The 55180-nt window shown below is 71.2% G+C and carries 50 protein-coding genes, 8 tRNA genes and 1 other RNA gene (1 of these 59 cut by a window edge); 27 read left to right on the top strand and 32 right to left on the bottom strand.

All coding sequences use genetic code 11. The features are described 5' to 3' along the window. Positions 1–162: the 5' portion of a metal-sensitive transcriptional regulator gene (locus tag ACIA8N_RS17800; RefSeq protein ID WP_365776456.1), read on the bottom strand. The gene continues 126 nt to the left of window position 1, outside the view; 162 of the gene's 288 nt are visible here — the first part of the coding sequence; it begins with the start codon at positions 160–162; its stop codon lies off the left edge, out of view. Between the two features lie 80 nt (positions 163–242). Here ACIA8N_RS17800 and ACIA8N_RS17795 point away from each other — a divergent pair, with 80 nt between their 5' ends. Next, positions 243–845 (top strand): rhodanese-like domain-containing protein, encoded by a 603-nt coding sequence (locus ACIA8N_RS17795; RefSeq protein ID WP_365776454.1) that lies wholly within the window; start codon positions 243–245, stop codon positions 843–845. Here ACIA8N_RS17795 and ACIA8N_RS17790 read toward each other — a convergent pair. Then, positions 821–1516, bottom strand: coding sequence for a TetR/AcrR family transcriptional regulator (locus ACIA8N_RS17790; RefSeq protein ID WP_365776452.1), 696 nt, complete (start codon positions 1514–1516; stop codon positions 821–823). The genes ACIA8N_RS17795 and ACIA8N_RS17790 overlap by 25 nt on opposite strands. 64 nt (positions 1517–1580) lie before the next feature. On the opposite strand from ACIA8N_RS17790, the gene ACIA8N_RS17785 reads away from it, so the two are divergent. Next, the gene (locus ACIA8N_RS17785; protein ID WP_365776450.1) at positions 1581–3080 is read left to right on the top strand and encodes an MFS transporter; all 1500 of its coding nucleotides are present in this window, start codon (positions 1581–1583) and stop codon (positions 3078–3080) included. 68 nt (positions 3081–3148) lie between these two features. Here ACIA8N_RS17785 and ACIA8N_RS17780 read toward each other — a convergent pair whose 3' ends face one another. Continuing rightward, positions 3149–3565, bottom strand: coding sequence for a YciI family protein (locus tag ACIA8N_RS17780; RefSeq protein ID WP_365776448.1), 417 nt, complete (start codon positions 3563–3565; stop codon positions 3149–3151). Between the two features lie 130 nt (positions 3566–3695). Here ACIA8N_RS17780 and ACIA8N_RS17775 point away from each other — a divergent pair, with 130 nt between their 5' ends. Then, complete coding sequence (locus ACIA8N_RS17775; RefSeq protein ID WP_365776446.1) at positions 3696–4325, top strand: MarC family protein; 630 nt, start codon at positions 3696–3698, stop codon at positions 4323–4325. Positions 4326–4400: 75 nt separating this feature from the next. Here ACIA8N_RS17775 and ACIA8N_RS17770 read toward each other — a convergent pair whose 3' ends face one another. The 4 genes from ACIA8N_RS17770 to ACIA8N_RS17755 form a co-directional block, all read right to left on the bottom strand. Then, entirely contained in the window at positions 4401–5603 is a 1203-nt protein-coding gene (locus ACIA8N_RS17770) for a winged helix DNA-binding domain-containing protein (RefSeq protein WP_365776444.1), read from the bottom strand. 64 nt (positions 5604–5667) lie between these two features. Continuing rightward, positions 5668–6726 (bottom strand): aldo/keto reductase, encoded by a 1059-nt coding sequence (locus ACIA8N_RS17765; protein ID WP_365776442.1) that lies wholly within the window; start codon positions 6724–6726, stop codon positions 5668–5670. A gap of 10 nt (positions 6727–6736) precedes the next feature. Beyond that, positions 6737–7612, bottom strand: coding sequence for an alpha/beta hydrolase (locus tag ACIA8N_RS17760; RefSeq protein WP_365776440.1), 876 nt, complete (start codon positions 7610–7612; stop codon positions 6737–6739). Between the two features lie 29 nt (positions 7613–7641). Continuing rightward, the gene (locus ACIA8N_RS17755) at positions 7642–8652 is read right to left on the bottom strand and encodes a DUF5937 family protein (protein ID WP_365776438.1); all 1011 of its coding nucleotides are present in this window, start codon (positions 8650–8652) and stop codon (positions 7642–7644) included. A 115-nt stretch (positions 8653–8767) separates the two neighbouring features. Here ACIA8N_RS17755 and ACIA8N_RS17750 point away from each other — a divergent pair, with 115 nt between their 5' ends. Further along, entirely contained in the window at positions 8768–10024 is a 1257-nt protein-coding gene (locus tag ACIA8N_RS17750) for an MFS transporter (protein ID WP_365776436.1), read from the top strand. A 10-nt stretch (positions 10025–10034) separates the two neighbouring features. On the opposite strand, the gene ACIA8N_RS17745 is transcribed toward ACIA8N_RS17750, so the two are convergent. From ACIA8N_RS17745 to ACIA8N_RS17720, 6 genes are all read right to left on the bottom strand, one after another. After that, entirely contained in the window at positions 10035–10244 is a 210-nt protein-coding gene (locus tag ACIA8N_RS17745) for a DUF4287 domain-containing protein (RefSeq protein ID WP_365776434.1), read from the bottom strand. Positions 10245–10302: 58 nt separating this feature from the next. Continuing rightward, complete coding sequence (locus tag ACIA8N_RS17740; protein ID WP_399416733.1) at positions 10303–12534, bottom strand: FtsX-like permease family protein; 2232 nt, start codon at positions 12532–12534, stop codon at positions 10303–10305. Positions 12535–12551: 17 nt separating this feature from the next. Continuing rightward, positions 12552–13226: an ATP-binding cassette domain-containing protein gene (locus tag ACIA8N_RS17735; protein WP_365776430.1), complete on the bottom strand. Its 675-nt coding sequence runs from the start codon at positions 13224–13226 to the stop codon at positions 12552–12554. Positions 13227–13290: 64 nt separating this feature from the next. Next, positions 13291–13701, bottom strand: coding sequence for a hypothetical protein (locus ACIA8N_RS17730; RefSeq protein ID WP_365776428.1), 411 nt, complete (start codon positions 13699–13701; stop codon positions 13291–13293). A 534-nt stretch (positions 13702–14235) separates the two neighbouring features. Further along, on the bottom strand, positions 14236–15072 hold the full coding sequence (locus ACIA8N_RS17725) for a VOC family protein (RefSeq protein ID WP_365776426.1): 837 nt from the start codon (positions 15070–15072) through the stop codon (positions 14236–14238). Positions 15073–15158: 86 nt separating this feature from the next. Next, on the bottom strand, positions 15159–15380 hold the full coding sequence (locus ACIA8N_RS17720) for a hypothetical protein (RefSeq protein WP_365776424.1): 222 nt from the start codon (positions 15378–15380) through the stop codon (positions 15159–15161). A 114-nt stretch (positions 15381–15494) separates the two neighbouring features. On the opposite strand from ACIA8N_RS17720, the gene ACIA8N_RS17715 reads away from it, so the two are divergent. Further along, a complete protein-coding gene (locus ACIA8N_RS17715) occupies positions 15495–16145 on the top strand; it encodes a TetR/AcrR family transcriptional regulator (RefSeq protein WP_399416623.1) in 651 nt (216 codons plus the stop codon). 83 nt (positions 16146–16228) lie between these two features. Then, positions 16229–16657 carry a DUF3052 domain-containing protein gene (locus tag ACIA8N_RS17710; RefSeq protein WP_365776422.1) on the top strand — a complete coding sequence of 143 codons (429 nt, stop codon included), beginning with the start codon at positions 16229–16231 and terminating at the stop codon, positions 16655–16657. Positions 16658–16967: 310 nt separating this feature from the next. Here the strand turns inward: ACIA8N_RS17710 and ACIA8N_RS17705 are convergent, their stop codons facing one another. From ACIA8N_RS17705 to ACIA8N_RS17690, 4 genes are all read right to left on the bottom strand, one after another. Beyond that, positions 16968–17390 (bottom strand): PIN domain nuclease, encoded by a 423-nt coding sequence (locus ACIA8N_RS17705; protein ID WP_365776420.1) that lies wholly within the window; start codon positions 17388–17390, stop codon positions 16968–16970. Next, the gene (locus ACIA8N_RS17700; RefSeq protein ID WP_097868235.1) at positions 17387–17602 is read right to left on the bottom strand and encodes a type II toxin-antitoxin system VapB family antitoxin; all 216 of its coding nucleotides are present in this window, start codon (positions 17600–17602) and stop codon (positions 17387–17389) included. Before ACIA8N_RS17700 ends, ACIA8N_RS17705 begins: the two co-directional genes overlap by 4 nt. 53 nt (positions 17603–17655) lie before the next feature. Next, positions 17656–20079, bottom strand: a complete 2424-nt coding sequence (locus ACIA8N_RS17695; RefSeq protein WP_365776417.1) for a helicase-associated domain-containing protein — start codon at positions 20077–20079, stop codon at positions 17656–17658. Between the two features lie 270 nt (positions 20080–20349). Beyond that, positions 20350–20437: transfer RNA gene (locus ACIA8N_RS17690), tRNA-Ser, on the bottom strand. 107 nt (positions 20438–20544) lie between these two features. On the opposite strand from ACIA8N_RS17690, the gene ffs reads away from it, so the two are divergent. The 6 genes from ffs to ACIA8N_RS17660 all read left to right on the top strand — a co-directional run bounded on the left by ffs (position 20545) and on the right by ACIA8N_RS17660 (position 29121). Continuing rightward, an RNA gene (ffs, locus tag ACIA8N_RS17685) (signal recognition particle sRNA small type) lies at positions 20545–20643 on the top strand. Positions 20644–20788: 145 nt separating this feature from the next. Then, positions 20789–22912 carry a DNA polymerase III subunit gamma and tau gene (locus ACIA8N_RS17680; protein ID WP_365776415.1) on the top strand — a complete coding sequence of 708 codons (2124 nt, stop codon included), beginning with the start codon at positions 20789–20791 and terminating at the stop codon, positions 22910–22912. Between the two features lie 61 nt (positions 22913–22973). After that, positions 22974–24224 carry a phosphoribosylamine--glycine ligase gene (purD, locus tag ACIA8N_RS17675; protein ID WP_365776413.1) on the top strand — a complete coding sequence of 417 codons (1251 nt, stop codon included), beginning with the start codon at positions 22974–22976 and terminating at the stop codon, positions 24222–24224. A 260-nt stretch (positions 24225–24484) separates the two neighbouring features. Beyond that, complete coding sequence (locus tag ACIA8N_RS17670; RefSeq protein ID WP_365776411.1) at positions 24485–26431, top strand: hypothetical protein; 1947 nt, start codon at positions 24485–24487, stop codon at positions 26429–26431. 192 nt (positions 26432–26623) lie between these two features. After that, on the top strand, positions 26624–28084 hold the full coding sequence (locus ACIA8N_RS17665) for a N,N-dimethylformamidase beta subunit family domain-containing protein (protein ID WP_365776409.1): 1461 nt from the start codon (positions 26624–26626) through the stop codon (positions 28082–28084). Positions 28085–28212: 128 nt separating this feature from the next. Next, positions 28213–29121, top strand: a complete 909-nt coding sequence (locus tag ACIA8N_RS17660) for a phosphoribosylaminoimidazolesuccinocarboxamide synthase (RefSeq protein ID WP_365776406.1) — start codon at positions 28213–28215, stop codon at positions 29119–29121. An 85-nt stretch (positions 29122–29206) separates the two neighbouring features. On the opposite strand, the gene ACIA8N_RS17655 is transcribed toward ACIA8N_RS17660, so the two are convergent. From ACIA8N_RS17655 to ACIA8N_RS17640, 4 genes are all read right to left on the bottom strand, one after another. After that, a tRNA-Gly gene (locus tag ACIA8N_RS17655) sits at positions 29207–29282 on the bottom strand. 134 nt (positions 29283–29416) lie between these two features. Then, positions 29417–29489: transfer RNA gene (locus tag ACIA8N_RS17650), tRNA-Gly, on the bottom strand. An 80-nt stretch (positions 29490–29569) separates the two neighbouring features. After that, positions 29570–29641 (bottom strand) — tRNA-Gly (locus ACIA8N_RS17645). 133 nt (positions 29642–29774) lie between these two features. Beyond that, on the bottom strand, positions 29775–30116 hold the full coding sequence (locus ACIA8N_RS17640) for an Lsr2 family protein (RefSeq protein ID WP_365776404.1): 342 nt from the start codon (positions 30114–30116) through the stop codon (positions 29775–29777). A gap of 365 nt (positions 30117–30481) precedes the next feature. Between ACIA8N_RS17640 and purS the strand changes: the two genes are divergently transcribed. From purS to purL, 3 genes are read left to right on the top strand one after another with little or no spacing between them, the layout of a single operon-like run. Next, positions 30482–30727: a phosphoribosylformylglycinamidine synthase subunit PurS gene (purS, locus tag ACIA8N_RS17635; protein ID WP_030221400.1), complete on the top strand. Its 246-nt coding sequence runs from the start codon at positions 30482–30484 to the stop codon at positions 30725–30727. After that, a complete protein-coding gene (purQ, locus tag ACIA8N_RS17630; RefSeq protein ID WP_030221396.1) occupies positions 30724–31404 on the top strand; it encodes a phosphoribosylformylglycinamidine synthase subunit PurQ in 681 nt (226 codons plus the stop codon). Before purS ends, purQ begins: the two co-directional genes overlap by 4 nt. Further along, positions 31404–33653, top strand: coding sequence for a phosphoribosylformylglycinamidine synthase subunit PurL (gene purL, locus ACIA8N_RS17625; RefSeq protein ID WP_365776401.1), 2250 nt, complete (start codon positions 31404–31406; stop codon positions 33651–33653). The genes purQ and purL overlap by 1 nt, the downstream gene beginning before the upstream one ends. A gap of 72 nt (positions 33654–33725) precedes the next feature. Here the strand turns inward: purL and ACIA8N_RS17620 are convergent, their stop codons facing one another. Then, entirely contained in the window at positions 33726–34130 is a 405-nt protein-coding gene (locus ACIA8N_RS17620; protein ID WP_365776399.1) for a nuclear transport factor 2 family protein, read from the bottom strand. 95 nt (positions 34131–34225) lie between these two features. Here ACIA8N_RS17620 and ACIA8N_RS17615 point away from each other — a divergent pair, with 95 nt between their 5' ends. Both ACIA8N_RS17615 and ACIA8N_RS17610 read left to right on the top strand, forming a co-directional pair. Beyond that, positions 34226–35014: a sterol carrier family protein gene (locus tag ACIA8N_RS17615; protein WP_365776397.1), complete on the top strand. Its 789-nt coding sequence runs from the start codon at positions 34226–34228 to the stop codon at positions 35012–35014. Between the two features lie 35 nt (positions 35015–35049). Continuing rightward, positions 35050–35874: an META domain-containing protein gene (locus ACIA8N_RS17610; RefSeq protein WP_365776395.1), complete on the top strand. Its 825-nt coding sequence runs from the start codon at positions 35050–35052 to the stop codon at positions 35872–35874. A gap of 71 nt (positions 35875–35945) precedes the next feature. Here ACIA8N_RS17610 and ACIA8N_RS17605 read toward each other — a convergent pair whose 3' ends face one another. Both ACIA8N_RS17605 and ACIA8N_RS17600 read right to left on the bottom strand, forming a co-directional pair. Continuing rightward, on the bottom strand, positions 35946–37412 hold the full coding sequence (locus ACIA8N_RS17605) for a sulfatase-like hydrolase/transferase (RefSeq protein ID WP_399416616.1): 1467 nt from the start codon (positions 37410–37412) through the stop codon (positions 35946–35948). A 66-nt stretch (positions 37413–37478) separates the two neighbouring features. Next, positions 37479–37571, bottom strand: a complete 93-nt coding sequence (locus ACIA8N_RS17600; protein ID WP_359202610.1) for a putative leader peptide — start codon at positions 37569–37571, stop codon at positions 37479–37481. Positions 37572–37887: 316 nt separating this feature from the next. On the opposite strand from ACIA8N_RS17600, the gene purF reads away from it, so the two are divergent. Both purF and purM read left to right on the top strand, forming a co-directional pair. Continuing rightward, complete coding sequence (gene purF / locus ACIA8N_RS17595) at positions 37888–39414, top strand: amidophosphoribosyltransferase (RefSeq protein WP_365776391.1); 1527 nt, start codon at positions 37888–37890, stop codon at positions 39412–39414. A gap of 44 nt (positions 39415–39458) precedes the next feature. Further along, complete coding sequence (purM, locus tag ACIA8N_RS17590; RefSeq protein ID WP_365776389.1) at positions 39459–40538, top strand: phosphoribosylformylglycinamidine cyclo-ligase; 1080 nt, start codon at positions 39459–39461, stop codon at positions 40536–40538. A 283-nt stretch (positions 40539–40821) separates the two neighbouring features. On the opposite strand, the gene ACIA8N_RS17585 is transcribed toward purM, so the two are convergent. Then, the gene (locus tag ACIA8N_RS17585) at positions 40822–41076 is read right to left on the bottom strand and encodes a DUF3073 domain-containing protein (RefSeq protein WP_030221379.1); all 255 of its coding nucleotides are present in this window, start codon (positions 41074–41076) and stop codon (positions 40822–40824) included. A gap of 354 nt (positions 41077–41430) precedes the next feature. Further along, positions 41431–42522, bottom strand: coding sequence for a Glu/Leu/Phe/Val dehydrogenase dimerization domain-containing protein (locus ACIA8N_RS17580; protein WP_365776386.1), 1092 nt, complete (start codon positions 42520–42522; stop codon positions 41431–41433). Positions 42523–42677: 155 nt separating this feature from the next. Between ACIA8N_RS17580 and ACIA8N_RS17575 the strand changes: the two genes are divergently transcribed. Next, a complete protein-coding gene (locus ACIA8N_RS17575) occupies positions 42678–43541 on the top strand; it encodes a hypothetical protein (RefSeq protein WP_365776384.1) in 864 nt (287 codons plus the stop codon). Positions 43542–44133: 592 nt separating this feature from the next. Beyond that, positions 44134–44340, top strand: coding sequence for a developmental transcriptional regulator BldC (gene bldC / locus ACIA8N_RS17570; RefSeq protein ID WP_003949541.1), 207 nt, complete (start codon positions 44134–44136; stop codon positions 44338–44340). A 331-nt stretch (positions 44341–44671) separates the two neighbouring features. On the opposite strand, the gene ACIA8N_RS17565 is transcribed toward bldC, so the two are convergent. The 3 genes from ACIA8N_RS17565 to hrpA form a co-directional block, all read right to left on the bottom strand. Beyond that, complete coding sequence (locus tag ACIA8N_RS17565; protein WP_365776382.1) at positions 44672–44884, bottom strand: DUF6274 family protein; 213 nt, start codon at positions 44882–44884, stop codon at positions 44672–44674. A gap of 144 nt (positions 44885–45028) precedes the next feature. Then, positions 45029–45102 (bottom strand) — tRNA-Asp (locus ACIA8N_RS17560). Positions 45103–45201: 99 nt separating this feature from the next. Then, a complete protein-coding gene (gene hrpA / locus ACIA8N_RS17555) occupies positions 45202–49140 on the bottom strand; it encodes an ATP-dependent RNA helicase HrpA (RefSeq protein WP_365776380.1) in 3939 nt (1312 codons plus the stop codon). Positions 49141–49262: 122 nt separating this feature from the next. Between hrpA and ACIA8N_RS17550 the strand changes: the two genes are divergently transcribed. The 3 genes from ACIA8N_RS17550 to ACIA8N_RS17540 are packed head-to-tail and all read left to right on the top strand — an operon-like array spanning position 49263 to position 51285. Then, positions 49263–49643 (top strand): hypothetical protein, encoded by a 381-nt coding sequence (locus ACIA8N_RS17550; RefSeq protein WP_365776378.1) that lies wholly within the window; start codon positions 49263–49265, stop codon positions 49641–49643. Positions 49644–49693: 50 nt separating this feature from the next. Next, positions 49694–50455 carry a thioredoxin domain-containing protein gene (locus ACIA8N_RS17545; RefSeq protein ID WP_365776376.1) on the top strand — a complete coding sequence of 254 codons (762 nt, stop codon included), beginning with the start codon at positions 49694–49696 and terminating at the stop codon, positions 50453–50455. After that, on the top strand, positions 50452–51285 hold the full coding sequence (locus tag ACIA8N_RS17540; RefSeq protein ID WP_365776374.1) for a cytochrome c biogenesis CcdA family protein: 834 nt from the start codon (positions 50452–50454) through the stop codon (positions 51283–51285). The genes ACIA8N_RS17545 and ACIA8N_RS17540 overlap by 4 nt, the downstream gene beginning before the upstream one ends. Positions 51286–51381: 96 nt before the next feature. Here ACIA8N_RS17540 and ACIA8N_RS17535 read toward each other — a convergent pair. From ACIA8N_RS17535 to ACIA8N_RS17525, 3 genes are all read right to left on the bottom strand, one after another. Beyond that, positions 51382–51455 (bottom strand) — tRNA-Phe (locus tag ACIA8N_RS17535). A 22-nt stretch (positions 51456–51477) separates the two neighbouring features. Next, positions 51478–51551 (bottom strand) — tRNA-Asp (locus ACIA8N_RS17530). Between the two features lie 39 nt (positions 51552–51590). Further along, positions 51591–51663 (bottom strand) — tRNA-Glu (locus tag ACIA8N_RS17525). Between the two features lie 104 nt (positions 51664–51767). On the opposite strand from ACIA8N_RS17525, the gene ACIA8N_RS17520 reads away from it, so the two are divergent. The 3 genes from ACIA8N_RS17520 to ACIA8N_RS17510 form a co-directional block, all read left to right on the top strand. Next, on the top strand, positions 51768–52118 hold the full coding sequence (locus ACIA8N_RS17520; protein WP_030221363.1) for a metallopeptidase family protein: 351 nt from the start codon (positions 51768–51770) through the stop codon (positions 52116–52118). 99 nt (positions 52119–52217) lie between these two features. After that, positions 52218–52934: a hypothetical protein gene (locus tag ACIA8N_RS17515; protein ID WP_365776371.1), complete on the top strand. Its 717-nt coding sequence runs from the start codon at positions 52218–52220 to the stop codon at positions 52932–52934. Positions 52935–53131: 197 nt separating this feature from the next. Continuing rightward, a partial coding sequence (locus ACIA8N_RS17510; RefSeq protein ID WP_365776369.1) for a DEAD/DEAH box helicase occupies positions 53132–55180 on the top strand: 2049 nt, incomplete at its 3' end.

Here is a 55180-nt window from a genome sequence, read left to right as displayed (position 1 = left end):
CGCCCGGTCGAGGGCGCGCGAGGCGGCGGCGAGCTGGGTCACGACCTCCTCGCAGTCGCGCCCCTCCTCGATCATCCGGATCACTCCGGCGATCTGGCCCTGGGCCCGGCGCAGCCGGTTCAGTACCGCCTTGAGCTCCGCTCCCGCGAGATCGAGTTCCACAGTCACTCCTCCACAGATACCCCAGGGGGTAACTTACTCTTCAGCACGGGGCCCGTCGAAGACCAAGGATGACACCTGCCATGAACGCACCCCTCCTGCTCGACCCCGACCAGGCCCACGTCCGGCTGTCCGAACTGACCGTCGTCGACGTGCGCACGCCCGGCGAGTACGCCTCCGGGCACGTGCCCGGCGCCCTCAACGTCCCGCTCGACCGGCTCGACCAGGCCGTCCCCGTGCTCCGGGAGGCGGCGGCCCGTGGCGGGCTGCTCGTCGTCTGCCAGTCCGGCGGCCGTTCGGCCACCGCCTGCGCCCGGCTCGCGGCCCACGGCGTCACCGTCCACGACCTCGACGGCGGTACGAGCGGCTGGGCCGCCCGCGGTCACGGTCTGGAACGCCCGGCGGGCGCCCCGGCGAAGCCGGTCTGGGCGATGGACCGGCAGGTCCGGCTGGTCGCCGGTTCGCTCGTCCTCCTCGGGCTCGCCCTCGGGCTCCTCGTCCACCCGGCGTTCCAGCTGCTCTCGGCGGGCGTCGCGGGCGGGCTCGTCTTCTCGGCGCTCACCAACACCTGCGGCATGGCCCTGATGCTCGGCAAGCTCCCGTACAACCGGGGGAGTGCGGGCGCGGTCGACGCCCTGGACGCGACCCTGGCCCGGCTCCGTCAGGGCGCGGGGGCGGGCGAGTAGCGGCGGAGGAACATCTCGACCCCGTCGACGACGAGCCGCTCGCCCAGCTCCTCGGCGAGCTCCGTCCCGTACTGCTCGAACACCATCTGCGGGAAGACGAGCAGCGAGTAGAGCTGGAGGACGGCGACCTCCAGGTCGGGGATGTCGAGGCTGCCCCGGTCCGCGAGCGTGCGCAGGGCGTCGGCGACGGCGGGGTGGTGGCCGGCGGGGCCGTGCGCGTGCCAGGCGCGGCCCAGTTCGGGGAAGCGGTGGAGTTCGGTGGCGACGAGGGTGCGCAGGGCACGGCCCTCGGCGTCGCAGCGCACGGCCCGGCCCCAGGCGCGGCCGGCCTCGGTGAGCGCGGCCTTGAGTTCGTCGGGCCCCTCGGCCGCGACGAGCCGCGCGAGGTCGGGTCCTCCGGCGGGTCCGCCGTCGGCCAGGGGCTCGTCGAGGGCGCCGGCGACGACGGCGGTGAAGAGGGCTTCCTTGCTGCCGAAGTGGTTGTAGACGGTCACCTTGGAGACGCCCGCCTCGGCGGCGATGGCGTCCATGCCGACGCCGAAGCCCTCGCGCAGGAAGAGGTCGCGGGCGGCCCGCACGACGGCCTGACGCTTGCGGGCGGCGCGGGGGCCGGAGGGGCCGGAAGGGCCGACGGGGGCGGGTTCGGTGGGTTCGGCGGCCTTGTCGTCCATGGATCCACCCTACCAACGCAACTGTACTCTTGAGTTCAACTGAACTGACCCGTACAGTTCAGTTATGCCCACCCACTCTCCCGCGCCCTCCCCTGCCCACGACCCTGCCCACGACCCGGGCCACGACCCGGGCCACGACCCGGGCCCAGCCTCCACCCCGCATCCCGTCCCGCCCCCCGACCCCCGCCGCTGGACGGCCCTCGCGATGATCTGCGCGGCCCAGTTCATGCTGATCCTCGACGTGACGGTCGTGAACGTCGCTCTGCCCGCCCTCGCGGCCGACCTCGACCTCGATCGCACCGCCCTGACCTGGGTCGTGACCGCCTACACCCTCTGCTTCGGCGGGCTCATGCTGCTCGGCGGGCGGCTCGCCGACGCCCTCGGCGCCCGCCGCGTACTCCTCACCGGCCTCACTCTGTTCACGGCCGCGTCCCTGGCCTGCGGCCTGGCGCCGAACGCCACCGTCCTGCTCGCCGGCCGCGTCGCCCAGGGAGTCGGCGCCGCACTCCTCTCCCCGGCGGCACTCGCCCTGGTCGCCACCCTGTTCCACGGCCGCGAACGACCGAAGGCCCTGGGCGTCTGGGCGGCCATCGGCGGTACGGGCTCAGCCGTCGGCGTCCTCCTGGGCGGCGCCCTCACGGCCGGCCCGGGCTGGCCCTGGATCTTCTACGTGAACGTGCCGGTGGGCGTGACCCTGCTCGCCATGCTGCCGAGAACCGTCCCGAGGACCACCATGGGGAAGCGAAGGGCGGGCGGCCTCGACATCCCCGGCGCCCTCCTCGTCACGAGCGCGACCGGCGCACTGATCTACGGCCTGGTCCGGGCGGGCGACTCCGGCTGGACATCGGCCGCGACCCTCCTCCCGCTCCTAGGCGCGTTCGCCCTCTACGGAGTCTTCGCGGCGGCCGAGCGGAGGAGCCGTACCCCGCTGATGGACCTCCGGATGCTCACCCGGCGGCCGGTCGTGGCGGGCTCGTTCCTCATGCTGGTCGCGACGGCGCTGCTGATCTCGTTCTTCTTCCTCGGCTCGATGCGGCTCCAGCACGTCCACGGCCTCGACGCCCTCCGCACCGGCCTCCTCTTCCTCCCGGTCGCCCTCACCACGGCGATCGGCGCCCACCTCGGCTCACGCCTGGTGGCGACGGCCGGCCCCCGCGCCTGCGCGACGGGAGGCATGGCGGTCGCGGCCCTCGGCTGCCTGCCACTCGCGCTCCTGAGCCCCGACTCGGGTCCCTGGACCACTCTCCTGCCGGCCCTCGCGACGGCGTCCCTGGGCCTCGGCGCGGTCTTCGTCACGGCGACGACGACGGCCCTGGGCCTGATCACCCCGCACGAGGCGGGCCTCGCGTCGGGCATCGTGAACACCTTCCACGAACTGGGCGGCTCCATCGGCGTCGCGGTCGTCTCCACGGTCGCCCTGGGCGCCACGGCGCCCACCCCGAGCGGCTTCACGACCGCCTTCACCCTCTGCACGGCGGCAGCGACGACCACCGCCCTCGCCGCACCCCTCCTCATCCCCCGTGGCCGCCCCCACCTGACGGGAGGCCCGCACGGCATGCACTGACGAATCGACTCGGAAGAGGGTGGGGAGAGAGCTTCCGTCTCTCCCCTTCCCTTCCGTCCCCCGCCCCCTCAGTCCTGGCTGGGGCCGTTCTCGTCGATCGGGCGGATGACGACCGGGTACTCCGGGGCTCCGGCCGGCTGCGGGCAGCGGGCCACCCGGGCGGCGATCTCCGTCACGCGGTCGAGGGAGGCGCAGTCGAGGACCCAGTAACCGGCGATGACCTCCTTGGTCTCCGCGTACGGGCCGTCCGTGACGACCGGCTTGCCGTCGCCGTCCACCGTCACGAACCGGGTCGTGCCGGGAGCGGCGAGGCCCTGGCCGTCGAGCATCTCGCCGGATGCCGTCAGTTCCTCGTTGAGCGTGTTCATGTGGTCGAACATCGCGGTGAGGTCCGCCTTGTTCCAGGCGGGGCTGCTCGCGGTGGGGCGGCCCGTCATGGCCTCGTAGTCGGCCTGCGCGCCCTGCACCATCACCAGGTACTTCATGACGTCCTCCTCGGTTGCGGGTGGTACTGCCTCTCGCAGAAGAGTCGGAGCCGGGGGGCGGGTTCTCGACACCGCGCGGACGCCGGCGTGAAAAACGGGAGAAATCACCCGACCGCACCATGATTCCGGTGTGAACGCCTTCAGCTTCTCCGCCGCCTTCATCGCCTTCTTCTCCGTCGTCGGCCCCCCGAAGGTCCTCCTCGCCTTCGCCGGCCTCGCCCAGGTGCACCCCGCCGCCCAGCTGCGGACCATCGCCCTGATCTCCTCCGGCGCCGCCGTCCTCGTCGGGCTCGTCACCGGCATCACGGCCCCCTGGCTGCTCGACCTCTTCCACATCAGCACCCCGGCGCTCCAACTCGCGGGCGGTGTCATCTTCTTCATCTACGCCGTGGGGCTCGTGCTCGGCCTCCACCTCGGTTCCGACACCACCCACCAGGACGCCCCGGACCTGGCCAGCGGTGTGCGCGAGCTGCTGATGCCGTACGTCGTGAGCCCCCTCGCGATGACCGCCGTACTCATCGAGGCCGCCGCCCGCGACTCCTTCAGCTGGCGTTCCACGGTGGTCGGCGCGTACGTGACGGTCATCGCCCTCGACGTGGTCTGCGTCCTGCTGCTCGCGCGGATCCTGCGCCGCACCCATCACGCCACGATCGAGCTCCTCGGCCGTCTCCTGGGCCTGCTGCTGGCGGCCGTCGGCGTCGACCTGGTCCTCGACGGCCTCGCCGACCTGGGCGTGCCGGGCCTGTACGTACGCAAATGAGCCCCTGCGGCCCGCCGTACGCCCGGCAGGTCGACGGCCCGCCCCCTCCTGGCAACGGCCGCCGCACCCGGCAGGTCAGGCCGGGCCCGCGAGCTCCCGCTCCAGCGGCGTACGGAAGCGGGGCGTCACCCGCACGTCCCCCACCCAGCCCGCGAGCCGCTCCGCCTCCGCCCCGATGGCCCGCTCCGCCTCCGCGCCCACGTCCGTCAGGAGCCGGTGGACGATCCCGCCGTCCGGGCGCTGCGCCCAGCCGCCGACGATCCGGCCGTTCCACCACACGGTCGGCCCGATGTTCCCGCTGCGGTCGTACAGAGCCGCCCGGTGCTCCGGGTCCAGGTACCAGTCGCGGGCCTGCCAGCCCATCGGCGTCGGGTCGAGCGCGGGCAGCAGCGCCGCCCACGGCTCCGGCTCCGGTACGGGCCCGAGGTCGTCCGCCAGGACGAAACCCGTCCCCTCCTCCAGCGTCACCGGCAGCGCCCCGACGGCGGCCAGCGCCGCGCGCACGTCGGTCACCTTCCACCCCGTCCACCACTTCAGGTCCGCCTCGGTCGCAGGACCGCACGCCCCGAGCCACCGCCGGATCAGCTCGGCCCGCGCCTCCGCCGGATCCCACGTCGGATGGGGAGCGGCGGGCGCCCAGCGGAAGCGGCTGGACGTCCACGTCCCCTGCGGCCTTCCCCGTACGATCCGCCCCTCCATGCCGAGCACCCGCAGCACCCGGCTGGCGACGGACTGGACGCCTTCCTGACGCGTACCCGGCCCGTACACGTACGTCGACCTCAGCACCGGTACGGCCGTACCGAGGTCCGCGCCGGTCGCCTCTCCCCGTACGGCCAGCTCGGCGAGGACGAGCCGCTCGGTCTCCGCCAGCCACTCGGCGCCGAACGTGCTGCCGGCCGCCAAGTGCGAGAGGAGCCCGGCGCGCTCACGGACGGCGGCCGGGTGGGTCGTCGACGCCTGGACGGCGGGGGCGAGCACGGACGGGAAGACGAAGAGCGTGTGCCGCATGCCGTGCATCCGGACGAGCGACCGCTCCTCGTACAGGGCTCGCTCGACGGTCGCGACGGGGCCGTTCCGCCCGGTCAGCCGCGCCCCCACCGCGAGGAACACGCTCGCCGGGTCCGTCCCGTGCAGCGCCACGAGCGCGTCCGCGACCTCCTCGGCGGACCCGGCCCGCTCGGCGCCGGCCAGCCGGTGCCGTACGCCGAGCCGGGCCCGGCGCTCGGCGGCGTAGATCGTCCTCGTCCCACCCGTACCCATGCTCTTGCTCACGCTCATCCCCCTACTGTCGCGGATGAGCGTGGGCGCCCGGAACGGTTCACCGTCACCCGGGCGAGCCGGGTCAGGAGGCAGCGCGCTCCCCCAACGGCCGTCGGCGCGCGGCCGGTTCGGTGAGGGAGGACGGCCGCCAGGCCCCGTCCGGCTGGTAGAGGTTGGTCCCCGGCGGCACGATCGCGTCGATCCGGTCCAGGATCTCGTCCGTGAGCAGCACCGGAGCGCCCTTCAGCAGCCCCTCCAGCTGCTCCATGGTCCGGGGCCCGATGATGACCGAGGTCACCGCCGGGTGCGCGGCCGGAAAGGCGATGGCGAGTTCGGGCAGGGTGCACCCGATCTCGTCCGCGAGCGCGACGAACTCCTCGACCGCGTCGAGCTTGGCGGCGTTCCCGGGGAGCGTGGGGTCGAAGCGGTGCGGGGTGAGCGCGGGCCGCCCGCTGGTGAGGTCGATCGGCTGCCCCTTGCGGTACTTGCCGGTGAGGAAGCCGGAGGCGAGCGGGCTCCAGGTCAGCACGCCCATCCCGTACCGCCGTGCGACCGGCAGGACGGAGGCCTCCACGCCCCGCGCGAGCAGCGAGTACGGCGGCTGCTCGGAGCGGAAGCGGCGCAGCCCGCGCCGCTCGGCGACGCCGTGGGACTCGACGATCTCCTCGGCGGGGAAGGTGGAGCAGCCGAAGGCCCGGATCTTCCCCTGGGTGACGAGGTCGCCGAGGACGTCGAGGGTCTCCTCGATGTCCGTGCGGTGGTCGGGCCGGTGGACCTGGTAGAGGTCGATCCAGTCGGTGCCCAGCCGCTTGAGGCTGTTCTCGACGGCCCGGGTGATCCAGCGGCGGGAGGTGCCGCCCCGGTTGGGGCCTTCGCCGCCGACCGGGAAGTACACCTTGGTGGCGAGCACGGTCGCCTCGCGGCGGACCGGGTCGCGCAGAGCCTTGCCGACGATCTCCTCGGACTCGCCGGCCGAGTACATGTCGGCGGTGTCCACGAAGTTGATGCCCTGGTCGAGGGCGGCATGGATGATCCGTACGGAGTCCTGGTGATCCGGATTGCCGACGGCGCCGAACATCATCGTGCCGAGGCAGTACGTACTGACTTCGATCCCGGTCCCGCCGAGTACCCGATAGCGCATGGGCGGCACTCTAGGAATTGGAGTGCACTCCAAGGCAAGAGGAGACGGACGGGTCGGCGGAACCGGAGTCGCCGAGGAATCCGACGATCAACCGGTGCAGGACCTCGGGCTGTTCAAGGTGCAGGTCGTGCCCGGTACCGGGCACGCCGGCGCCGCGCAGCCCTGGCCGGAGCCGGACCATCTCCGCGTACTCCTCGCCGCCGATGATCCCGCCCTGGTCGCCCTGGCCGAGGACCGCGAGGACGGGGCAGGAGACGGCGGTCCACTCGTCCCAGAAGTCCCGGGCGGCGTTCTCGTCGAGGGACCGGACCATGACGTCGGGGTCGAAACGCGGCCACAGCCCGTCGGCACGCTCCTCCAGCCCACGGGCCCAGCCCTCCCCTACGGGCTGCCTGCCGCCGCCGAGGTACGTGGCGGCCGCCTCCCGCGAGGGGAACGGCACCGGCCAGGCCCGCAGCCAGGCCCCGATCTGCTCCTGGACACCGGGGCCCGCCCCGCCGGGCCCGGCCTCGACGAGGACGAGGGCGCGCGGCAGCCCGGGGTGGGCGGCGGCGGTGAGAAGAGCGGTGCTCCCGCCGAGCGACTGGCCGACCAACACGGGCCGCCGCAAGCCCAGTCCCCCGACGACGGCGACGGCGTCGGCCACGTACGCGGCGCGCGAGACGTCCCCGGGACGCCGCTCGCTGCCGCCGTGCCCACGCTGGTCGAGCGCGACGACGCGGTGGCCGGAGTCCCGCAGCAGCCGGGCGAGGGCGTCCCATTCGCCGGCATGCCCGGCGAGCCCGTGGAGCAGGAGCACATCGGTCCCGGAGCCGCCCCAGTCGTGGCAGCGCAGCCGCACGCCGTCACGCACCACGAACCGCTCGGACGGAGAGGAAGAAGTCATCCCCCATGATCGCCCGGCCCCTCGTCCGATTACGGGTTGAGGAGCCGATCGGCGATGGCGGTACGGGCGTAGAGGACGGAGCGTCCGCTGCGGTGGGCGGTGACGAGACCGGCGTTCCGCAGGGCGATGAGGTGCTGGGAGACACCGGCGGCGGAGAGGCCGCAGTGCGTGGCGAGCCGGGTGGTGGAGGCGGGGGTGTCGAGTTCGCTGAGGAGCAGGGTGCGGGAGCGCCCGAGCACGGCGGCGACGGCTTCCATGGCGTCAGTGGTACGGGGCTCCCATACGGCCCCGAAACCCCGTGCCGGGTACCCGAGTTGAGGCGGATCCGGATGGACGGACCGGGTGAGGACGCGGGGCCACGCGAAGACGGACGGAATGAGAAGCAACCCGGAGCCGACCTGGTCGCGGCTGAGCGAGCAGTGGCGCCGTACGAGACGCAGGGTGCCGTCGTCCCACCGCACGGTCTCGTGGAGTTCGCTCAGGACCCGGGCCGAACCGTGCTCGGCGACCTGCCGGGCCCGATGGAAGACATCGGCCTCCAGGACCTGCTGGATGCGGGCCCAGTAGGGGGCGAGGGCGAGTTCCCAGTAGGTCTGGATCTCGTCGGCGACCTTCAGGAGGGCGGCGTCGGTATCGTCGCGCAGAAGCCGCGCCCGTCCGGCCCGCCGCTCCCTCTCCCCCTTCCCCTCCCTTTCCCCCTCCGTGTCCTTCGCCAGCATGTCGAGATCGTTCCGCACCCGCTCGGCGGGGGTCCGGCGGATGGCGTCGAGCTCCGCGTCGAGGGTGGGGAAGGGCCCGGCGGGAGTGGGGTTGAGGAAGTCGGCGAGGTAGCCCTGGGCGGGAACGAGCGCGGCGAGCCAGCCACGGTCGAGCCCGGCCCGCACGATCCGGGGCCGGACCTGGGCGATCCAGCGCTGGTGCGGGACGGAGTCGGTGCGGCGGGCGAGGACGCGGAAACTGGTGACGACCTCCCACATGGGGGAGACCGCGAAGCGCGTCTGGGCGAGGTCGGCGGCGGAGAAGGTGAGCCCGGATTCCACGTGCGATGTCCTAGGGGTGCGCGCCGATGGGAGGGAAAGCGATCCGCTCAGGGGATTGGATTCGGCCTGAGCTTAATCAATGGAGGAGCTGACCTCACTCGGCGAATCTCCTCCCATGCCCTCAGACACCCCGTCCTCAGCCTCGCCCGCCGCCCGCCCCGCGTCGTCCCTCATCCCCTCCTCCTTCCGCGACCTCCCGCCGGTCGTCTGGACGATCTTCGCCGGCACGATCGTCAACCGCCTCGGCTACCTGGTCACCCCGTTCCTGGTCTTCTTCCTCGCCTCGCGCGGAGTGACCGGCACCGACACCTCGTACGTCCTCGGCGCCCTCGGCGCGGGCAACCTCCTCGGCCCCGCCGTGGGAGGCGTCCTCGCCGACCGCCTGGGCCGCCGTCCCACCATGCTCATCGGCCTGGTCGGCGCCTCGGCCGCGCAGGGCGCACTGTTCCTCGCCCCCGGTGTGTGGACGATGGCAGCGGCGGCGCTGCTGATCAGCGCGGCGGGTAGCGCGGTGTCCCCGGCCGCGTTCGCGCTCCTCGCGGACGCCGTCGACAGCGAACGCCGCCGGCGCGCGTACGCCCTCTTCGGCTGGGGCGTGAACATCGGCGCCGCCGTCGCGGGCGTCCTCGGCGGATTCCTGGCGGCGCACGGCTACTGGCTGCTCTTCGCGGTGGACGCGGGCTCGATGCTGGCCTACGCGCTGGTCGTCGCGGTCCGGCTGCCGGAGGCGAAGCGCACGACGACCGCGAGCGAGCCGGAGGGGAGGAAGGACGGCCTCGGCTACGGAGTGGTCCTCCGCGACCGGCTCGCCCTCCTCCTGCTCCCGCTCCTCGGCGTCCAGCTGTTCGTGTACTCGCTCACCGAGGTCGCCCTGCCGCTCGCGGTCCACGACAGCGGGCTCTCGCCGGCGGTGTTCGGAGCGATGGCCGCGGTCAACGCGATCCTGGTCGTGGCCCTGCAGCCGCTGTCGACCGCCTGGCTCGCCCGGTTCCCGCAGCTCGCGGTCCAGGGCGCGGGCGGCACGCTCATCGCCGTCGGGGTGGCGCTCACGGGCCTGGCCGACGGCATCGTGGGATACACCGTGTCGGTCGTGGTCTGGTCCCTGGGCGAGGTCGTGGTCGCCGGGATCGCCGCCGGCGTCGTCGCCAACCTGGCCCCGGCGCACGCCAGGGGCCGCTACCAGGGCGCCTTCAGCTGGACATGGGGAGTGGCCCGCTTCGCGGCCCTCACCCTGGGGGTCACCGTGTACACGACCGTCGGCCCGACGGTCCTCTGGTGGACGGCCCTGGTGGCGGGCACGGTGACGGCGGTGGCGACGGCGGCGCTGACGAGCCGCGTCGACGCCCGCACGTCCCACGAACTGACGGCGTGAGCGCGCCGGGCTACTTCCCCTCGGCAAGGAAGTGGGCCACGAGCGCGTTGGCGTGCCCGTGACCCATCCCGTACTCGGCCTTCAGCCAGCCGACGAGCTCCATGTGCTTGGTGAGCGGCGAGGACCGGATGAGCTCCTGCCACTCGGAGACGGGCCGCCCGTACTTCTTCTCGATGGAGGGGAAGTAGCTGGCGGGACCCTTGACGACGCTCTCGGCCATGGTGCTCTCCTGGGTGAGTGACGATGCGACGACCGGTAGACCGTCACCCGCCCGGAAACTAATCGCGCCGAATGTGCTCGGGATCGACGTGCCGCCGCACCATGGGCACGGAGGCGACCCCGGCCGCGAACAGCACCCCCAGCGCGGAGACGAGCAGCAGGGGCAGCCCGTCCCAGTCCCAGTGCACGGCGCCGCCCCCGGTGATCAGATAGCTGGACTCGGCCAGCCACCCGGTGACGATCGCCGCCCCCAGCCCCACCACCAGCGGCAACAACACCTGCACGACCTGCACCACCCGCAACGTCCCGGCCCGAGCCCCCAACAACACGAGCGCGGCAACCTGCCCGCGCCGCTCCATGGCCCGATCAGCCACGGAGACGACGAAGGCGGCGACCCCGATGACGAGCCCGAGCACCATCCCGACGAAGAGAAGACTTCGGATGACGGTGAGCTGAGCAAGGGCGTCGATGACGATCCCGACGGGGTCGACGGAGGACGTGGGAGCGATGGCCCCGACCCCGTCGAGAACGGAACGGACGGTGGCGGGGTCGGCGTCGCTGAGGAGAACGAGGTTGCCGTCTGCCATGACCGTCCCGCTGGGGATCATGGACGGGGGAATGAGCAAGCTTGGTCCGGAGAACTGGGAGGGCTGGTAGGACCGAACCGCGACGCTTGCCTCTGGGACGGTGACGTCAAGCTTGCGTCCATTACTCAGGAGGAACGGAAAGCTTTTGCCCGGCACGGCGTCGGCGTCGATGGAGAAATCCGCATCCTGGATGCGGAGCACCTTGTGTTCGATGCATCCCGTCGCCTTCTCCACGAATGCGGCGAGCTGCTGACATGTGGCAACCACGGCAGATGCAAGGGGATTGTCGTCGTCAGGGGATTCGCTCCATGAAGACGCGGACATCGCATGGACCCGGACACCTGCCACCTTGGTCGCCTCAAGTTGCTGACGGGCATCCAGATGGCCGAACGAAATCGCGTACTCCTGTACGGGACTGGTGGAGCGACTCACCTGGTCCAGTTCGACGAGCACGCCTTGAGTGAGCGACGCTCCGAACACCAGCAGGACGAGTCCTGTGACTACTCGCAAAGACGACCCGGGGTCGACCTCCGTACGGCGCATTGCCAAAGCCATCGGCAGTGACTTGGCTGTTCCCGCCAGCCGCCGAGCCAACCACGCGGTGATGGGCGCCAGGCCGAACACGAGCCCCGCACCGGTCAGTAGAACCGCACCAGGCACCAATACGGAGTTGGCCGACCCTCCTGAGGGGTCACGGCCCATCATGCTGAGCACGCAGTACCCGCTGATGACCCCGACGCCGGGGACCAACAGCAGCATCCCCAATTTCTTCGGGCGCTGCCCTTCCCCGGTCCGGCGCACGCTGATCGGAGACTGGGCGGCTCGGCGCGCGCTGGACTGCCCAACGAACCAGGCGAGCGCCGGACAGCCCAGCAGGCAAGCCGTAAGGGTCAACCCCGTCGGCCGGCCATCCGCCGGATACCAGTGCAGTCCTGGCAACCCGACACGTGCCATGACTTCGTTGGTCGCTAGATACCCCGCGACTCCGAGAACGGCTCCGACCGTGGCGGCGGCAGCGCTTTCCCCCGCATTGACCCGCAGGGTGTCCTTCTCGCTGAGTCCGACGAGGCGGAGGGCGGCGAGCCGTCGGGCGCGCGATTCACCGGAGAGCCGTGCGCAGACGGAGAGGAAGATGACGAGGGGAAGCAGCACGATGCACCCGAGGGTGAATCGGAGAATGGTGAGGGTCGACGGCTCGACGATCTCACGCCGTGATCGGCTGGTGCCGAAGCTTCCCAACTCCTCCGCTTCGGTGAGCTCGGCCGGGGTGGTGCCGATGTAGGCGTATAGATCCTCGGCGTCGCCCAACCCCTCCGGCGCGATGATTCCGGATACACGACCCGGGACAAGTCCGGCTGCCCTCGGGTTGGCGGCGAGCACCTCGGCGAGTTTCGGTGAAACGATCGCCTCGCCGGCGTCAGGAAGCCTGTCGACACCGGGGGGTACGGGAGTGGGGCCAGGGCTCGTGCGTGCGACGAACACACGGTGGAGCGGCTGCGACCCGTAGGGATCGTGAAACTCCTGGTAGACGACGTTACTTGTGCCGGAGTCCGGAGTGCGGGCGGCCGTCCGGTCGTCATGCGCGGTGAGGACGGACGGAATGGTCAGGACAGCGGCAAGGCACGCCACTCCGAGAGCCGAGCCGAACGCCATCAGGAGGAAGCGGGCCTGCCCTCGGCGCCCGCTGCCCCACAGCAGGCGCATCCCGAGAAGAAGCGGGCTCACACCGCCACCCGTTGAGCCAGAACACCGTCCGTCATCGTGTACTGCGTATCGGCTTTAGCTGCCACATCGGCATCGTGGGTGACGATGACGACGGCAGTCTTCTGCCTTCGTGCGAGCTGAAGAAACTCGTCCAGGACGGCGGCGGCGTTGACGCTGTCGAGAGCCCCGGTCGGCTCGTCCGCGAACACCACGTCCGGTCGGTGGACCAGCGCCCGCGCGACAGCCACGCGCTGGCTCTGGCCACCCGACAGCTTCGAGGTCCTGCGCCGCAGAAGATCACCCAACCCGAGCCGCCCCAGTACCTGGCCGGCCATCGCGTGCGCATGCGTCTTGCTGATGCCGGCGAGCCGGAGGGGAAGCGCCGCGTTCTCCTCGACGGTCAGTTCCGGTAGCAGTTCCCCGTACTGGAAGACGAAGCCGAGCCGCGTACGGCGCAGGGCACTCAACTCGCCGTCGGGAAGCGCGGAAAGTCGCACGCCATCGAAGGTCACGGCGCCCTTGCTGGGCGGCAGAACACCAGCCAGGCAGTACAACAGCGATGACTTACCGGACCCGCTGCTGCCCATGATGGCGGCCACCTCGCCGCGCTTGAGCACGAAATCGGCGTTACTCACGGCCTGCTCGGAGCCGTAGAACAGGTCCACGCCGTCGGCGCGGAGAATGACGTCCATCGTGGTCCGCACTCCCTATGAAGAAGGGGAGCCGCTGGTCGGCGGCTCCCCGAACTGGTGGCTGCTAGCGCTTGAAGAGTCGAGGGGGCGTGCAGTTGTTGGGTCGAAGCGCCCCTCGGTCCCGGCACACTCGCATCTCAGCGGAATTCGTGTAGCGGGTCGCGCCGTCGTGAACGGTGTTCTCCAGTGGGACGGTGCGCTTCTGCACGCCCTTGAATCGCTGCCATCCGTATTCGTGCGGCCTTACCTCCAGGTAGACGTTGTGGCCGTCGTTGTGGCTGCCGTCACGCAGGAGACCTTTGAAGCGGAAGGCGCCGCGCTTCGCCCCGGCGGGCTCCCACCTGTACTTCACCTCTTCGAAGTGGGCGCCAGTAGTGGAAATGTCCTCTGTGGAACGCCACGAGTCCGCAACCGCCACCCCCATCCCCCCGAAGAACAGCCCCGCAGCCACCACTGCCGTAGCCAACTTCCTCATCGATAACCCCTGTTTGGTTGAGCCGACTGGTCATCACAGAAAGTATCGGCATCACTACACACCGGTGACCGCAGTAACGTCCCTCCCCCTCATCACCCCTCGATCCAGTGAATGACGCCCCTTGACGGCGTGAGCGGCACTTCCCCGTAGGAGTGATCAACGGTGCGCCTGCGCCAATGAGAGGTCGGCGGCCTCAAAGATGCGTGCACGCGTTCTTCCTCTCCTTCCGGTCCCTCCGTCGCCGGTGCCGTGGAGGCCTGCGGTTCGGTCATCACGGCGCCGCTCGCCTGACCCGTATCCGCCGACGACCCCTGTCCCGGCACGGACCCCGTCGTGTGCCGGATCCACGTCCTAAGTACCGCAACCCGCTCGGCCCCACGGCGGGCCAGCTACGTCGTCGACCGCGAGCGCAGCCTCAAGTACCGGCCCTGCCCCGTGTAGTGGGGCGCACGGAACACTCGTATGCCGGAGGGCCGGACCGCATCAGCGGTCCGGCCCTCCGGCACGGGGCATGCCCTGCCCACGCGCGCGTACCTACTCGGCCCAGGGGAGCGTGCGGGTGCCCTCGGTGCCGGGGACGGTGGCGTGGGCGTCGGCGCGCATGGCGACGTGCGCCTCGGCCGCCTCGGGGGCGTGGACCTGTCGGACCAGGTCCGGCGGGAGGACGACGGTCTGCCCGGCCGCGACCTTCTCGGTACGGCCGGCGCAGGTGACTTCGAGGGAGCCGGCGGTGACCGTCCACACCTGTTCGCGGCTGATGGTGTGTTCGGGCCCGGTGGCTCCGGCGGCCATCTCGACCGTCCAAGTGCTGAGTTCGGCGCTGCCGCGGCTCGGGGCGGCCAGACCGGTCATGGTGGCGTTGGGGGAGACGGTGACGGCCTCGCCCGAGGGGCTGATCACGCGCACGGAGGTCACCTTTTCCTGTTCGGTCCGGAGGTCAGCGGTGTCAGCGGCGTCATCGGTGTCGGCGGTGTCGGCGGTGTCGGACGAGCCCGGCGTGACCCATTCGACGAGCTGGACGACGACGCCGTTGGGGTCGGTCAGCTGGAACAGACGCTCGCCCCAGGGCTCTTCACGGAGCGGCATCGTGATGGGGGCGCCCGCGGCGCGCAGTCGGGCCTCCTCCGCCGCGAGGTCGGTGACGGTGAGCGCCAGGATCAGGCCGGCCGCCCGCTGGTCGCGCTGCTCGGGCGGAAGGACCTCGATGCCGCGGCTGAGCAGCACGATGTCGACGGCGGCGTCCTCACGGGTGAGGGAGGCGAAACCGTCGGCGGCCATGGCCACCTGGTAGCCGAGGTGGGTGGTGAGGAACTCCCGGGAGGCGTCCACGTCGGCGACGGTGAGGGAGAGGGTGGAGGTAGAGACGTTCACGGCGGCTCCTCGGTAGGTGGGCGTGGGGGTACGGGCGGCGGTGCGGTGCTCTGGCTCGGTGCGGTGACCCGAGGGACCGGCCCCGGTCAGTACGTACGTCGCGGCGCGTGGATCCGGGTGCGGGCAGGCGCCTGGCGGCGGCCCGCACGGGGCAGCTCGCGGAGCGGGCGCGGTGCGCCGGCCAGGGGCTGGGTCCGGGCGGTGGTGAGCGGCGTGACCGTGAGGGGTGCGACGGCGAGCGGTGAGACGGCGAGCGGGCCGTCGGTGAGCGTGGCGAGGGGGAGCGCGATGGGGTTCAGCTTTCGCAACAGGTGGTCTCTTCCCGTGTCGTCCTACGAGGCGATTTTTGCAACGGGCGTAACTTTATGCACGGGCTTCGTCGTGCGTCAAGACTAAATTTGCGACGAGTGTAAGATTCGCTCATGGGTATCGAGAGCATGGGACTCCGCGAGTCCAAGAAGCAGGAGACCAGGCAGCTGATCTCCGACCACGCCACCAGGCTCTTCATGGAGCAGGGCTTCGAGCAGACGACCATCGCCGAGATCGCCACGGCGGCCCGCGTCGCCAAGAAGACGGTCACCAACTACTTCGCGCGGAAGGAGGACCTGGCCCTCGACCACCACGAGGCGTTCACCGCCTCCCTGGCGCGCGCGGTCGCAGACCGGGCCGCGGGAGAGTCGGCGCTCGCGGCGCTGCGCCGTGAGTTCCTCGCGGCGGTCGAGCAGTGCGACCCCGTCGCGGGCTTCGCCGGTCCGGAGTTCGCCCGCATGATCGCCGACAGCCCCACCCTCACGGCCCGCCTGCGAGAACTGCACGACCTGCGGGAGGAGGCCCTCGCCGCGGCGCTCGCGGACGACGCCCCCGCCCCCGCCGCCGCGCCGGCCATCGCCCCCCGGGCCGCCGCCGCGCTCCTGGCGGCCGCGCACCGTCTCCTGTTCCAGCGCATCCAGGAACTCACCCTGGCCGGGGAACCCAACGACCGGATCGCGGCCGCCGTGGCCCCGGAGGCCACGTACGTCTTCGGCCTCCTCGGCACCGGCCTCGGGGAGGACCTCCCGGCCACGAACACCTGACGCGGCCCCGGGCGAGCGCCGAGGCTGTCATCCTGGTCGGTCAACCGGTACGCGTTGCCTTCACGACAGGGGAGGGGAGCACGATGGCATCTGTTGCTGAACCTGAAGAGCTCGATCACGGGGCTCGACTGGGGTTTTCCCACGGCCTGGTGGTGCAGGAGCTCGGACAGGACGACGATGCCGACGACAGCCTGCGGGAATCGGTCGAGGAGGCCATCGGCGACAGCCTCGTCGGCTACGACCACCAGGGCCCGGTCGACGTCGTGCTCCTGTGGTTGCGGCAGGCGGATGGTGACCTCGTCGACATGCTGACGGAGGCGGCCGACCCGCTCGCGGCCGATGGCCACATCTGGGTGCTGACGCCGAACCCCGGCAAGCCCGGCCACCTGGAGCCCGGCGAGCTCGGGGAAGCCGCTGCGACGGCCGGCCTGTCGCAGACGGGCACCGTCACGGCAGGAGCCTGGACCGCCTCCCGACTGGTTCGACCCAAGGCGCTCAACGCTCCCGGGTAGAGGGCCTCGTGGGGGCGCCCGTGCGAGGCCCCCGCCGAGGACAACCAATACGGAATCGAGACGGCCGACGAAGAAGGGCCCCGCAGCAAGCTGCGGGGCCCTTCGACATCGTGCCCGGTGAGGCACTGGCGGAGGATACGAGATTCGAACTCGTGAGGGGTTGCCCCCGACACGCTTTCCACCTGTTCGTATGTGGGTCCGGCGGGAATCGTGGGTGTCCGGACCTGCGGCGGAGCGTCCAGCCTTGCCACGTCCGAACAGCTCTGGACGGGGGCGAATGAGACCAGGACTGAGACCGCCGGGCGCACGTTCATTTACCGGTCTCCGGGCCATACCACTGCATGGCTTGGCCTGTGACGGCGGCGACGCAGTCGAAGTCGTGGTCGCGGTGGAGAAGGGTGAGCCCCTGCAGTTCCGCCGTAGCGGCGACGACGAGGTCCACCGCGCCTGCACTGCGATGCTGGCCACGCTGGGTCAACAGCTCTTGGACTCGCCAGGCGCGGTCGTAGGCCCGGTCGTCGACAGGTACCCAGCTGAATACGAGCCGCATGTCCTCGATGCCTCGCGCACGGTCCGCGGCAGAGCGGGCGCTGTAGAAGAACTCCAACTCGGTGATCGGGCAGGTCGCGATGAGCCCGGCCGCCGCTGCCTGGTCCCAGCCGTACTGTTCGGCGTCGCCGCGCAGGAATCGCGCGAGTGCGCTGGTGTCGATCAGGAATCGTGCCGCGCTCACCGCCGGTAGTTCCGCTTGTCCTCGAAGAGGTCCAGGTCGAAGGAGCCGTCTGCGGTGGCAGCCCGCAGCCTGGTGAGCGCCAGGGCCCGCCGCCGGTTCTCCAGTACCTCGCGCAGGGCGGTGTTGACCGTCTCCTTCTTGGTGCTGGTCCCGAGAGCCTGGGCCACGTCGGCCAGCAGCTCGTCATCGAGGTCGATCACGGTTCGACTCATTCAGGCACCTCCTGTGATATCAGGTCGTACGCAAAGTATATCCGGAAGGGTGCCTACGCGGGCATGACGCAGTGGACACGGGACAGCGTGAAGACACGTTCGGCGTCACGTAGATGGCACCAGGCTTCGAGGTAGGGCGGATCGAGTCGGAGGCGGCTGAGGGTGCGCACGGTGCGGCTTCCCGACGCGGCGACGTATTCGGCGGTGATGGCCATACCGGTGTCGATGGCGTGGCCGAGCTGGCGGACGTCCGCGTACGTCAGCTGCTTCGCGTACCCGGCGACGATCTCCTCGGTATCCGTACCGAAGGGGACCCCGGTGCCGAAGGGATCGGGCTCCGGGGTGGGCGGCGGGGCGGTCAGCAGCCGGGCCGCCACGGCGTACGGGTCGGCGACGGCCGATGCCTCCGCCGCCCGGTACGTCGAGCGTCCGGTGGCGGCCTTGGTGGCGGCCTTCCGCGGGGCCGGAACGGCGGCGGCCCGTCGAGGGGGCGCCTTCTCGATGCGTACGGTCCCGTCCGGGGCCTCGGCGACGGGGGCATAGCCTTGGTCCCGGAGCGCGGCCAGGGTCTTGTCGGGCGGGCTGTCGCTGACGAGCACCGTCGGGGCGAGCTGCCGTAGCCCGAGCGCGGAGAGTCCCCGGTGCGCGGCGAGCTCGGCCAGGAGCGCCGGTTCGTCGCCGTGGATGACGCAGGCGGCAGGGGCGACCCGCACGTGGCCGTGGCGACGTGCGGCATCGGCGATGAGATAGGACAGAGGCTGTGGCAGAGCCCCGTCGGCGATGGCGGTCAGCTCGACCGAGATCTCGTCCAGAGCGTGACCGGCGTCCAGTGCGCGGCGCATGCTGTCGGCGCTGAACCGCCATAGCGAGGCCGTGCCGCTGATCTCCCGGTCCGCGGTCGCATCCAGGAACTCCGCGAGGCGTGCCGAGGGCGTGCCGGTGACGACGGCCGTGAGGTCGCCACCGAGCCGGGCCGTGTCGGTGGCCTCGGGCAGCAGGAGCCGGCACGCGGCGGTCAGTTCCTCGGTCTCACCGGCCAGCAGCGCCGCACCGAGCGGGGAGAGGGCGCCTCGGGCGATGACGCCCATCAGCTCGGCCTCGCGGACCGCCGCGGCGAAAGGCGTCTCGTCGGGGAACGATGGATGAGCGAACGGACGGTGCCATGCCACGAGTGGCCCCAGATCCGTGGCGGCCTTCACGCCCTGACCTTCGGCAAGCGTTGCCGCCGCTGTGAGCAGCCCGCGCCGAGCCTGTAGACAGCCGCCGCAGGGAGGAGCCCCGGCCACGGCGGGGAGCGCCTTGTAGTCCTCGTTGCGGGCCTGCGAGGGAGTGAACTGCAGGTTCCACCATGTGTGAAGCAGCTCGGCGAACCGCGCTGCGGGTTCCTGCGCCGCCCAGGTGTCGTACGCCGCGGTGGGTGCGACGTGATTGCCGTCGGCGGCCAGCACCCCGGCCGAGTACGCGATCTCCAGGGTGATGCGTACCGCTGCCTCGTCGGCCTGTGCCGCCTTGCCGATCCGAGCCAGTTCACGTGCGCCGATCCCGCCGGACTTCAGCCGGGCCGGGGGAGCCGCCGAGCAGGCTGACAGTACCGAGGCGGCGTGGGCCGCGAACGCGGTGGCAGCTGCCGCTGCCTCCCGGTCCACCTCCACCGCGGGGACGGACACCAGCTCCGGGGCAGGCGGTACGGGCGCGAACGGGGCTTGCCAGTCGGGCCCGCGCAGCGCGAGCGCCACTTCGACGGGCATGCGGGCCGGCCCGTGTCCGTGGCGGTTACGGACCAGGAAGCCGCGGTCCAGGGCCCATCGCTCGCCCGGCCGGGAGGCGGCCTCGGGAGTTCCGAACACGATGGACTCCGTTTCCCGCGGTGCGGACTTCGCTCGGCGCTCAAGCAGCTGCCGGGCGCCCGAAGGGGCCTTGGCGATCACGGAGGCGACACGTTGCGGATCGCCATGGTGTTCCAGGACGGCGGCCGTGCGCTGTTGCCTGGTGCCGGGCGGCTTGATGCCCAGTGCCGCGAGCATGCCGCGCAGTTCCTCGGAGGTCACGCCTTCCAGAAGCTCCTCCAGCGGAGCGTCCAGCCCCAGGGGCATCTCCCACGCCTGCCGCAACGGCGCGGCCAGGTGGAGCATTCCGTCGCTGTCCGGCCATACCAGGGCATGATCGGCCAGAGTCTCCAGCACGCCGTCCAGTTCCCGAGTGGCAGTGGCTGTCGTCGTACCCAGCCTCCTCGCCAGGGCGCTGCGCGACATGGGTGTTCCCAAGGCGGCTAGGGCCTCGGCCACCTGGAGGCACGGCAGGGGAAGCTGCGGCAAGACGAGCGCCACCGAGCCGGGTCGCAGAAGACGTTCCGACAGTTCCTCCATGGAGCGCGGCTCCGGTGGCACCGCGGCGTCCTTCCGCATCCCGAGCACGCGCGTCAGCTGTGGGGCGTCGAGACCGCGCAGCCGGGCTGTCAGCGTGGATCGGGACGTCATGGGGCACACCTCGCGAGGCCGGGACGCGACTGGGGACCGGAGCGGCCCCGAACGGAGCCAAGGATTGCGCATTCGATGGGTCCGCCGTCGGTACTCGGAAGGGGTTCACCCACGGAGGAGAGCTCTTGATGGGCCGGAGTGTGGGCGGGCCTGGCACGCGTGTGAAATGTCGTGAATGTCAGAGATGGAAGAGGCCGGAAGTGAGACCAGGGCATGCAGAAGACCCCGGCCGGTTTCCCGGTCGGGGTCTTCAAGTGCCCGGTGAGGCACTGGCGGAGGATACGAGATTCGAACTCGTGAGGGGTTGCCCCCAACACGCTTTCCAAGCGTGCGCCCTAGGCCACTAGGCGAATCCTCCGCCGCAAACAATACAAGACGTTGAGGGGTGCTCGCGAACGTGATCCACAAGAACGTTCCCCGGGCCCCCGTGGGGAGCCGCCCGGCCCCAGGATCGGGTACCCTTGGCGGAGCCCCTCACGCGGTGCTATCTGACTGAACTCCCCCAGGGCCGGAAGGCAGCAAGGGTAGGTCGGCTCTGGCAGGTGCGTGGGGGGCGCTTGCGTTCCCCGGGCGTCCGGCCTTCTCCGAGGGTCTGGCCTTTCCGCCATCGGGTTGCGGCGTGCCGGATCGGGCGCGGGAGTGGCGGGTCGTGATCGTCCCCGTCGTCGGTGGGCCCTGGTTGTCGGTGGGCGCCTATAACCTCGTATACGTGTCGTCTCTCGCGCTCTACCGCCGCTATCGCCCCGAGTCCTTCGCCGAGGTCATCGGGCAGGAGCATGTCACCGACCCGTTGCAGCAGGCCCTGCGGAACAACCGGGTCAATCACGCGTACCTGTTCAGCGGGCCTCGCGGGTGTGGCAAGACGACCAGCGCGCGGATCCTGGCGCGGTGTCTGAACTGCGAGCAGGGGCCCACGCCGACGCCCTGCGGGGAGTGCCAGTCCTGCCGTGACCTCGCGCGGAACGGGCCCGGGTCGATCGACGTCATCGAGATCGACGCGGCCTCCCACGGTGGTGTGGACGACGCCCGTGACCTGCGGGAGAAGGCCTTCTTCGGGCCCGCGTCCAGCCGCTACAAGATCTACATCATCGACGAGGCCCACATGGTCACCTCGGCGGGCTTCAACGCCCTCCTGAAGGTGGTCGAGGAGCCGCCGGAGCACCTGAAGTTCATCTTCGCCACCACCGAGCCCGAGAAGGTCATCGGGACGATCCGGTCGCGGACCCACCACTACCCCTTCCGGCTCGTGCCGCCCGGCACCCTCCGGGAGTACCTGGGCGAGGTCTGCGGGCGTGAGGGCATCCCCGTCGAGGACGGCGTGCTGCCGCTCGTCGTGCGCGCCGGCGCCGGATCCGTGCGTGACTCGATGTCCGTCATGGACCAGCTCCTTGCCGGCGCCGCCGCCGACGGTGTGACATACGCCATGGCGACGTCCCTGCTCGGCTACACGGACGGGTCGCTGCTCGACGCGGTCGTGGAAGCGTTCGCCGCCGGGGACGGCGCCGCCGCCTTCGAGGTCGTCGACCAGGTCGTCGAAGGCGGCAACGACCCGCGCCGGTTCGTCGCCGACCTCCTTGAGCGGCTCCGCGACCTGGTGATCCTCGCCGCCGTGCCGGACGCGGCCGAGAAGGGGCTCATCGACGCCCCGGTCGACGTGATCGAGCGCATGCAGGCGCAGGCGTCCGTGTTCGGCGCCGCCGAACTCAGCAGGGCCGCCGATCTCGTCAACAGCGGGCTGACGGAGATGCGGGGCGCCACCTCGCCCCGGCTCCAGCTGGAGCTGATCTGCGCGCGCGTGCTGCTGCCCGCCGCCTTCGACGACGAGCGTTCGGTCCAGGCGCGGCTCGACCGCCTGGAGCGCGGGGCGGCCGCCGCGCCCGCGCCCGTCTTCACGCCCGGGCCTCCGGCGCCCGCCATGGGGTACGTCCCCGGGCCCGACGCCCACACCCCGATGGCCCCGCCGCCGCCCGCACCCGCGCCTGTTCCCGCTCCTGCCCAGGCCGCACAAGCACCGCATCAGCCCGAGGCCGTCCAGGCCCCCGCCGCACCAGCCGCTCCCGCAGCCCCCGCCGCACCCCGGCCCGGTGCCTGGCCGGGTGCCGCCACCCCCGGCGGCGGCGCCCCCGGCGCCTGGCCCGGCGCGTCCGCCCCGGCCGCCGCGCCCGCTCCCGTACAGGCTCAGCCCGCGCACGCCCCCAGCCCGGCCCCCGCGCCCACCGGCGGGGGGGACATCGCCCAGGTGCGGAACCTCTGGCCGCAGATCCTCGACGCCGTCAAGAACCGGCGCCGCTTCACCTGGATCCTGCTCAGCCAGAACGCCCAGGTCGCGGGCTTCGACGGCACCACCCTCCAGCTCGGCTTCCTCAACGCCGGCGCCCGCGACAACTTCGCGAGCAGCGGCAGCGAGGACGTCCTCAAGCAGGCGCTCTCCGAGCAGTTCCACGTGAACTGGAAGATCGAGGCGATCATCGACCCCTCCGGCGGTGCCTCGCCGCCGCCCGCCGCCACCGGCTTCGGCGGCTCGGGCGGCACCGGAGGCTTCGGCGGCCGGCCGCAGGCACCCGCCCCTGCCTTCCAGCAGGCCCCGCCGCCCGCCCCGGCCCCGTCGCAGGCCCCCTCGGCGCCCGTCCCCTCCTTCCCGCAGGCGTCGGCCCCGGCCCCCGCGCAGGCTCCCGCGCCCGCGTACACGCCGCCCCCGCCGCAGCCCGTGGCGCCCGAGGACGACGTACCGGAGGAGGACGATCCCGACCTCGTCGACTCCGCCCTCTCCGGGCACGACCTGATCGTGCGCGAGCTGGGAGCCACCGTTGTGGAGGAATACACGAACGAGTAGGGGCGTCTCGTTCAGTGGCCCGCACAAGGGTCATCCCGGGCGGCGGGCTACCCTGGCTGACGTGAAGGTCCTCGTCATCGGCGGCGGCGCCCGCGAACACGCCCTGTGCCGCTCTCTCTCCCTCGATCCCGACGTCACCGCTCTGCACTGCGCGCCCGGCAACGCCGGAATCGCGGAGGTCGCCGAGCTGCACCCCGTCGACCAGCTGGACGGCGACGCCGTCGCGCGCCTCGCCACCGAACTCGGTGCCGGGCTCGTCGTCGTCGGCCCGGAGGCCCCGCTCGTCGCCGGCGTCGCCGACGCCGTCCGCGCGGCCGGGATCCCCGTCTTCGGCCCGTCGGGGGAGGCCGCGCAGCTGGAAGGCTCCAAGGCGTTCGCCAAGGACGTGATGGCCGGCGCCGGGGTGCCCACCGCCCGCAGCTACGTCTGCACGACCCCTGAGGAGATCGACGAGGCGCTCGACGCCTTCGGCGCTCCGTACGTGGTGAAGGACGACGGCCTGGCCGCCGGCAAGGGCGTCGTCGTCACCGACGACCTCGCGCAGGCCCGTGCCCACGCCCTCTCCTGCGACCGGGTGGTCATCGAGGAGTACCTCGACGGCCCCGAGGTCTCCCTCTTCGCGATCACCGACGGCACCACCGTCCTGCCGCTCCGGCCCGCGCAGGACTTCAAGCGCGCGCTCGACGGCGACGAGGGCCCGAACACCGGCGGCATGGGCGCCTACTCGCCGCTGCCGTGGGCCGACCCGAAGCTGGTCGACGAGGTCCTCGCGACCGTCCTCCAGCCGACGGTCGACGAGCTCCGCCGCCGTGGGACGCCGTTCTCCGGCCTGCTGTACGCGGGTCTGGCGATCACGAGCCGCGGCGTACGGGTCATCGAGTTCAACGCACGCTTCGGCGACCCCGAGACCCAGGTGGTCCTGGCCCGGCTGAAGACCCCGCTGGCGGGCGTCCTGCTGAACTCCGCCAACGGCACCCTGGAGGACCAGGCGCCGCTGAGCTGGAGCGACGAGGCCGCCGTCACCGTGGTCATCGCCTCGCACAACTACCCGGACACCCCGCGCACGGGCGACCCGATCGAGGGCCTGGACGAGGTCGCCGAGAAGGACGCCCCGCACGCCTACGTGCTGCACGCCGGGACCAAGCGGGACGGCGACGCGATCGTCAGCGCGGGCGGCCGTGTCCTGTCGGTCACCGCGACCGGAATGGACCTGGAGCAGGCGCGCGAGCGCGCGTACGCGGCGGTCGGCCGTATCCGCCTTGACGGCTCCCAGCACCGTACGGACATCGCGCGGAAGGCCGCCGAGGCCTGAACAACGCGCTGATGTGCTGATCTGTCGAGCGGCCGTGCGGGTGAACCGTACGGCCGCACGAGCGCCATCACCTTTACCCAAAGCCATTCCATCGAGTGACGGCTCGGCCATCCGGATGACGTCCGCCAAAGCCCCAACTAGGGTGCGGCAGAGGCGTTCCGGCACTTGGCCCACCGGCATTGCGATGTCGGTGGCGGGTGCCACAGTGGGGGAGTGACCAACACCGCCACAGGCAGTCCCGGCATGGACAGGAGGGGGTGATGTACGGCGTGTCCGGTACCGGTTCCGATGTCGGCGAGGAATGGGGTGTGCGCGCCGCGCGCTCCCGGGCCCTCGGTGTCCTCCGGGTCCGCGGCAGGGCCCTCGGCCTCGCGGTCCTCCCCGCGGCCGTGGCCGTCGTCCTGTACGCGGGCGGGGTCACCGGCCACTTCACCGGCTCTGGCTGGGACGCGGCCCGCTGGGTGGTGACCGTCCTCGCGGTCGTCGTCCTCCTCGCCGCCACGGCCGTCGCCCTCGTCGTCGCCAGGGCCCGCCCGGCCGCGACGCCGACGGTGGAGCTCTCCGAGGCCGCCGCCCCCGATCTCTACCGGCTCGTCCGGGACCTGGCCGACCGCCTGGAAGTCCCGGCCCCCGCCGGGATAGCCCTGACCCCGGACTGCGACAGCTGGCTGGAGGACCGCACCCACCGCGCCCATCGCACCGGCCGCACCCACGGGGTCCACCGCACCCACGGGGACCACCGCGCACGGCGTACGTCCGGAGACGGCGCCGACGAGGGCGCTCCCGTCCTCGTCATAGGCTCGCCCTTCCTCTGGTGGATGCGGGTCGGCGAACTGCGCGCGGTCCTCGCCCCCGTCGTCGCCGGCACCGGACCGGCCGCCCACCCCGACATAGCCGCCGCCCGCCGCTTCGTCCGGGGCCTGGACGCCGCCGTCGCCGTGCCCCGGACCCCCGGCCTCGACCCGCTCCGCAGACTCGGCGCGCACGGTGTCGGACAGGTCGCCCGCGTCCTGCTGCGCGCCTGCCGCGGGCACGCCGCCGAGATGGAGCGCGGGGTCGCCGTGGCCGGCTCGGAGCGCGCCCAGGCCGTGGACTACGGCGTACGGATCGTGGCGCAGGAGCAGGTCGGTCTGGCCTACGCGGGCTGGGACCGTCTCCTCACGCGGGTCGCGCTGCCCGCTTGGCGCATGGGCCGCTGGCCCTCCCGGCTCGACGCGGGCGTGGTCTCCGCCCTGACCGAACTGTCGCGCAGGGACCGACTGGCGGACGGCTTCTCGTCCCGCCTCGGCGAGCGGCCCGCCTGTGACCTCCTGGAGGAGCCGGGTGCGGTCGACGAGGCCACCTCGCTGCTCGCCGCCCGCCTCTTCCACGGCGGCCCCGCCGAACCCGGCCCCGACTGGTCGCCGGTGGAGTGGAGCCGGTACCCGGAGGAGGTCGTCGACCGGAAGTGGCGCACCGACGCGGCCCGGCTGCACCAGGTCCTCGACGGCCTCGGCGTGGCCGACGCTCCCGCCGACGCGTCGTCCGCGTCCGACGGCCCGACCCTGACCCGGGTGATCGCCCACCTGTCCTCGGAGCCGAAGAAGCCCACCGACACCCACGACGACGACCCGTCATTCCCGACCGTCGACGGCAGCGATCACACCGTCGCCGCCGTCGACGGCAGCGATCACACCATCGCCGACCACGAAGAGCTCGCCGGCCACGAAGAGCTCATCGGCCACGAAGAGCTCGACGACCAAGAAGAGCCCGTCAATCCCGCCGCCGAGGCGCTCGCCGGAGCCCTCAGCGCTCTCCTCTCCCGTGAGGAGGCCGCGCGCGAGGCGCGGGTGGCCGCCGCCGTCCTGAGCGCGGAGGCGGCGGCCGGGAGCGCGGACAAGGACGACCGGTCCGGCAGCGCGGCCCCCGTGGCCGTCTCCGGTCCCGACGGGCCCTTGCCGCTCTTCCCGCTCCAGCCGCCGCGTTCCGGCCGCGATCTGCTCGCCGACCATGTGACCGCGATGGTCTGCTGCGCGGCCGTGGACACCGCCGAGGCCGCCCCCGGCCTCGACTGGCTCGACGGGCCCGCGCTGCTGGTGGGCGGCGAGCGGGCGGTGGACCTCGGTCCCCGCGTCCTCGCCCTGGTCGAGGACGGCGACCCGGAGCCGCTGCGCGTCTGGCTGGCCCGTACGGGAGTGCGCCCGGAGAAGCCGGTACGGCTGGTCTGAGGCCCCGCCGACGGGCCCGGGAGGCGTCCGCGCCCGACGCCTTCCCGGAGCCTCGGCTTCCACTCTCGTCAATTCGCGACGAACGGTGACGGAGTGCGTGCGTTATGTGATGTGCTGGAGACCGGCACTGACAGAGACACGGACCAGAGGCACTGACCAGCCGACCCGGGGGAGTCGAGGGAGGGGCGCAGCATGGGGGCGGACCAGATCAGGCGGTGGGAGTCGGGCGCGCTCGCGCACGCCGTCACGGATCCCTTCGGCCAGGGGCCGCTGCCCTGGCTGCGCGGATCCGAGAACTACTTCGACGACACCGGCCAGATGGTCCCTTGGTACGCGGACGAGATCCTGGCCCGCGGCGGCAGTGGCGGCCCGCGCACGGCCGACGACGTCAGGCGCCAGATCAAGGGGTTCGCGTCCGACGGGGCCGTGGCGCCCGGTGAGTCGATCGACTTCCACGTCACGGTGGACCCGCCGCAGCAGTTCTCGGTCGACGTCTACCGGATCGGCCACTACGGCGGTGACGGCGCCGCGAAGATCACCACGAGTCCGCGCCTCTCCGGGATCGTCCAGCCGGCGCCGCTGACCGCCGACCGCACGGTGTCCTGTCACCACTGGTGGCAGTCGTGGCGGCTGCAGGTGCCGACGTACTGGTCGATCGGCGCGTACGTCGCCGTCCTCACCACCGCCGACGGCTACCGCTCCCACATCCCGTTCACGGTCCGCGACAACCACCCGGCGGATCTGCTCCTCGTCCTCCCGGACGTGACCTGGCAGGCGTACAACCTCTATCCGGAGGACGGTCGCACCGGCGCCAGCCTGTACCACGCCTGGGACGAGGACGGCAGGCTGCTCGGCGAGCAGGAGGCGGCCGTCACCGTCTCCTTCGACCGCCCGTACGCGGGCGCGGGCCTGCCCCTGCACGTCGGGCACGCCTACGACTTCATCCGCTGGGCCGAGCGCTACGGCTACGACCTGGCGTACGCGGAGACCCGCGACCTGCACGCCGGCCGGGTCGACCCGAGCCGCTACCGGGGTCTGGTCTTCCCAGGGCACGACGAGTACTGGTCGGCGCCGATGCGCAGGACCGCCGAGCTCGCCCGTGACCAGGGCACCTCGCTGGTCTTCCTCTCCGCCAACACGATGTACTGGCAGGTGGAGCTGGGCCCTTCGCCCTCCGGGGTGCCGGACCGGCTCCTCACCTGCCGCAAGCGGCGCGGCCCCGGCCGTCCGGCTCTGTGGCGCGAGGTGGACCGGCCCGAGCAGCAGCTCCTCGGCATCCAGTACGCGGGCCGGGTGCCCGAGCCGCATCCGCTGGTCGTGCGGAACGCCGAGCACTGGCTCTGGGAGGCCACCGGAGCCGGTGACGGCGACGAGATCCCGGGGCTGGTGGCGGGAGAGGCCGACCGCTACTTCCCCCGGACGGCGCTGCCCGAGCACCAGGGCCGCATCCTGCTCGCCCACTCGCCCTACCAGGACGGCGACGGGGCCCTTCGCCACCAGGAGACCTCGCTCTACCGGGCACCCTCGGGTGCCTGGGTCTTCGCCTCCGGGACCTTCGCCTGGTCGCCCGCGCTGGACCGGCCGGGCCATGTCGACCCCCGGGTCCAGCGCGCCACCGCGAACCTTCTCGACCGGATCTGTAAGAGGGACTGACCGGATCCGTACGCCTGTCGACCGAGGCTGACCCAGGACGGATCAGGACGGACCGGGCCCGCTCGCCGACGACCCGGTCCGGTGCGAGAGAATCGAAACGCTCCTGGATCAACCTACGCGGAGGAACCGTGTCCGGATTCGTAGAAAAGCCCGAGCCTGTCCAGGTCCCGGGCCTCACCCATCTCCACACGGGCAAGGTGCGCGACCTGTACCGGAACGAGGCCGGTGACCTCGTGATGGTGGCGAGCGACCGCATGTCCGCGTACGACTGGGTCCTGCCCACCGAGATTCCCGACAAGGGCCGGGTCCTCACCCAGCTCTCCCTGTGGTGGTTCGACCGGCTCTCCGACCTGGTCCCCCACCACGTGCTCTCGACCGAGCTGCCGGCCGGCGCCCCCGCCGACTGGGCGGGCCGCACGCTGATCTGCAAGTCGCTGAACATGATCCCGGTCGAGTGCGTGGCCCGCGGCTACCTCACCGGATCCGGTCTCGTCGAGTACGTCGAGTCCCGTACGGTCTGCGGCCTTGCGCTCCCCGAGGGTCTGAGCGACGGCTCCGAGCTGCCCGCCCCGATCTTCACCCCGGCCACCAAGGCCGCGGTCGGCGACCACGACGAGAACGTGTCGTACGAGGAGGTCGCCCGTCAGGTCGGCGCCGAGACGGCCGCGATGCTGCGTCAGACGACCCTGGCCGTGTACAGCAGGGCCCGTGACATCGCCCGCGACCGCGGGATCATCCTCGCCGACACGAAGTTCGAGTTCGGCTTCGACGGGACGTCCCTGGTGCTGGCCGACGAGGTCCTCACCCCGGACTCCTCCCGGTTCTGGCCGGCCGAGCAGTGGGAGCCGGGCCGTGCCCAGCCCTCGTACGACAAGCAGTTCGTCCGGGACTGGCTGACCTCCCCGGCCTCGGGCTGGGACCGCAAGAGCGAGCAGCCGCCGCCGCCCCTCCCGCAGGAGATCGTGGACGCCACGCGCGCGAAGTACCTGGAGGCGTACGAGCTGCTGACCGGCAAGACCTGGTCCGACAGCTTCTGAGGCCCTGGCCTTCGGATCCGGCCGGAGGGCCCAGGGTCCGAAGGCACGAGAAAGCCCCCGGTCGGATCGACCGGGGGCTTCTTCATGGAGCGGACGACGAGATTCGAACTCGCGACCCTCACCTTGGCAAGGTGATGCTCTACCAACTGAGCCACGTCCGCATGCGCCGTAGCGCGGAGCCAACTATACCCAACGTTTCGGGTGCGTGGGACACGCCGCCGTGTGGGGCCCTTCACACTGTCCGGGCGTACGACGAAGGCCCCGGTTCCTGAGAACCGGGGCCTTCGCAATCCTGAGCGGACGACGAGATTCGAACTCGCGACCCTCACCTTGGCAAGGTGATGCTCTACCAACTGAGCCACGTCCGCATTGCTGCCGCTCAGCTCTCACTGGGCGGTGCGAGCACTACTCTACCTGATCCACAACAGTGGTCGGTCGAGCTGTGCAGAGCGGGTGACAGGAATTGCACACTGCGCCTTCCCCCTGGAAGGGGGCTGTTCTGCTACTGAACTACACCCGCACGCTGCGTGAGGTTCGGCTTTTCGGCCTTGCCCCTCGGCGTGATCCAGACTCTACCTGATCATCGGGGGTGCAATGCAACTCGGCTCCCGGCGCCGCTCGGGCCGACCGCCACGGCACGGCCGGGCCGCCGGTCAGCTCGCGGCGCGGAAGGCCTCGTAGACGCGCTTGGGGATGCGCCCCCGGGCCGGCACCTCCATCTTGTTGGACTGCGCCCAGGCGCGGACCGCCGCCGGATCGGGGGCGAGGGAGGTGTGGGTGTACGTCTCCACGGACGGGTTCCGGCCGGTCGCCGCCCTGCCCGTGATCTTGCGCCCTGCGGTGAGGTACGGGGCGAGTGCCTTGCGGAGTTTCTCTGCATTGGCAGCATTCAGGTCGATCTCGTACATCTTCCCGTCAAGACCGAAGGCGACCGTCTCAGCCGCTTCTCCGCCGTCCATGTCGTCGGAGTAAGTGACCACCACACGCTGAGCCACGGATATCGGTCCTTTCCTGCGGCCGGTGCCGCGAAGAGGCCGCTTGTGGCGCCTCTGACGTGCGGCGATGCCGACCTTACGGCTGTGCCGGGACAATGCTTCTTTCTTCTGCATTCCTTTGTACAGCGGCAGGCGTCGCATTGTGAAGCCCTGGCAATTGTTTCAGCGTGTCCCGGAGCAATGGACTCCGCAATATTTCGCTCGAATTTTGTGTGTGGGGTCGGGTCCGCGGAGGGTGTGGCGTTCGCTGGCCGAGCGGCGTCGTGGCCTGGCTTTTGGAGGATCCTTCAGATCTCTACCCGCGTAGAATTTGGAGGCAGGTACGCTGATGGAACCGCCCACGCAACACACCACCGGGAGTGCCAGTGGCACGCGTCGTAGTCGACGTCATGCTCAAGCCGGAGATCCTCGACCCTCAGGGGCAGGCGGTGCAGCGTGCACTGCCCCGCCTGGGATTCGCCGGAATCGCCGACGTCCGCCAGGGGAAGCGCTTCGAGTTGGAGGTGGAGGGCCCGGTCGACGAGGCCGCCCTCGCCCGCATCCATGAGATGGCCGAAACCTTCCTTGCCAACACCGTGATCGAAGACTTCATCGTGAAGGTGGAATCGTGACCGCACGCATCGGCGTCGTCACCTTCCCCGGAACGCTCGACGACCAGGACGCGCTGCGTGCAGCCCGCCTGGCGGGCGCCGAGCCCGTCTCGCTCTGGCACCGCGACAAGGACCTCAAGCAGGTCGACGCCGTGGTCCTGGCAGGCGGCTTCTCCTACGGGGACTACCTGCGGGCCGGAGCCATCTCCCGCTTCTCGCCGGTGATGGAGACGATCATCGAGCAGGCGAAGGCGGGCATGCCCGTCCTCGGCATCTGCAACGGTTTCCAGATCCTCACCGAGGCGCACCTGCTGCCCGGCGCGATGCTGCGCAACAACCACCTCCACTTCATCTGCCGCGACCAGAAGCTGCGGGTGGAGAACGCGGAGACCGCCTGGACCTCTGACTACGTCAAGGGCCAGGAGATCGAGGTCCCGCTCAAGAACATGGACGGCCGGTACGTCGCGGACGAGCGTGTGCTCGACGAGCTGGAGGCCGAGGGGCGGGTGGCCTTCCGCTACCTGGACACGAACCCCAACGGCTCGCTGCGTGACATCGCGGGCATCACCAACGCCGCGGGCAACGTGGTCGGCCTCATGCCGCACCCCGAGCACGCCGTCGAGCCGCTGATCGGCACCGGCAAGACGGACGGCCTCGGTTTCTTCACCTCGATCCTCAAGAAGCTGGTCAACGCCTGATGAGCCTCGACACCGTCAAGCACGCCACCGGGACCCCCGAGGCCGAGCAGCCCTGGAAGGAGCTCGGCCTCAAGGAGGACGAGTACGCGCGCATCCGCGAGATCCTCGGCCGCCGTCCCACCGGCGCCGAACTCGCCATGTACTCCGTCATGTGGTCCGAGCACTGCTCCTACAAGAGCAGCAAGGTCCACCTGAAGCAGTTCGGCGAGAAGGTCCCGGAGAACGACGCCATGCTCGTCGGCATCGGCGAGAACGCCGGCGTCGTCGACGTGGGCCAGGGGTACGCGGTCACCTTCAAGGTCGAGTCGCACAACCACCCCTCGTACATCGAGCCCTACCAGGGCGCGGCCACCGGCGTCGGCGGCATCGTCCGCGACATCCTCGCCATGGGCGCCCGCCCGGTCGCGGTCGTCGACCCGCTGCGCTTCGGCGCGGCCGACCACCCCGACACCAAGCGCGTGCTGCCCGGTGTCGTCGCCGGCATCGGCGGCTACGGCAACTGCCTCGGCCTGCCCAACATCGGCGGCGAGGTCGTCTTCGACTCCTGCTACCAGGGCAACCCGCTCGTCAACGCCGGCTGCATCGGCGTGATGAAGCACGAGGACATCCACCTCGCCCAGGCCTCCGGCCCCGGCAACAAGGTGATCCTGTACGGCGCCCGCACGGGTGGCGACGGCATCGGCGGCGTCTCGGTCCTCGCGTCCGAGACCTTCGACGACACGAAGCCGACCAAGCGCCCCGCCGTCCAGGTCGGCGACCCCTTCCAGGAGAAGCTCCTCATCGAGTGCACCCTGGAGATCTTCAAGGAGAAGCTGGTCGCGGGCATCCAGGACCTCGGCGGCGCCGGGCTCTCCTGTGCCACGTCCGAGCTGGCCTCCGCCGGTTCCGGCGGCATGCGCGTCGAGCTCGACCGGGTGCACCTGCGCGACGCGACCCTCTCGCCCGAGGAAATCCTCATGAGCGAGTCGCAGGAGCGCATGTGCGCGATCGTCGAGCCGCAGCACGTCGAGCGCTTCCTGGAGATCTGCGAGAAGTGGGACGTCATCGCCACCGTCATCGGTGAGGTGACCGAGGGCGAGCGCCTGGAGATCTTCTGGCACGGCGAGCAGATCGTCGACGTGCCGCCGCGCTCCGTCGCCCACGAGGGCCCGACCTACCACCGGCCGTTCGCGCGCCCGTCGTGGCAGGACGCGCTCCAGGCCGACGACGCCGGCAAGCTGCCCCGTCCGCAGAACGGCGCCGAGCTGAAGGACCAGGTCCTCAGGCTCGTCTCCTCCCCGAACCAGGCCTCCAAGTCCTGGATCACGGACCAGTACGACCGGTTCGTGCAGGGCAACACGGTCCTGGCGCAGCCCGAGGACGCGGGCATGGTCCGTATCGACGAGGAGACCAACCTCGGCGTGGCCATGGCGACCGACGGCAACGGCCGGTACGCGAAGCTCGACCCGTACACGGGTGCGCAGCTCGCCCTGGCGGAGGCGTACCGCAACGTCGCCGCCTCGGGTGCCAAGCCGCTCGCCATCTCGGACTGCCTGAACTTCGGTTCGCCCGAGGACCCGGACGTGATGTGGCAGTTCGCGGAGGCCACCCGTGGTCTCGCGGACGGCTGCCTCCAGCTCGGCACGCCGGTGACGGGCGGCAACGTCTCGCTCTACAACCAGACGGGCGAGACCGCGATCCACCCGACGCCGGTCGTGGCCGTCCTCGGTGTGATCGACGACGTGAACCGCCGTACGCCGATCGCCTTCGCGGAAGAGGGCCAGCTCCTCTACCTGCTCGGCGACACGCGGGGCGAGTTCGGCGGCTCGGCCTGGTCCGAGGTGATCCACCAGCACCTCGGCGGCATGCCGCCGGCCGTGGACCTCGACCGGGAGAAGCTGCTCGGCGACATCCTGATCTCGGCCTCCCGCGACGGCATGATCGACGCGGCGCACGACCTGTCCGACGGCGGTCTCGTCCAGGCGGTCGTCGAGTCCTGCCTGCGCGGCGGGAACGGCGCGCGTCTGGTCGTCCCCGAGGGCCTGGACGCCTTCACGTTCCTCTTCTCGGAGTCGGCGGGCCGCGCGGTCGTCGCCGTCCCGCGCAGCGAGGAACTCCGCTTCACCGACATGTGCGGTGCGCGGGGCCTGCCGGCGACCCGGATCGGCGTCGTCGACGGGGACGCGGTCGACGTCCAGGGCGAGTTCGCGCTCTCCCTGACGGAGCTGCGCGAGGCGCACGAGGCGACGATCCCGGCCCTGCTGGCCTGATCCGACGCGGTACGTGAGGCGGCCCCCGGTTCCGGGAACGGGAGCGGGGGCCGTCTCGTGTCCGTGTCACGTTCAGTCGGGCGGTCCCCAGAAGGCGTCGGACTCCTCGATGTCCGCGACGCACTCGTCGACATCGGTCATCTTGCCGCCGACGATGCTGAAGAAGAGCCCGCCCTCCATCTCGATGCCGCGGTCGCCGCGGTCGCCGTGCCACTTGTGCACGGCCATGACATGGCCCCGGCCGTCCGGGTAGACGCCCTTCAGTTCGACCTCGAACGTGCCGCCGGTGAGCTCCATGAGCTGCCCGTAGTGTTCGAGGATGTTGTCCGCGCCCTTGAAGTGGCCGGACATCCGGCTGCTGCCGGGCGAGTGGTGGGTGCAGTCCGCGGTCATCAGCGACCGTATGGTCGCCATGTCTCCCTTGGAGAACGCGGCGTAGCCCTGGCGGACCAGGGCGGCGTCAGGGTGCTCAGCCATGGCTGATCGACCCCTTTCGTACGCGTAGACGCTGTGCTGGAGGCCTTCCCTCTCCCGTCTCTCGACCTCTCCAGTCTCCGACTACGCTCGCCCCCATGCCACCGGCCAAGAAGCGCACCCGCAGTTATGACTCCGCCAGGATCCGGTCCGCCGTGCTCGCCCAGTTCGGCCACGTACGGGAGGCGGTCGGGGCGCTCACGCCCGGGCAGCTCGACGGGCCGACCCGGCTGGGGGAGTGGTCGGTACGGGATCTGGCGGCGCATCTGGCGTGGATGGTCGACTCCGTGCCGCAGCTGCTCGCCATGCCGGAGCGGTCGAAGGACCGGCTGGCGCTGCTCGACTGGCCGTTCGTCACGGCCGGCGCGTCCGAGCGGATCGACGCGTACACCCGCGGTCTCGACGCCTCCGACCTGTCCGGGCTGTACGCGCGCGTGGCGGACGATTACGGGCGGGCGGTGGCGGGCGCCGAGGACGAGCGCGTCCTGCCGGTGAGCTTCGGCGGGATGACGCTCGCCGATTTCCTCGTCACCAGAACCGTCGAACTCGTCGTCCACACCGACGACCTGAACGCGGCGACCGGCGCCGGCATCCCGTACGACCGGCAGGCGCTCGCGGCGTGCACCCGGCTGCTCGCCGACGCGCTCGCGTCGAAGGCCCCGGGCGGGGCGGTCGAGGTGCGGGTGCCGCCGTTCGCGGTGGTGCAGTGCGTGGAGGGCCCGCGGCACACCCGGGGCACTCCGCCCAACGTGGTCGAGACGGACCCCATGACCTGGATCCGGCTCGCGACCGGCCGGGCGGAGTGGGCGAAGGAGCTCGACGGGGCCCGGGTCAGCGCGAGCGGCGAACGCGCTGACCTGGAGCGGCTCCTGCCCCTGATGGGCTGAGGGAACCGACTCGTACGCGCGGCCGTCCCACCGCCATGCAGACGCAGACGCCGCGCACCCTCGCAGCCGCCGCCCTGGTCCTCCTCCTCGCCGCCTGCGGTACGGAGGGAGGCTCCGGGTCCGGCGCGGACACCGCCTCCCCCGACCTGCCCGTCGCCGGTACGTACTGGACGATCGGCGCCGTGACGCTCGACGGGCGGAGGTCGACCGCCCCGGACGGCGCCCGCGTCGACTTCGCGGAGAGCGGCCGTGCCCGGGGGCACAGCGGCTGCAACGGCTTCGTCGCCGATGTCGCCGTGAAGGGGGACACCCTCACGGTCTCGGCGCACGGGATGACGGAGATCGGCTGTCCCGGCGACCGGCAGCGCTTCGAGTCGGACCTGGTCAAGGCCTTCTCGGGCCCGCTGAAGGGAACCATGAAGGGCGAGTCCCTCACGCTGGCCTCCGCGGACGGCCGGAACGGTCTGGAACTGACCGCCGAGCCCGCGGCCCCGCTGCGCGGCACGACCTGGAAGATCGACGGGCTCGTCTCAGGGGACACCGTGGCCTCCGCGCCCGCCGGCAGCGGGGACAAGGCGCGGTTCGTCCTCGGCAAGGACGGCCGGGTCAGCGGCAACCTGGGCTGCAACAACTTCTCCGCGACCGCCACGGTGGCGGAGAAGACGATCACGGTCCAGGGCCCGGCCGCGACCACCCGCATGATGTGCACGAGCCCGCAGATGGAGCTGGAGACGAAGCTGTACGAGCTCCTCGACGGCCCGCTCACGTACCGGCTCGACCACCGGACCCTGACCCTCACCGACGCCTCCGGCGAGGGCCTCACCGCGGTCGCGGCCGCGGAGCCGGGCAGCGGTGCCTAGGGGGCGTCACGCCTTGCGATCCACGGCACCGGACCCCGCTCCCTGATCCGGCCTGATCGACAAGACACCCCCTAGTAGCGCAGGAGTCCCGCGTCGATCCGTTCCCAGGCCGTCCGCAGCGAGGCGGTGAGACCGGGCTCGACGGCCGCCAGGTCCGCCTGTTCGCGTACGTCCCCGCCGAGGTGGAAGAGCTGGTCGCGGCCGGACTTGCCGCGGTAGTACTTCCAGTCGCCCCGCCGCAGGGCCCGCTCGCCGCGCACCCGCCAGAACAGGTCCCGCTCGGGGACCTCGTCGCCGCGCAGCAGGTACCGGGCGAGGCTCGTGCCGTCGAGCGGGTGGGCAGGGTCGGGCCGGGCCCCGGCGAGTTCGAGGAGGGTGGCGGTCCAGTCGGGGCTGAAGAGCGGGAGGCGGCTGACCTGGCCGCCGTCGATCCGGGCCGGCCAGCGCAGCACGGACGGGACGCGGATGCCGCCCTCCTGGAGGGAGCCCTTGTTGCCGGCGAGCGGCCAGTTGTAGGAGAAGCGTTCGCCGCCGTTGTCGCTGGCGAAGACGACGAGGGTGTCCTGCTCCTGGCCGGAGCGGCGCAGGGCGTCCAGGACCTTGCCGATCGACCGGTCGAGGTCCTCGACGAGCTGGGTGTACTTCTCGACCGAGCCGCCGTCCTGGTGCCACAGGGCGCGGCCGTCGCCCGCCTTGATGCGCCGGGTGATCTCGTCGCTGGTCTCCTTGTCGCCGTCGGCGACCCACGGCCAGTGCGGGGTGGTGAAGTTCAGGTTGAGGAGCCAGGGCCGGTCGTGGTCGCGGCCGACGTACTCGCTCGCCCGCTCGGTGAGGATGCGCGTGTAGTAGCGCAGGTCCTTGTACTCGGCGTCGCCCTCGTAGAGGTCGTACTCGCCGCCGAGACCGAGCTTGGAGTAGTACTCCAGGGCTCCGCCGAAGTTGCCGAAGAACTCGTCCCAGCCGGATCGGGTGGGGGAGTAGTCGGGCAGGTAGCCGCAGTGCCACTTGCCGATGAGGGCGGTGGCGTAGCCGGAGTCGCGGAGCAGCGAGGCGAGTGTGGGGTGGGTGGGCTCCAGGCCGACGGAACGGTCGGCGATGGGTTCGGCGAGGCCGCCCGCGGTGCGGCCCGGGTAGCGGCCGGTGTAGAGGCTGAAGCGGGTGGGGGAGCAGGTCGCGGAGCCGGAGTAGGCGTCGGTGAAGCGGACGCCCTGGCGGGCGAGCCGGTCGAGGTGCGGGGTGCGGATGTGCGGCGAGCCGTACGAGGAGAGGTCGGCACAGCCGAGGTCGTCGCCGAGGATGAAGAGGATGTTGGGGCGCCGGGAGTGGCGGCGCGGGCTCGCGGCGCGGAACTCGCGCTCCTCGGGTGCGGCGGCCTGGGCCGGGGCGGCGGTGACGCCGAGGGCGGCAGCGGCGGCGGCTCCGGCGGCGGCGCCGCCGAGGGCGCGGCGGGACAGGGATGCGGACACGGGGTCTCCAGACGGGCGTGCGGGTACGCCTCCGGGCCCGGTGCCGCCGGACGGGGTGGGGGACGGCGGCACGGAGGGGGCGGAGACGAAAAGGGGGAGGGGAAGGCAGAGGGGGAAGGCGGAGGACCGGGAGACCGGTCAGAGGCAGCGACAGCCGGCGCTGGTGACACGGACGAGGTCCACGTGTCGGCGCTGGACGAGGGTGACCGAGCGGTCACGCGAGGGCTGCATGGGGCTGGAGCTTTCTCCAGCGTCCGCGTACCTGTCAACGGCGTCTCGCACCCCGGGACCGGGTGTGGCGGCGGTGTTGCGGCGGTGTTTCGGGCTCCGGGATGCCGCCGGATTGCGAACTCCGTCACATCGCGGACGGCTTCCGGGGCTGGTACGAGCGTCCGCTCGCCGGGGCGCCGGGGGCCGGATCCCTTTCCCCGCCTGGTTCGTAGGCCCCTCCAAGCCGGAGATGATCATTTGGTGCGATCGTACAAATGCAGGGGTGCCGGATTTCGCCAATTCGGACCAGTGGTCGACCACGTCTACACTCGGAAACGTGCCACGTGGTGACGGTCGACTCAATCACGATCTGCTTCCCGGTGAGAAGGGCCCCCAGGACGCTTGCGGCGTCTTCGGTGTCTGGGCTCCGGGTGAAGAGGTCGCAAAGCTCACGTACTTCGGGCTCTACGCCCTCCAGCATCGGGGCCAGGAATCCGCGGGTATCGCGGTCAGCAACGGCTCCCAGATCCTCGTCTTCAAGGACATGGGGCTCGTTTCCCAGGTCTTCGACGAGACCTCTCTCGGTTCCCTCCAAGGTCATATCGCGGTCGGTCACGCCCGCTACTCGACCACCGGTGCCTCCGTGTGGGAGAACGCGCAGCCGACGTTCAGGGCAACCGCCCACGGCTCGATCGCGCTCGGCCACAACGGCAACCTGGTGAACACGGCGCAGCTCGCCGAGATGGTCGCCGACCTGCCCAAGAAGGAAGGCCGCTCGACCCGGGTGGCCGCCACGAACGACACCGATCTGCTCACCGCGCTGCTCGCGGCCCAGGTCGACGAGGACGGCAAGCCGCTCACCATCGAGCAGGCCGCCGCGAAGGTCCTCCCCGACGTCCGGGGCGCCTTCTCCCTCGTCTTCATGGACGAGCACACGCTCTACGCGGCCCGTGACCCCCAGGGCATCCGCCCGCTGGTCCTCGGCCGTCTCGAGCGCGGCTGGGTGGTCGCTTCGGAGTCCGCCGCCCTCGACATCTGCGGCGCCAGCTACGTCCGCGAGGTCGAGCCGGGCGAGCTGATCGCGATCGACGAGAACGGCATCCGTACCTCGCGATTCGCGGAAGCGAAGCCCAAGGGCTGTGTCTTCGAGTACGTGTACCTGGCTCGCCCGGACACCGACATCGCCGGCCGGAACGTGTACCTCTCCCGCGTGGAGATGGGCCGCCGCCTCGCGAAGGAGGCGCCCGTCGAGGCCGACCTGGTCATAGCGACGCCGGAGTCCGGAACCCCGGCCGCGATCGGCTACGCCGAGGCATCGGGCATCCCCTTCGGCGCGGGCCTGGTGAAGAACGCCTACGTCGGGCGCACCTTCATCCAGCCGTCCCAGACCATCCGCCAGCTCGGCATCCGGCTGAAGCTGAACCCGCTCAAGGAAGTCATCAAGGGCAAGCGCCTGGTGGTCGTCGACGACTCGATCGTCCGCGGCAACACCCAGCGCGCGCTCGTCCGGATGCTCCGCGAGGCCGGCGCGGCCGAGATCCACATCCGGATCTCCTCGCCGCCGGTGAAGTGGCCCTGCTTCTTCGGCATCGACTTCGCCACCCGCGCGGAGCTGATCGCCAACGGCATGTCGATCGACGAGATCGGCAAGTCGCTGGGCGCGGACTCGCTCTCGTACATCTCGCTCGACGGGATGATCGAGGCGACCACGATCCAGAAGCCGAACCTCTGCCGTGCCTGCTTCGACGGCGAGTACCCGATGGAGCTGCCGGATCCCGAGCTGCTCGGCAAGCAGCTCCTGGAGACCGAGCTGGCCGCGGGCCCGGCCGCCACCGCGGCATCCGACGCCCTGCGCCGCCCGTAAGACCCCGCTGCACACCCCGCAGTACGACACGAAAGTTCTTCAGCATGTCTGAGTCCACCAGTGCCGGAAGCGGCGCCAGTTACGCGAGCGCGGGCGTCGACATCGAGGCGGGCGACCGCGCCGTCGAGCTCATGAAGGAGTGGGTGAAGAAGACGCAGCGTCCCGAGGTCCTCGGTGGCCTCGGCGGTTTCGCCGGTCTCTTCGACGCCTCCGCCCTCAAGCGCTACGAGCGTCCGCTGCTCGCCTCCGCCACCGACGGCGTCGGCACGAAGGTCGACATCGCCCGCCAGATGGGCGTGTACGACACGATCGGCCACGACCTGGTCGCGATGGTCATGGACGACATCGTCGTCTGCGGCGCCGAGCCGCTCTTCATGACCGACTACATCTGCGTGGGCAAGGTCCACCCGGAGCGGGTCGCCGCCATCGTCAAGGGCATCGCCGAGGGCTGTGTCCTGGCCGGCTGCGCCCTGGTCGGCGGCGAGACGGCGGAGCACCCGGGCCTCCTCGGCCCGGACGACTTCGACGTCGCCGGCGCGGGCACGGGTGTCGTGGAGTACGACCGGCTGCTCGGCGCCGATCGCATCCGTACGGGGGACGCGGTCATCGCCATGGCCTCCTCGGGTCTTCACTCGAACGGGTACTCGCTCGTGCGCCACGTGGTCTTCGACCGCGCCGGCATGACCCTCGACCAGCAGGTCGAGGAGCTCGGCCGGACCCTGGGCGAGGAGCTCCTGGAGCCCACGAAGATCTACTCGCTGCACTGCCTGGCCCTCACCAGGACCACGGACGTCCACGCGTACAGCCACATCACGGGCGGCGGTCTGGCCGCCAACCTGGCCCGGGTGATCCCGGACGGCCTGCACGCCACGGTCGACCGTTCCACCTGGACCCCGGGCGCGATCTTCGACCTGATCGGCAAGGCCGGTCAGGTGGAGCGCCTGGAGCTGGAGAAGACCCTGAACATGGGCGTCGGCATGATGGCCGTCGTGCCGGCCGATTCGGTGGACGCGGCCCTGACGACGCTGGCGGACCGGGGCGTCGAGGCCTGGGTCGCGGGCGAGATCACCGAGCGCGGCGCGCACACCACCGGCGCGGAGCTGGTCGGCGACTACGCCAAGTAGAGCGGGCGGAGCAGTACGCGAACGGGGCGCTCCTGAGGGGCGCCCCGTTCGGCGTACCCCGGGACCCTGGGCCGCGCCCGTACCCCGGGACCCGGGGCCGCGCCCGTACCCCGGGACCCTGGGCCGCGCCCGTACCCCGGGACCCGGGGCCGCGCCCGTACCCCGGGACCCGGGGCCGCGCCCGTACCCCCGGACCTTGGGCCGCGCCCGTACCCGGACGCGGACAGCACAGAAACCCGGCCGGGTGTCCCCGGACCGGGTTTCTGCGGTGCGATTCAGAAGGTCAAGCGCGACGCGGGGACGACGCGGGACCGGACTCGTCGTCCTCGTCCTCGTCGTCCGTGTTGTAGAGATCCGCGTACTGGGCGTACGGGTCGTCTTCCTCGTCGTCGTCCTCGAACGGCTCGCCATTCGGCGGCTGGCTCGAAGTCGAAGCGCCCAGCTCATTGGCCAGACGCGTCAGGTCCGTCCCGCCGCTGCTGTACTTCAGCTGGCGGGCGACCTTGGTCTGCTTGGCCTTTGCCCGGCCGCGCCCCATGGCTCGACCCCCTCGGTGACGGGGCTCGGTGGCCCCAGAGTCTTGACACGCGTTCATGAGTCGGAACGGACTCTCGACAGAGAGACCGGTCCGTAGAGCTTCAACGGTACCTGTTTCCGCGGGTCTACGGTACGCCGCGCGCATCACATACCCCGGTACAGAACCTTCGAGGAGCCCTTTCCTCGCTGGTCAATCGCGATTTTAACCTCTTCTGGAGGGCCGACCCGCCGAAGGGCGTGAGCGAAGTCTCTCCGCGGGCCGCCCTGGGGCCGCCTGTGGGCCGCCTGTGGACTCCGTGAGTCGCCCACAGGCGGTCCGGCGGCGGCCCTGGCGGGGCCCGGCCTCCGGTACGGCTCAGCCGCGCTTCGCGTCCGTCATTCGCTGCTCGGCGATCCGGTCGGCTGCCGAGGCCGGCGGAATCCCGTCGGCCTTCGCACGTGCGAAGATTTCGAGGGTGGTGTCGAAGATCTTCGTCGCCTTCGCCTTGCACCGGTCGAAGTCGAAGCCGTGCAGCTCGTCGGCGACCTGGATCACGCCACCGGCGTTGACCACGTAGTCGGGCGCGTAGAGGATCCCGCGCCCCACGAGGTCCTTCTCGATGCCGGGGTGGGCCAGCTGGTTGTTGGCCGCGCCGCAGACGATGCCCGCCGTGAGGAACGGGACCGTCTCCTCGTTCAGGGCGCCGCCCAGCGCGCAGGGCGCGTAGATGTCGAGACCCTCGACGCGGATCAGCGCGTCGGTGTCGGCGACCACGGTGACCTGCGGGTGCTTGTCGGTGATCCGGCGCACCGACTCCTCGCGCACATCGGTGATCACGACCTCGGCGCCGTCCTCCAGGAGGTGCTCGACGAGGTAGTTGCCGACCTTGCCGACGCCCGCGACGCCGACCTTGCGGCCGCGCAGGGTCGGGTCGCCCCACAGGGTCTGCGCGGAGGCGCGCATGCCCTGGAAGACGCCGAAGGCGGTGAGGACGGAGGAGTCGCCGGCGCCGCCGTTCTCGGGGGAGCGGCCGGTGGTCCACTGGTTCTCGCGGGCGACGACGTCCATGTCGGCGACGTAGGTGCCGACGTCGCAGGCCGTGACGTACCGGCCGCCGAGGGAGGCGACGAATCGCCCGTAGGCGAGGAGCAGCTCCTCGCTCTTGATCTTCTCCGGGTCGCCGATGATGACGGCCTTGCCGCCGCCGTGGTCGAGACCGGCCATGGCGTTCTTGTACGACATGCCGCGGGCCAGGTTGAGCGCGTCGGCGATCGCCTCGGCCTCGGTGGCGTACGGGTAGAAGCGGGTGCCGCCGAGGGCGGGGCCCAGGGCGGTGGAGTGGAGGGCGATGACGGCCTTGAGGCCGGTGGCGCGGTCCTGGCAGAGCACGACTTGCTCGTGGCCACCCTGCTCCGAGTGGAACAGAGTGCGCAGTACGTCAGCAGGAACGCCGGTCACATCGGTCACGGTGGTGACTCCCAAGTACGAAGCGGCGGGTTCGGTCCTCCCTGCGGGTGGGGGAGGACCAGTTCGGCAAGAGGGTAAGTCCTACCTGGGCGTAGATCGGCCGCAGTGCTCAGGATCACCCCCTCCCGGAGTACCTCCGTGGAAGGATTTGCGACATGTCGGTCGCCTCCTCGCTCCTCGTCCCCTACGCGTCCTATCTGCGGGTGTACGAGCCGCTGGCCGCGTTCCCCGAGCCGGAGCGGACGCACTGGGCCCGGTACGCGCGCCGGCCGCGCATCCCGGGCGCGCAGGACGAGCTGCGCCGGTCGCTCGCGGACCTGTTGGCGACGCCGCCTGTCCCCGTCCCGGTCCACGAGAGCGCGGAGGCCTTCGTCGCCCATCTGGACGGGGTGGTGGTGATCTGTCCGTGGCGGACCCGGCTGCGCGGGTGGCTGGCGCTCCAGGACCTCGACGGCCAGTTCCCCGGGCCGGTGCTCGACGCGATGCTGCCGCCGGTGGTGCGTGTCCAGGTGGCGAGCGACTACGAGCGGTGGCTCGGTGTGAACCCGGACGCGCGGCCGTGGATCCGTACGGCGGTCTGGCACGTGCCGCTGCGCTGGTTCGCGCTCTTCGGGGACGAGGACCGGCAGTACGAGCCGGGGGAGCCCGGGGACGGCGCGGGGGCGGCGGGCCGGGCGCCGGTGCTGCGCTACCGGACGACGATGGCGCAGGCGCGCCGCCGGCTCGCGCGGGCGCTGCGGGCCCTGCGGGAGTCGATCGACGACGGTCCCATGACGGAGGGGCTGATCGAGGTGGGGCGCTGGCTGGAGGAGTTCCATCCGCGGGCGCTGGTGGAGCTGGACTTCGGCGGTCTGGTGCACGCGGTGACGGAGGAGTGGCTGGCCGACGACCGGTCGGCGGCGCAGATGGCGGAGGGGATCGCGGCGCTGCGGGCCGGGGACGGCGAGGGGGCGAGCGAGGCGTACGGGCGGCTCGCGGAGCGCTGGCGGGCGGTCCGGGAGCTGCGCTTCGCGAATTGACATCAGTCGGGCATCTTCGTCAGGTCGGTATCGACAAGACATGTCCGGCCGGTGTAAATGATCTTCAGGGATGTCCGGATCCCGACTGCCGGATTTCGGCGATCGGGGGGTCTGGACCTCCTGGGGGCCTTTCGGCACTTCCCGGCGGGGACGTTGGTCCCGATCCGGGCCTTTGGCTCAAGCGTGACGGACAGCACTTACCGCACCCTTGCGCCCATCGCCCACCCTCGTGCCAAAATAGGACAAGGAGTCCGGGGAGGGTTCCTTCCGCCCATCTATGGGCGGAACGCTCGACATTGCACTCTATGGGGGGTCTGAGGACTCCTGATCGCGGCTGTGACTGATCGTCACAGCCGCGTGACTGTCCGTTATGGCATGGTCCATCGACTTCCGCCGCTGATGAACACCTGCGAGGGCAATTCCATCGGTTTGGCCGACGTGGCTGGACGGATGGTGTAGTTGTAGTGCCGAGGACAAGCCGTTCGTCCTATAACCGACTCGGCCCGCTTCTGCCATTTCGGGCAAGGCGGGTCAAGGTGCAGAATTTAGAGGAAAGAACCGAGATGGTTCGGTTCTCCCGAGGAGGCCGCTCATGACCGCTCGCACCCCTGATGCCGAGCCGCTGCTGACCCCTGCCGAGGTTGCCACGATGTTCCGTGTGGACCCGAAGACGGTGACCCGTTGGGCGAAGGCCGGGAAGCTCACGTCCATCCGCACCCTGGGTGGACACCGCCGGTACCGCGAGGCTGAGGTCCGCGCGCTGCTGGCGGGCATTCCGCAGCAGCGCAGCGAGGCCTGAGGCCGCGCGAACACCCCGTATCACCCCGTAACACCGGGTCTTTCCGGATCCCCCAATCCGGTTGCCCACCCCTAGCTCTGCCGACGGAATCCTGCCCCAACAGGCCTTCGTCAACGATCGCGCTGGACTCCGCCGGGTCTGGCGCGATCTTCTTTTGTGCCCGGCGTCACTCCTCGGCCGGTGGTGCAATTGCACATATTAAATTGGGTCGGTGTAGGGAGGGTGTAAGTGAAGCGGTTTCTGAAACTGTCTCAGTGACTCCCGTCACACTGGGGAAGCCTTGCCAAAGAACAGCCTCCCACTGCGCGGAACGCGCCCAACCCGCCGTTGGTCATGGGTCGGTGGGACTTTCGTCCCCTGGGGACGAGTCCGCCGCCGGCGGCTGCTCCTCGGGCTCCCCGGCCTCCGCGAGCTCCATGGAGAGCCGCAGGAGGCGATGGCAGACCACGCAGTGGCGCGTGACGTGTCCGTAGCGGGAAGCGGCCGCCAGATGGGCACGCAGCAGCGCTCGTGTCTCGTGCCGTGCCGCCGACGCCGCGGCCATGCGCGACCACCTCCGGTGTGGGCGCCCGATTCCCTGATGTCCGGGGTACCGGCGGGCGCCCGGCCCCGTCAAGACACCGGACCGCAACGAACACGGGAACACGACGAAAGGCCCGCATCGCGAGATGCGGGCCTTTCGGTGAAGCGAACCTGACGGGACTTGAACCCGCGACCTCCACCTTGACAGGGTGGCGAGCTAACCAACTGCTCCACAGGTCCTGGCTTGCTGCCGCTCGTAAGTGGCTGCGAGAAAGACTGTACAGCAGGTCAGCGGTCTGGTCGAACTCACCGCCGGACGGGTGCGACGAGGCCCCCCGGTCAGGGGGCCGCCGCGTCGATCGCCTTCACGATCCGCTTGTCCGAGACGGGGTACGCCGTGCCCAGCGCGTGCGCGAAGTAGCTCACCCGCAGCTCCTCGATCATCCAGCGGATGTCGGTGACCTCGGACGGCACCGGCCGGCCCTTCGGGAGCTGCTCGAGCAGCCAGGCGTACTCGTCCTGCATCTCCCGGACCTTCTCCATCCGGGTGGTGTCCCGCTGCACCCCGGCCGGCATCTGCTGGAGCCGCCGGTCGACCGCCACCAGGTAGCGCATGAGGTCGGGCAGTCGCTTCAGCCCCGTACGGGTGACGAAGCCCGCCGGCATCAGCCACGCCAGCTGCGCGCGCACGTCGCTCAGGTTGTCGATCAGCGCCAGGCTGTTCGTCGACTTGAGCCGGCGCTCGCAGGCCTGCCAGGCCGCCAGGATCTGCTGGACCTGGCCCACCGTCCGTACGGTCGTGTCGACGAGGTCCGCGCGGACCTTGTCGTACAGCTTCCGGAAGGACTCCTCGTCCCACGCCGGGCCGCCGTGGTCCGCGATCAGCTTGTCGGCGGCCGCGGTCGCGCAGTCGTCGAAAAGGGCCTGGATCGAGCCGTGCGGGTTCGCGGACAGGGCCAGCTTCTGCTGGTTGGTCAGCTTGTCCGAGGCGAACTTCGCCGGGTTCACCGGGATGTTCAGCATGACCAGCTTCCGGGTGCCCCGCCACATCGCCTGCGCCTGCTCGGCCTCCGTGTCGAAGAGGCGTACGGCGACGGTCGCGCCCTCGTCCACGAGCGCCGGGTACGCCTTGACCGGCTGCCCGCCCCGCTTGGTCTCGAAGACCTGCGTGAGCGTGCCGATCGTCCACGCGGTGAGCCCCGTGCGCTCCAGGGAGGGCCCGGAGCCGTCAGGGCCCGCCGTGGCCGCCGCCGCGGCCTGTGAGAGGGCCTTACGGGCCTTGGGGCGCAGCTGGAGCCGCAGCGTCTCCAGGTCCTTGTCCTCGGCGAGCTTGCGGCGCCGCTCGTCGACGATCCGGAACGTCACCTTGAGGTGCTCGGGCACCTTCGCCCAGTCGAAGTCCTCGGCCGTGACCGGGACGCCGACCATCCGCTGGAGCTCGCGGGCGAGCGCGCCGTCCAGCGGCTCCTGCACGGGCACGACGGCGTCCAGGAAGCGGCTCGCGAAGTTCGGCGCGGGCACGTAGTGGCGGCGGATCGGCTTCGGGAGCGACCGGATCAGCTCGGTGACGACCTCCGCGCGCAGCCCCGGGATCTGCCACTCGAAGCCGTCGTCCGTGACCTGGTTGAGCACCTGGAGCGGGATGTGGACGGTCACGCCGTCGGCGTCCGCGCCCGGCTCGAACTGGTACGTCACCCGGAACTTCAGCGGCCCCTGCCGCCAGGAGTCCGGGTAGTCGTCCTTGGTGACCCCGGCGGCCTTCTCGTTGATGAGCATCTCGCGCTCGAAGTCGAGGAACTCAGGCTCCTCGTGGCGCTTGTGCTTCCACCAGGAGTCGAAGTGGGCGCCGGACACCACGTGCGCGGGGACGCGCTTGTCGTAGAAGTCGAACAGCGTCTCGTCGTCGACGAGGATGTCCCGTCGGCGGGCCCGGTGCTCCAGCTCCTCGACCTCAATGAGGAGCTTGCGGTTGTCCGAGAAGAACTTGTGGTGGGTGCGCCAGTCGCCCTCGACCAGCGCGTTCCTGATGAACAGGTCCCGGGAGACCTCCGGGTCGATCCGGCCGTAGTTCACCTTGCGGTCGGCGATGATCGGCACGCCGTACAGCGTCACCTTCTCGAAGGCCATCACGGCCGCCTGGTCCTTCTCCCAGTGCGGCTCGCTGTACGTCTTCTTCACCAGGTGCTGGGCGAGCGGCTCGATCCACTCGGGCTCCACGCGCGCGTTGACCCGGGCCCACAGCCGCGAGGTCTCCACCAGCTCGGCGGACATGACGAAACGCGGGGGCTTCTTGAAGAGTGCCGAACCCGGGAAGATCGCGAACTTGGCGCTCCGGGCGCCCAGGTAGTCGTTCTTCGCGCCCTCCTTCACGTCCTTCATGCCGATGTGCGAGAGCAGACCGGCGAGGAGCGACACGTGCACGGACTGCTCCGGCGCGTCCTCCTCGTTGACGTGGATGCCCAGCTGCTTCGCGACCGTCCGCAGCTGCGCGTAGATGTCCTGCCACTCCCGGATGCGCAGGAAGTTCAGGTACTCCTGCTTGCACATCCGGCGGAAGGAGCTGGAACCGCGCTCCTTCTGCTGCTCGCGGACGTACCGCCAGAGGTTCAGATAGGCGAGGAAGTCGCTGGTCTCGTCCTTGAAGCGGGCGTGCTGCTGGTCGGCCTGCGTCTGCTTCTCGGCCGGCCGCTCGCGCGGGTCCTGGATGGACAGCGCCGCCGCGATCACCATGACCTCGCGGACACAGCCGTTCTTGTCGGCCTCCAGGACCATCCGGGCGAGCCGCGGGTCGACGGGCAGCTGGGAGAGCTTCCGCCCCTGCGGGGTCAGCCGCTTCTTGGGATCCTTCTCGGTCGGGTCGATGGCCCCCAGCTCCTGCAGGAGCTGCACGCCGTCCCGGATGTTGCGGTGGTCCGGCGGGTCGATGAAGGGGAACTTCTCGATCTCGCCGAGACCGGCGGCGGTCATCTGGAGGATGACGGAGGCCAGGTTCGTACGCAGGATCTCCGCGTCCGTGAACTCCGGCCGGGTGAGGAAGTCGTCCTCCGAGTACAGCCGGATGCAGATGCCGTCGGACGTACGGCCGCATCGGCCCTTGCGCTGGTTGGCGCTCGCCTGGCTGACCGGCTCGATCGGCAGCCGCTGCACCTTGGTGCGGTGCGAGTAGCGGGAGATGCGGGCGGTGCCCGGGTCGATCACGTACTTGATGCCGGGGACCGTCAGGGAGGTCTCGGCGACGTTCGTGGCGAGCACGATCCGGCGGCCCGAGTGCGCCTGGAAGACGCGGTGCTGCTCGGCGTGGGACAGGCGCGCGTAGAGGGGGAGGACCTCGGTGTTGCGGAGGTTCCGCTTCAGGAGCGCGTCCGCGGTGTCGCGGATCTCGCGCTCACCGGAGAGGAAGACCAGGACGTCGCCGGGGCCCTCGGCCTGCAGCTCGTCGACGGCCTCGCAGATCGCGGTGATCTGGTCCCGGTCCGACTCCTCGGAGTCCTCCTCCAGGAGGGGCCGGTAGCGGACCTCGACCGGATACGTACGACCGCTGACCTCGACGATCGGGGCGTCGCCGAAGTGACGGGAGAAACGCTCCGGGTCGATCGTCGCGGAGGTGATCACGACCTTGAGGTCGGGGCGCTTCGGGAGCAGCTGGGCCAGATAGCCGAGCAGGAAGTCGATGTTGAGGGACCGCTCGTGGGCCTCGTCGATGATGATCGTGTCGTAGGCGCGCAGCTCGCGGTCCGTCTGGATCTCGGCGAGCAGGATGCCGTCCGTCATCAGCTTCACGAAGGTCGCGTCGGGGTTCACCTGGTCGGTGAAGCGGACCTTCCAGCCGACGGCCTCACCGAGCGGGGTCCTCAGCTCCTCGGCGACGCGCTCGGCGACGGTGCGGGCGGCGATCCGGCGGGGCTGCGTGTGCCCGATCATGCCCCGGACGCCCCGGCCCAGCTCCAGGCAGATCTTCGGGATCTGGGTGGTCTTTCCGGAACCCGTCTCACCGGCGACGATCACGACCTGGTGGTCGCGTATCGCCTCCAGGATCTCGTCCTTCTTCTGCGAGACGGGCAGCTGCTCGGGATAGGTGACCGCGGGCACGCGGGAGGCGCGCCCGTCGACGCGCTCCTTGGCCTTGGCCGCCTCTGCGGCGATCTCGTCCAGGACGGCCTCGCGGGCCTCGGGCTTGCGGATGCGGCGGGCGCCTTCGAGACGGCGGCCGAGCCGGTGGGAGTCCCGCAGCGAGACCTCGGCCAGGACGGACTGGAGGGCGGCGAAGGAAGTAGACATACGGAATCCAGGATCGCACCTGCGGCCGAGAAGCGGCGAACCGATTTACGAGTGGCCTCATCGGGGGCCGGTGATCGGGTGCGTACTATTTCGGACACGCCGCCCGGACGGAGAGGTTTCGCATGTTCCGCACCACCCGCGCGCCGGCGGCGTTCGTCGCGCTGACGGGTCTGGTGCTGGGCCTCCTGCTCTGCGGGGTGACGACGGGGACGCCCCAGGCGGTCGCCCCCGTGGCCGTGGGCGCCGCCGTGGCCGTGGGCGCCGCCGTGGGCGCGCCCGTGCCGGGCTGCGATCCCGGCCACCCCGCCGACGAGGGGGCCACGGGGCCCGTCGTCCCACCGCGCGCGCACGGTTTCGCCGAGCTGCTGCCGGCCCTCGCCGCGAACCGGGAGCCGTGCGGGGTCCGCATGGCGGATCCGGGCGGCCGGGGCGTGCCGGCGGGGCGGGAGCCACCCGCGCGCGTACAGCCGTCTCCCGTGGAGCTGTCGGTCCTGAGGGTCTAGGGGGGCCGCCCCCCTCGTCCTCTCCCTCTTCTCCTCAGGAGCGCTTCCGCATGTCCAAGGCCAAGTCCAAGTCCAAGCCGATCGCCGTCGTCTCCGGGGTCGCCGTCGCCGCCGTCCTGCTCGGCGTCGTCTCGTACACCGCCACCAAGCCGTCCTCGCCCGGCGCCTCCGGCTCCGCGGCCGGCTCCTCGTCCGTCGCCGAGGTCTCCGCGGACCCCTCCGCCGGCGTCTACGCCGAACTGGAGGCGTACGCCCGCCGTGACGCCTCCGACAAGCTCGCCCTCGGCCGCGCCGACGCGCCCGTCGTGCTGATCGAGTACGCCGACTTCAAGTGCGGCTACTGCGGGAAGTTCGCCCGGGACACCGAGCCGGTCCTCATCGAGAAGTACGTGGAGAACGGCACCCTGCGCATCGAGTGGCGGAACTTCCCGATCTTCGGCGAGGAGTCGGAGGCCGTCGCCCGCGCCTCCTGGGCGGCCGGGCAGCAGGGCCGGTTCTGGGAGTTCCACAAGGCCGCCTACGCCGAGGGGGCCAAGGAGAAGGGCTTCGGCAAGGCCCGCCTCGCCGCCCTCGCCAAGGAGGCGGGCGTCCCCGACGCGGCCCGGTTCGCGAAGGACACCGACGGGGCGGCGGCCCGCGCGTCCGTCCGCGCCGACCAGGAGCAGGGGTACGCCCTCGGGGCCACCTCCACCCCGTCCTTCCTGGTCAACGGCCGGCCGATCGCGGGCGCGCAGCCCCTGGAGACCTTCACGGAGGCCATCGAGGCGGCGGCGAAGGCGGCGAAGAACGCTCCCGCGAAGGCGAAGCCGTGACCTCCGGCATCGGCTACTTCGCCGCGTTCCTCGGCGGGCTGCTCGCCCTCCTCAGCCCGTGCAGCGCCCTGCTCCTGCCCGCCTTCTTCGCGTATTCGATCGACACGCGCGCGAAGCTGGTGGCCAGGACGGGCATCCTCTACGCGGGCCTGGCGACCACCCTCGTGCCGCTCGGCGCGGCCGGCTCCTTCGCGGGCCGCCTCTTCTACGGCCACCGGGACCTTCTCGTCACCGCCGGCGGCTGGCTGATCGTCGGGCTCGGCGTCCTCCAGATCCTCGGCCTGGGCTTCGCCTCCCGACGGATCGCCGAGGCGAGCGGCCGGATCCGGCCCACGTCGGCGCTCTCCGTCTACGCCCTGGGCCTGGTCTACGGGCTCGCGGGCTTCTGCGCGGGCCCGATCCTCGGCAGCGTCCTGACGGTGGCCGCGCTGAGCGGCAGCCCGGCGTACGGCGGGCTGCTCCTCGCCGTGTACGCGCTCGGCATGGCGGTGCCGCTGTTCGTCCTGGCACTGCTCTGGGAGCGGTACGACCTGGGCGGGCGGTCCTGGCTGCGCGGCAGGCCGGTCCGGCTGGGCCGCCTGACGCTCCACTCGACCTCGCTGCTCTCGGGCCTGTTCTTCGTCGCCCTCGGCACGCTCTTCCTGGTCTTCGACGGGACGACCGCGCTGCCGGGCCTGCTGTCGGTGGACGACTCGTTCGCGGTGGAGCAGCGGGTCGCCTCGCTGGGCCGGGCGGTCCCGGACTGGGCGCTGCTGGTCGCGGTGGTGGCCGTGGTGGCGCTGGTGCTCGCGGTGCGGGGCCGGAAGGCGCGGCGGGGCGAGGAGGTCTGAGCGGTACGGGGGAGGGGCGCGGGCCTCTTCCCCGTACGGCCGCCATTCCCGGTGCACGAAGAAGGCCCCGTTCTTTCGAACGGGGCCTTCTGTTTGTGGCTGGGGCCGGGGTCGAACCGGCGACCTATCGCTTTTCAGGCGATCGCTCGTACCAACTGAGCTACCCAGCCACGAAGCTGTTTCCAGCTTCAGCGACTCTGACGGGACTTGAACCCGCGACCTCCACCTTGACAGGGTGGCGAGCTAACCAACTGCTCCACAGAGCCTTGCTTTGTGCGATCACTAGTCTCGCACATAGTAATGCGTACCCCCAACGGGATTCGAACCCGTGCTACCGCCTTGAAAGGGCGGCGTCCTGGGCCACTAGACGATGAGGGCTCTAGACCCACCATCGCGCTTCTCAGCGCGTCGGGGACGTGAGAAGCATATGGGATCCCGGCCGCTATCGCCAAAACGGTTTCCGGCGGGGGGAGAATGGGCGCGTGCTGGAGATGACGCGCGAGGAGTTCGAGGAGCTTGTCGCCGAGGCCTTGGACCGGATCCCGCCGGAACTGACGCGGCTGATGGACAACGTCGCGGTGTTCGTCGAGGACGAGCCGTCCCCGGACGACCCGGAGCTGCTCGGGTTGTACGAGGGGACGCCGCTGACCGAGCGCGGGGAGTGGTACGCGGGCGTGCTGCCGGACCGGATCACGATCTACCGGGGGCCGACGCTGCGGATGTGCGAGTCGAAGGAGGACGTGGTCGCGGAGACCGAGATCACCGTCGTCCACGAGATCGCCCACCACTTCGGCATCGACGACGAGAGGCTGCACGCGCTGGGCTACGGCTGAGCCGAGCGGGCGCATGGGGGCCGTGTCCCTTGTGGCGCCCGGGGAGTTGGGCAGCGCGACGCGTTCTGTTCCTGCCTGCTGTCCTCTGGAGGTGCCCCCGTGCGCCATTTGCCCACCCCGGTGCGATGGGCCGCCACCGCGCTGGCCGTCGCGGCCTGTGCCGGTCTGAGCGGCTGTATGAGTGTGAGTGACGAGGGGGCGAAGCCGGCGCCCGGCGCGTCCGGCGCCAAGCGGGGCGTGGCGACCGGTTCGGAGGGCGGCGGGTCCGGAGCCCCCGACGGCGGCGGTGACTCCTCGAACGGGCGGCAGGGCGGCGCGGGCGGACCGGCGGCGGCCGGCGCGGGCACGGAGTCCCCGGTCCCGAGCGGCTCCCCCTCGGGCACCACGAAGCCCTCCCCGGGCGCGGTGATGCCGGTGGAGGGCCCCGGCGGCCACGGCGGCTCGCCGAAGCCGCAGCCGACGGGCGGGGGCCAGAACGGTCCGTCCGGCGGTGCGGGCGGCTCCGGGGGGAGCGGGAGCGGCGGGAGCGGCGGAAGCGGGGACGGCGGCGGCGGGAACGGCGGCGGGGGCAGCGCCGGCGGCTCCGCGGGTGCCGGAGGCGGCGGATCCACACCGACCCCGGAGCCGACGGTGCCGACCCCCGAGCCGACCCCGGAGCCGACGGTGCCGACCCCCGAGCCGACGCCGGAGCCGACCTCGAATCCGACCGATCCGCCGTCTCCCGGACCCGACACCCAGATGGGTGGCGTGCGGGCCGCGGACGGGCCGGAAGCGCCCGCGGAGCCGGCGGCGTCTCCGCAGGTCGGACCGGTGTGACGGAGTCCGGTTTGCCATAGGTGGGGGAGGGTGCGTATGGTGGTAGATCGTTTGATCCCATTGCCCGGCGCCGACACAGAAGAGCGCCGTGTGGCGCGTACTCTCCCTAGCCGTGGCTGACCGCATTGAGGCGGTCGATTTGCGAAATCACGGAGTTACGGGCGCGTGCCGAGACTCCGGAAGGTTTCGCATTTCGCATGTCCATTTTCAGTTCTGACCACGCCGTCATGCCCGAGAACGACGAGATCGTCGAGGCCGCCGCGGCCTCCGAGACCGTCGACGCCATCGTCGAGGCCATCGACGCCATCGAGATCATCGACGACGCCATCGAGGCGCTCGACGACGCCGACGCGGAGCCGTCCGAGCCCACCGTCACGTTCGGCGACCTCGGTCTGCCGGAGGGCGTCGTGCGCAAGCTCGCGCAGAACGGCGTGACCACCCCCTTCCCGATCCAGGCGGCGACCATCCCGGACGCCCTGGCCGGCAAGGACATCCTCGGCCGCGGCCGTACCGGCTCCGGCAAGACCCTCTCCTTCGGTCTCCCGCTGCTCGCCGGTCTGGCCGGCGGTCACACCGACAAGAAGAAGCCCCGCGGCATCATCCTCACGCCGACGCGTGAGCTCGCGATGCAGGTCGCGGACGCCCTCCAGCCGTACGGCGACGTGCTCGGCCTCAAGATGAAGGTCGTCTGCGGCGGTACGTCGATGAGCAACCAGATCTACGCCCTGGAGCGCGGTGTCGACGTCCTCGTCGCCACCCCGGGCCGTCTGCGCGACATCATCAACCGCGGCGCCTGCTCGCTCGAGAACGTCAAGATCGCCGTCCTCGACGAGGCCGACCAGATGGCCGACCTGGGCTTCCTGCCCGAGGTCACCGAGCTGCTCGACCAGATCCCCGGCGGCGGCCAGCGCATGCTCTTCTCCGCCACCATGGAGAACGAGATCGGCACCCTGGTCAAGCGCTACCTGACCGACCCCGTCACGCACGAGGTCGACAGCGCGCAGGGCAACGTCACGACCATGACCCACCACGTCCTCGTCGTGAAGCCGAAGGACAAGGCGCCGGTCACGGCCGCGATCGCCGCCCGCAAGGGCCGCACGATCATCTTCGTCCGCACCCAGCTGGGCGCCGACCGCATCGCCGAGCAGCTGCAGGACAACGGCGTCAAGGCCGACGCGCTGCATGGCGGCATGACCCAGGGCGCCCGTACGCGCGTCCTCGACGACTTCAAGAAGGGCTACGTCAACGCGCTCGTCGCGACCGACGTCGCCGCCCGAGGCATCCACGTCGACGGCATCGACCTGGTCCTCAACGTGGACCCGGCCGGCGACCACAAGGACTACCTGCACCGCTCGGGCCGTACCGCCCGAGCCGGCAAGTCCGGTGTCGTCGTCTCGCTCTCGCTGCCGCACCAGCGCCGCCAGATCTTCCGGCTGATGGAGGACGCGGGCGTCGACGCCTCGCGTCACATCATCCAGAGCGCCGGCGCCTTCGAGCCCGAGGTCGCCGAGATCACCGGCGCCCGTTCGCTGACCGAGGTCCAGGCCGACTCGGCGAACAACTCGGCCAAGCAGGCCGAGCGTGAGGTCGTCGACCTGACCAAGCAGCTGGAGCGCCTGCAGCGCCGCGCCGTCGAGCTCCGCGAGGAGGCCGACCGCCTGGTGGCCCGTGCCGCCCGCGAGCGTGGCGAGGACCCCGAGGCCGCCGTGGCCGAGGTGACGGAGGCCGCCGAGGCCGAGATCGCCGCCGCCGCCGTGGAGGCCGAGCGCGCCGCCGCCCGCGTCGAGGAGCAGCGCCGCGAGGAGCGTCCGGCCGCCCGCGACGACCGGGGCAACTACGAGCGCCGCGACCGCGGTGGCTTCAACCGTGACGACCGTGGTGACCGCGGTGGTTTCCGTGGCGGCGACCGCGGTGGTGACCGTGGCGGCTTCCGTCGCGACAACGACCGTCCGTCCGGCGGCTTCCGCCGCGACGACCGTCCCTCCGGTGGCTTCAACCGTGACGACCGTCCCTCGGGTGGTTTCCGTCGGGACAACGACCGTCCGGCGTCCGGTGGTGGCTTCCGTCGTGACGACCGTCCGTCGGGTGGCTTCAACCGTGACGACCGCGGTGGCGACCGTGGCGGCTTCCGCCGTGACGACCGTCCCTCCGGTGGTTTCCGTCGGGACAACGACCGTCCGGCGTCCGGTGGTGGCTTCCGTCGTGACGACCGTCCGTCGGGTGGCTTCAACCGTGACGACCGCGGT

Source organism: Streptomyces sp. NPDC051822 (assembly GCF_044452745.1).
Taxonomy (GTDB): Bacteria; Actinomycetota; Actinomycetes; order Streptomycetales; family Streptomycetaceae; genus Streptomyces.
This window is presented reverse-complemented; position numbering and strand designations above follow the sequence as displayed.

Excerpts from the sequence above, each read along its gene's own strand:
- ACIA8N_RS17795 (WP_365776454.1), top strand. The coding sequence starts at position 243 with ATGAACGCACCCCTCCTGCTCGACCCCGACCAGGCCCACGTCCGGCTG.
- ACIA8N_RS17790 (WP_365776452.1), bottom strand. The coding sequence starts at position 1,516 with ATGGACGACAAGGCCGCCGAACCCACCGAACCCGCCCCCGTCGGCCCT.
- ACIA8N_RS17785 (WP_365776450.1), top strand. The coding sequence starts at position 1,581 with ATGCCCACCCACTCTCCCGCGCCCTCCCCTGCCCACGACCCTGCCCAC.
- ACIA8N_RS17780 (WP_365776448.1), bottom strand. The coding sequence starts at position 3,565 with ATGAAGTACCTGGTGATGGTGCAGGGCGCGCAGGCCGACTACGAGGCC.
- ACIA8N_RS17770 (WP_365776444.1), bottom strand. The coding sequence starts at position 5,603 with ATGAGCGTGAGCAAGAGCATGGGTACGGGTGGGACGAGGACGATCTAC.
- ACIA8N_RS17765 (WP_365776442.1), bottom strand. The coding sequence starts at position 6,726 with ATGCGCTATCGGGTACTCGGCGGGACCGGGATCGAAGTCAGTACGTAC.
- ACIA8N_RS17760 (WP_365776440.1), bottom strand. The coding sequence starts at position 7,612 with ATGACTTCTTCCTCTCCGTCCGAGCGGTTCGTGGTGCGTGACGGCGTG.
- ACIA8N_RS17750 (WP_365776436.1), top strand. The coding sequence starts at position 8,768 with ATGCCCTCAGACACCCCGTCCTCAGCCTCGCCCGCCGCCCGCCCCGCG.
- ACIA8N_RS17745 (WP_365776434.1), bottom strand. The coding sequence starts at position 10,244 with ATGGCCGAGAGCGTCGTCAAGGGTCCCGCCAGCTACTTCCCCTCCATC.
- ACIA8N_RS17740 (WP_399416733.1), bottom strand. The coding sequence starts at position 12,534 with ATGCGCCTGCTGTGGGGCAGCGGGCGCCGAGGGCAGGCCCGCTTCCTC.
- ACIA8N_RS17735 (WP_365776430.1), bottom strand. The coding sequence starts at position 13,226 with ATGGACGTCATTCTCCGCGCCGACGGCGTGGACCTGTTCTACGGCTCC.
- ACIA8N_RS17730 (WP_365776428.1), bottom strand. The coding sequence starts at position 13,701 with ATGAGGAAGTTGGCTACGGCAGTGGTGGCTGCGGGGCTGTTCTTCGGG.
- ACIA8N_RS17715 (WP_399416623.1), top strand. The coding sequence starts at position 15,495 with ATGGGTATCGAGAGCATGGGACTCCGCGAGTCCAAGAAGCAGGAGACC.
- ACIA8N_RS17710 (WP_365776422.1), top strand. The coding sequence starts at position 16,229 with ATGGCATCTGTTGCTGAACCTGAAGAGCTCGATCACGGGGCTCGACTG.
- ACIA8N_RS17700 (WP_097868235.1), bottom strand. The coding sequence starts at position 17,602 with ATGAGTCGAACCGTGATCGACCTCGATGACGAGCTGCTGGCCGACGTG.
- ACIA8N_RS17695 (WP_365776417.1), bottom strand. The coding sequence starts at position 20,079 with ATGACGTCCCGATCCACGCTGACAGCCCGGCTGCGCGGTCTCGACGCC.
- ACIA8N_RS17670 (WP_365776411.1), top strand. The coding sequence starts at position 24,485 with ATGTACGGCGTGTCCGGTACCGGTTCCGATGTCGGCGAGGAATGGGGT.
- ACIA8N_RS17665 (WP_365776409.1), top strand. The coding sequence starts at position 26,624 with ATGGGGGCGGACCAGATCAGGCGGTGGGAGTCGGGCGCGCTCGCGCAC.
- purL (WP_365776401.1), top strand. The coding sequence starts at position 31,404 with ATGAGCCTCGACACCGTCAAGCACGCCACCGGGACCCCCGAGGCCGAG.
- ACIA8N_RS17620 (WP_365776399.1), bottom strand. The coding sequence starts at position 34,130 with ATGGCTGAGCACCCTGACGCCGCCCTGGTCCGCCAGGGCTACGCCGCG.
- ACIA8N_RS17615 (WP_365776397.1), top strand. The coding sequence starts at position 34,226 with ATGCCACCGGCCAAGAAGCGCACCCGCAGTTATGACTCCGCCAGGATC.
- ACIA8N_RS17610 (WP_365776395.1), top strand. The coding sequence starts at position 35,050 with ATGCAGACGCAGACGCCGCGCACCCTCGCAGCCGCCGCCCTGGTCCTC.
- ACIA8N_RS17600 (WP_359202610.1), bottom strand. The coding sequence starts at position 37,571 with ATGCAGCCCTCGCGTGACCGCTCGGTCACCCTCGTCCAGCGCCGACAC.
- purM (WP_365776389.1), top strand. The coding sequence starts at position 39,459 with ATGTCTGAGTCCACCAGTGCCGGAAGCGGCGCCAGTTACGCGAGCGCG.
- ACIA8N_RS17585 (WP_030221379.1), bottom strand. The coding sequence starts at position 41,076 with ATGGGGCGCGGCCGGGCAAAGGCCAAGCAGACCAAGGTCGCCCGCCAG.
- ACIA8N_RS17575 (WP_365776384.1), top strand. The coding sequence starts at position 42,678 with ATGTCGGTCGCCTCCTCGCTCCTCGTCCCCTACGCGTCCTATCTGCGG.
- bldC (WP_003949541.1), top strand. The coding sequence starts at position 44,134 with ATGACCGCTCGCACCCCTGATGCCGAGCCGCTGCTGACCCCTGCCGAG.
- ACIA8N_RS17565 (WP_365776382.1), bottom strand. The coding sequence starts at position 44,884 with ATGGCCGCGGCGTCGGCGGCACGGCACGAGACACGAGCGCTGCTGCGT.
- hrpA (WP_365776380.1), bottom strand. The coding sequence starts at position 49,140 with ATGTCTACTTCCTTCGCCGCCCTCCAGTCCGTCCTGGCCGAGGTCTCG.
- ACIA8N_RS17550 (WP_365776378.1), top strand. The coding sequence starts at position 49,263 with ATGTTCCGCACCACCCGCGCGCCGGCGGCGTTCGTCGCGCTGACGGGT.
- ACIA8N_RS17545 (WP_365776376.1), top strand. The coding sequence starts at position 49,694 with ATGTCCAAGGCCAAGTCCAAGTCCAAGCCGATCGCCGTCGTCTCCGGG.